The 57671-nt window shown below is 71.4% G+C and carries 47 protein-coding genes, 2 tRNA genes and 1 pseudogene; 14 read left to right on the forward strand and 36 right to left on the reverse strand.

The features are described from left to right. From ACIQCH_RS28740 to ACIQCH_RS28805, 14 genes and pseudogenes are all read right to left on the reverse strand, one after another. Positions 1–400 (reverse strand): annotated as a pseudogene (locus tag ACIQCH_RS28740) (ribonuclease E/G); the annotation flags it as partial. Between the two features lie 256 nt (positions 401–656). Then, positions 657–1412 carry a TIGR03936 family radical SAM-associated protein gene (locus ACIQCH_RS28745; protein WP_402585568.1) on the reverse strand — a complete coding sequence of 252 codons (756 nt, stop codon included), beginning with the start codon at positions 1410–1412 and terminating at the stop codon, positions 657–659. A 250-nt stretch (positions 1413–1662) separates the two neighbouring features. Then, positions 1663–2847, reverse strand: a complete 1185-nt coding sequence (locus ACIQCH_RS28750; protein ID WP_402585570.1) for an acyltransferase family protein — start codon at positions 2845–2847, stop codon at positions 1663–1665. Between the two features lie 214 nt (positions 2848–3061). Beyond that, complete coding sequence (locus ACIQCH_RS28755; RefSeq protein WP_402585572.1) at positions 3062–4987, reverse strand: TIGR03960 family B12-binding radical SAM protein; 1926 nt, start codon at positions 4985–4987, stop codon at positions 3062–3064. Positions 4988–5123: 136 nt separating this feature from the next. Beyond that, positions 5124–6665 (reverse strand): CHAD domain-containing protein, encoded by a 1542-nt coding sequence (locus ACIQCH_RS28760; protein WP_402585574.1) that lies wholly within the window; start codon positions 6663–6665, stop codon positions 5124–5126. A 408-nt stretch (positions 6666–7073) separates the two neighbouring features. Next, entirely contained in the window at positions 7074–8270 is a 1197-nt protein-coding gene (gene rodA / locus ACIQCH_RS28765) for a rod shape-determining protein RodA (protein WP_402585576.1), read from the reverse strand. After that, complete coding sequence (gene mrdA / locus ACIQCH_RS28770) at positions 8270–10471, reverse strand: penicillin-binding protein 2 (RefSeq protein ID WP_402585578.1); 2202 nt, start codon at positions 10469–10471, stop codon at positions 8270–8272. The genes rodA and mrdA overlap by 1 nt, the downstream gene beginning before the upstream one ends. Positions 10472–10511: 40 nt before the next feature. Continuing rightward, complete coding sequence (gene mreD / locus ACIQCH_RS28775) at positions 10512–11258, reverse strand: rod shape-determining protein MreD (RefSeq protein WP_402585580.1); 747 nt, start codon at positions 11256–11258, stop codon at positions 10512–10514. Between the two features lie 9 nt (positions 11259–11267). After that, positions 11268–12212: a rod shape-determining protein MreC gene (mreC, locus tag ACIQCH_RS28780; protein WP_402585582.1), complete on the reverse strand. Its 945-nt coding sequence runs from the start codon at positions 12210–12212 to the stop codon at positions 11268–11270. A 216-nt stretch (positions 12213–12428) separates the two neighbouring features. Continuing rightward, complete coding sequence (locus ACIQCH_RS28785) at positions 12429–13448, reverse strand: rod shape-determining protein (protein ID WP_030201485.1); 1020 nt, start codon at positions 13446–13448, stop codon at positions 12429–12431. Between the two features lie 294 nt (positions 13449–13742). Beyond that, a complete protein-coding gene (gene ndk, locus ACIQCH_RS28790; RefSeq protein WP_402585584.1) occupies positions 13743–14156 on the reverse strand; it encodes a nucleoside-diphosphate kinase in 414 nt (137 codons plus the stop codon). A gap of 64 nt (positions 14157–14220) precedes the next feature. After that, a complete protein-coding gene (locus tag ACIQCH_RS28795) occupies positions 14221–14577 on the reverse strand; it encodes a DUF4233 domain-containing protein (RefSeq protein WP_402585586.1) in 357 nt (118 codons plus the stop codon). Positions 14578–14587: 10 nt separating this feature from the next. After that, entirely contained in the window at positions 14588–16105 is a 1518-nt protein-coding gene (locus tag ACIQCH_RS28800) for a bifunctional folylpolyglutamate synthase/dihydrofolate synthase (RefSeq protein WP_402585588.1), read from the reverse strand. A 68-nt stretch (positions 16106–16173) separates the two neighbouring features. Next, positions 16174–16578 (reverse strand): hypothetical protein, encoded by a 405-nt coding sequence (locus ACIQCH_RS28805; RefSeq protein WP_402585590.1) that lies wholly within the window; start codon positions 16576–16578, stop codon positions 16174–16176. A gap of 390 nt (positions 16579–16968) precedes the next feature. Here ACIQCH_RS28805 and ACIQCH_RS28810 point away from each other — a divergent pair, with 390 nt between their 5' ends. Beyond that, positions 16969–19566, forward strand: coding sequence for a YfhO family protein (locus ACIQCH_RS28810; protein ID WP_402585592.1), 2598 nt, complete (start codon positions 16969–16971; stop codon positions 19564–19566). Between the two features lie 80 nt (positions 19567–19646). Here the strand turns inward: ACIQCH_RS28810 and ACIQCH_RS28815 are convergent, their stop codons facing one another. Continuing rightward, positions 19647–22271, reverse strand: a complete 2625-nt coding sequence (locus tag ACIQCH_RS28815; protein ID WP_402585594.1) for a valine--tRNA ligase — start codon at positions 22269–22271, stop codon at positions 19647–19649. Between the two features lie 130 nt (positions 22272–22401). Between ACIQCH_RS28815 and ACIQCH_RS28820 the strand changes: the two genes are divergently transcribed. Continuing rightward, entirely contained in the window at positions 22402–23382 is a 981-nt protein-coding gene (locus ACIQCH_RS28820; protein ID WP_402585596.1) for a hypothetical protein, read from the forward strand. A 54-nt stretch (positions 23383–23436) separates the two neighbouring features. Here the strand turns inward: ACIQCH_RS28820 and ACIQCH_RS28825 are convergent, their stop codons facing one another. From ACIQCH_RS28825 to ACIQCH_RS28850, 6 genes are all read right to left on the reverse strand, one after another. Then, a complete protein-coding gene (locus ACIQCH_RS28825) occupies positions 23437–23712 on the reverse strand; it encodes a hypothetical protein (RefSeq protein ID WP_402585598.1) in 276 nt (91 codons plus the stop codon). Between the two features lie 169 nt (positions 23713–23881). Next, positions 23882–25168, reverse strand: a complete 1287-nt coding sequence (gene clpX, locus ACIQCH_RS28830; protein ID WP_030201461.1) for an ATP-dependent Clp protease ATP-binding subunit ClpX — start codon at positions 25166–25168, stop codon at positions 23882–23884. A gap of 153 nt (positions 25169–25321) precedes the next feature. Beyond that, entirely contained in the window at positions 25322–25990 is a 669-nt protein-coding gene (locus ACIQCH_RS28835; RefSeq protein WP_402585600.1) for an ATP-dependent Clp protease proteolytic subunit, read from the reverse strand. Positions 25991–26076: 86 nt separating this feature from the next. Further along, positions 26077–26694 carry an ATP-dependent Clp protease proteolytic subunit gene (locus ACIQCH_RS28840; RefSeq protein ID WP_402585602.1) on the reverse strand — a complete coding sequence of 206 codons (618 nt, stop codon included), beginning with the start codon at positions 26692–26694 and terminating at the stop codon, positions 26077–26079. Between the two features lie 334 nt (positions 26695–27028). Continuing rightward, positions 27029–28411 (reverse strand): trigger factor, encoded by a 1383-nt coding sequence (tig, locus tag ACIQCH_RS28845; RefSeq protein ID WP_402585604.1) that lies wholly within the window; start codon positions 28409–28411, stop codon positions 27029–27031. A 198-nt stretch (positions 28412–28609) separates the two neighbouring features. Beyond that, positions 28610–28686: transfer RNA gene (locus ACIQCH_RS28850), tRNA-Pro, on the reverse strand. Positions 28687–28863: 177 nt separating this feature from the next. Between ACIQCH_RS28850 and ACIQCH_RS28855 the strand changes: the two genes are divergently transcribed. Then, positions 28864–28934 (forward strand) — tRNA-Gly (locus tag ACIQCH_RS28855). Positions 28935–29044: 110 nt separating this feature from the next. Here the strand turns inward: ACIQCH_RS28855 and ACIQCH_RS28860 are convergent. The 6 genes from ACIQCH_RS28860 to ACIQCH_RS28885 form a co-directional block, all read right to left on the reverse strand. Then, entirely contained in the window at positions 29045–29239 is a 195-nt protein-coding gene (locus tag ACIQCH_RS28860) for a hypothetical protein (RefSeq protein ID WP_030201447.1), read from the reverse strand. 187 nt (positions 29240–29426) lie between these two features. Next, positions 29427–29915 carry an HD domain-containing protein gene (locus ACIQCH_RS28865; protein ID WP_402585606.1) on the reverse strand — a complete coding sequence of 163 codons (489 nt, stop codon included), beginning with the start codon at positions 29913–29915 and terminating at the stop codon, positions 29427–29429. A gap of 58 nt (positions 29916–29973) precedes the next feature. After that, complete coding sequence (locus tag ACIQCH_RS28870) at positions 29974–31365, reverse strand: pyridoxal phosphate-dependent decarboxylase family protein (protein WP_402585608.1); 1392 nt, start codon at positions 31363–31365, stop codon at positions 29974–29976. Positions 31366–31457: 92 nt separating this feature from the next. Continuing rightward, entirely contained in the window at positions 31458–32600 is a 1143-nt protein-coding gene (locus ACIQCH_RS28875) for a PP2C family protein-serine/threonine phosphatase (RefSeq protein ID WP_402585610.1), read from the reverse strand. A 69-nt stretch (positions 32601–32669) separates the two neighbouring features. Next, on the reverse strand, positions 32670–33479 hold the full coding sequence (locus ACIQCH_RS28880; protein ID WP_402585612.1) for an Fpg/Nei family DNA glycosylase: 810 nt from the start codon (positions 33477–33479) through the stop codon (positions 32670–32672). A 73-nt stretch (positions 33480–33552) separates the two neighbouring features. Further along, on the reverse strand, positions 33553–34041 hold the full coding sequence (locus tag ACIQCH_RS28885) for a ribose-5-phosphate isomerase (RefSeq protein WP_402585614.1): 489 nt from the start codon (positions 34039–34041) through the stop codon (positions 33553–33555). 220 nt (positions 34042–34261) lie between these two features. Between ACIQCH_RS28885 and ACIQCH_RS28890 the strand changes: the two genes are divergently transcribed. Beyond that, entirely contained in the window at positions 34262–35701 is a 1440-nt protein-coding gene (locus ACIQCH_RS28890; RefSeq protein ID WP_402585616.1) for an amino acid permease, read from the forward strand. A 101-nt stretch (positions 35702–35802) separates the two neighbouring features. Here the strand turns inward: ACIQCH_RS28890 and ACIQCH_RS28895 are convergent, their stop codons facing one another. Continuing rightward, entirely contained in the window at positions 35803–36387 is a 585-nt protein-coding gene (locus ACIQCH_RS28895; RefSeq protein ID WP_402585618.1) for a biotin transporter BioY, read from the reverse strand. A gap of 372 nt (positions 36388–36759) precedes the next feature. On the opposite strand from ACIQCH_RS28895, the gene ACIQCH_RS28900 reads away from it, so the two are divergent. Together ACIQCH_RS28900 and ACIQCH_RS28905 are read left to right on the forward strand one after the other, a co-directional pair. Then, positions 36760–38067: an amino acid permease gene (locus tag ACIQCH_RS28900; RefSeq protein ID WP_402585656.1), complete on the forward strand. Its 1308-nt coding sequence runs from the start codon at positions 36760–36762 to the stop codon at positions 38065–38067. A gap of 111 nt (positions 38068–38178) precedes the next feature. Beyond that, positions 38179–39594 (forward strand): amino acid permease, encoded by a 1416-nt coding sequence (locus ACIQCH_RS28905; RefSeq protein WP_402585620.1) that lies wholly within the window; start codon positions 38179–38181, stop codon positions 39592–39594. Positions 39595–39658: 64 nt separating this feature from the next. Here the strand turns inward: ACIQCH_RS28905 and ACIQCH_RS28910 are convergent, their stop codons facing one another. Then, positions 39659–39850, reverse strand: a complete 192-nt coding sequence (locus ACIQCH_RS28910) for a hypothetical protein (protein WP_402585621.1) — start codon at positions 39848–39850, stop codon at positions 39659–39661. Then, positions 39850–40161, reverse strand: a complete 312-nt coding sequence (locus ACIQCH_RS28915; RefSeq protein ID WP_402585623.1) for a hypothetical protein — start codon at positions 40159–40161, stop codon at positions 39850–39852. Before ACIQCH_RS28915 ends, ACIQCH_RS28910 begins: the two co-directional genes overlap by 1 nt. Positions 40162–40319: 158 nt before the next feature. On the opposite strand from ACIQCH_RS28915, the gene ACIQCH_RS28920 reads away from it, so the two are divergent. Continuing rightward, the gene (locus tag ACIQCH_RS28920; protein WP_402585625.1) at positions 40320–40562 is read left to right on the forward strand and encodes a GntR family transcriptional regulator; all 243 of its coding nucleotides are present in this window, start codon (positions 40320–40322) and stop codon (positions 40560–40562) included. Between the two features lie 176 nt (positions 40563–40738). Continuing rightward, complete coding sequence (locus ACIQCH_RS28925) at positions 40739–41395, forward strand: superoxide dismutase (RefSeq protein WP_402585627.1); 657 nt, start codon at positions 40739–40741, stop codon at positions 41393–41395. Positions 41396–41598: 203 nt separating this feature from the next. Here ACIQCH_RS28925 and ACIQCH_RS28930 read toward each other — a convergent pair whose 3' ends face one another. Further along, the gene (locus ACIQCH_RS28930; RefSeq protein ID WP_402585628.1) at positions 41599–42243 is read right to left on the reverse strand and encodes a DsbA family protein; all 645 of its coding nucleotides are present in this window, start codon (positions 42241–42243) and stop codon (positions 41599–41601) included. Positions 42244–42388: 145 nt separating this feature from the next. Here ACIQCH_RS28930 and pepN (ACIQCH_RS28935) point away from each other — a divergent pair, with 145 nt between their 5' ends. Continuing rightward, positions 42389–44959: an aminopeptidase N gene (pepN, locus tag ACIQCH_RS28935; protein ID WP_402585658.1), complete on the forward strand. Its 2571-nt coding sequence runs from the start codon at positions 42389–42391 to the stop codon at positions 44957–44959. Between the two features lie 204 nt (positions 44960–45163). Next, the gene (locus ACIQCH_RS28940; protein WP_402585630.1) at positions 45164–46243 is read left to right on the forward strand and encodes a hypothetical protein; all 1080 of its coding nucleotides are present in this window, start codon (positions 45164–45166) and stop codon (positions 46241–46243) included. Between the two features lie 8 nt (positions 46244–46251). Here the strand turns inward: ACIQCH_RS28940 and ACIQCH_RS28945 are convergent, their stop codons facing one another. Next, positions 46252–47193, reverse strand: coding sequence for a pyridoxamine 5'-phosphate oxidase family protein (locus ACIQCH_RS28945; protein WP_402585632.1), 942 nt, complete (start codon positions 47191–47193; stop codon positions 46252–46254). Positions 47194–47234: 41 nt separating this feature from the next. Next, positions 47235–47690, reverse strand: a complete 456-nt coding sequence (locus ACIQCH_RS28950) for a VOC family protein (RefSeq protein ID WP_402585634.1) — start codon at positions 47688–47690, stop codon at positions 47235–47237. A 108-nt stretch (positions 47691–47798) separates the two neighbouring features. Here ACIQCH_RS28950 and ACIQCH_RS28955 point away from each other — a divergent pair, with 108 nt between their 5' ends. From ACIQCH_RS28955 to pepN (ACIQCH_RS28970), 4 genes are all read left to right on the forward strand, one after another. Next, entirely contained in the window at positions 47799–48362 is a 564-nt protein-coding gene (locus tag ACIQCH_RS28955; protein WP_402585636.1) for a CGNR zinc finger domain-containing protein, read from the forward strand. 220 nt (positions 48363–48582) lie between these two features. Then, positions 48583–51894 (forward strand): S8 family serine peptidase, encoded by a 3312-nt coding sequence (locus tag ACIQCH_RS28960; RefSeq protein ID WP_402585638.1) that lies wholly within the window; start codon positions 48583–48585, stop codon positions 51892–51894. Between the two features lie 250 nt (positions 51895–52144). Further along, positions 52145–53176 (forward strand): aspartate-semialdehyde dehydrogenase, encoded by a 1032-nt coding sequence (locus ACIQCH_RS28965; protein WP_402585640.1) that lies wholly within the window; start codon positions 52145–52147, stop codon positions 53174–53176. A 147-nt stretch (positions 53177–53323) separates the two neighbouring features. Beyond that, positions 53324–55918: an aminopeptidase N gene (gene pepN / locus ACIQCH_RS28970; protein ID WP_402585642.1), complete on the forward strand. Its 2595-nt coding sequence runs from the start codon at positions 53324–53326 to the stop codon at positions 55916–55918. Between the two features lie 69 nt (positions 55919–55987). Here pepN (ACIQCH_RS28970) and ACIQCH_RS28975 read toward each other — a convergent pair whose 3' ends face one another. The 3 genes from ACIQCH_RS28975 to ACIQCH_RS28985 form a co-directional block, all read right to left on the reverse strand. After that, entirely contained in the window at positions 55988–56404 is a 417-nt protein-coding gene (locus tag ACIQCH_RS28975) for a DNA-binding protein (RefSeq protein WP_402585644.1), read from the reverse strand. Further along, a complete protein-coding gene (locus ACIQCH_RS28980; protein WP_402585646.1) occupies positions 56383–56676 on the reverse strand; it encodes a hypothetical protein in 294 nt (97 codons plus the stop codon). Before ACIQCH_RS28980 ends, ACIQCH_RS28975 begins: the two co-directional genes overlap by 22 nt. 61 nt (positions 56677–56737) lie before the next feature. Beyond that, the gene (locus ACIQCH_RS28985) at positions 56738–57640 is read right to left on the reverse strand and encodes a LysR family transcriptional regulator (protein ID WP_402585648.1); all 903 of its coding nucleotides are present in this window, start codon (positions 57638–57640) and stop codon (positions 56738–56740) included. Between the last annotated feature and the right edge of the window lie 31 nt (positions 57641–57671).

The raw sequence follows: 57671 nt of genomic DNA on the forward strand, positions 1-57671 counted from the left end.
CAGCAGGCGCGGCCTCGGCAACCGGCGCAGCGGTGGCACGGGTGGCACGACGACGCGTGCGCTTCGGCGCAGCCTCCTCGGCAACCGGAGCCTCGACAGCAGCCTCCGCCACCGGAGCCTCCACGGCCTCGGCAGCAGGCGCGGCCTCGGCAACCGGCGCAGCGGTGGCACGGGTGGCACGACGACGCGTGCGCTTCGGCGCAGCCTCCTCGGCAACCGGAGCCTCGGCAACGGCCTCCGCGGCCGGCGCGTCGACGGCCTCGGCCGTCACCGGCGTACCGCCGGGCGGCCCCGCCGGGCGGGACGCCGCACGGCGCCGACGGCGCGGCGGCAGGGTGTCACTGGGGCTGTCCGCGGCGTTGCGCTGCGCGGACGCGTCAGTGGATTCGTTCTCGAGCATGCGGGCGGTTCTCCCGTCACGCTCCCGGGCGCCGCGCCTGACTTCCGGTCCCGCACGGCCCGCGCGATGTGCGCGGACCGGCGTCCGGGGCGCGTGCGCCGCACGGGAGCTCTAGTCCAAGCCCGCCGGTTCCGTACGCGCTGGGGCGTACGGCCTGGCGGAAGTCTTCAGGTCAGTGCGCCGCCCGACCCAGGTGGCTCCCGAGTGCCAGGGCTGCGCATCGACGACCTTCCCTGCGCGGGACCTCCTCCGGCGCCTACGCGCTGGCAGGTTCGGCGGCCGTAGGTGGGGCGGCCGTGACTGCCTCGCGGTCGGGCGCGAGCGGGTCGGTCACCGTGCCGGACTCCTCGTCGAAGAGCCCCTGCGCCAGCCTGGTCACCGCTGCGGGGACCGGCGGCGCCAGGTCGGCCACAGCTCGGAGACCGGACAGGACGTCGTCGGGTCGCACGGCAGGTGTCACGTGCCGAACAACCAGCCGCAGTATCGCACAGGCGTCGTCCGCCGGCCTATCAGCCGGGGCAGGAAGCGCCTCGAGGCTCACTACGGCCTCACGTGCGTCGAACTTGCGCAGTCCGTTCTTCGTACGGCGTTCCACCTCGACGGTGTCGGCACCGAGGAACGCGGCCGCGGCCCGCTCGGCCTCGGTGAGCTCCACGCCCTCCAGCCGCAGCTCCCAGATGGAAGCGGTCAGCCGGTCGGCGAGCCCCGACGTGCGGGCCTCGACGGCGTCGGTGATGTCCAGCCCGGCCGGCAGGGACTCGTCGAGCAGCGAGCGCAGCATCTCCGGGTCGCGGACCTGGGTGAGGGCGATCTCGAGGTACTCGGCCTCGGAGCCGGTACCGGTGGGGGCGGCGTTCGCGTACGACACCTTCGGGTGCGGCGTGAAACCCGCCGAGTACGCCATGGGCACCTCGGCCCGGCGCAGGGCGCGCTCGAACGCGCGCTGGAAGTCGCGGTGGCTGGTGAACCGGAGGCGGCCGCGCTTGGTGTAGCGCAGGCGGATGCGCTGCACCGCAGGTGCGGGCGGCGGGCCTTCGGGCTGTCGCTTGCCCAGTGGTTCTTCTCCTTGTGCGGGGCGCGAGCCCTCCGGCTCCGCCCTCTGACGTCTTTCGCAGCGGGGGCGGCTACGGGGCCGCGCCGACAGCTGTCGTACCCCCAGGGTACGCGCCCCTCACTTCCCCCCTTCCTTCAGCCGCTGCCCGGGGGGACGCCCGAAGGCCCCCCTTCCGGTTGCAGGCCGGGGAGCCCCGCCGGATCCCGGGTCAGAGCCGGCGGACCCGCTCCGGGTGGCGCGGCTGCGGGGAGGGGAGGTCGAACGCCGCGTTCCGCAGCGCCCGTCCCATGACCTTCGCGAGCGGCCGCTCCAGGAACCGCTGCACCAGGTACGACAGGACGATCAGACCGGCGACCGTGACCCCGACCAGCACCCAGGGGTCCACCCGCGTGCCGTACCGGTGCGCGACCGTCATGCCGATGACGTCGTGCAGCAGGTACAGCGGGAAGGTCAGCGTCCCCGCGACGGTCAGTCCGCGCCAGCGGATCCGCCGCGTCCAGCCCAGCGCGATGGCGGCGACGAGCAGGAAGATCACCGTGACCGCCAGCACCAGCCAGCCGCGCCACGGCGACCAGGTGGCCCAGTTGTTGCGGCCGTGCGGGTTCAGCAGGAAGTGCAGCGACAGCAGCCACGACATGCCGACGATGCCCCACAGGACCGGGGTCGGCCGGAACCGGTGCATCAGGTAGAAGGCCATGCCCGCGATGAAGTACGGCGCCGACGTCGGGTTGACCAGCAGGGTCAGCAGCGGCATGTGCGCTGCCGGCGCCAGCACCGTGGCGACCGTCCACACCCCGCAGAAGAAGACCACGCGCTGGTAGGTGAGGCCCTTCCACACCACGACGGCGAACGTCAGGTAGAAGCACAGCTCCGGCCAGAGGGTCCAGTAGACCGGGTCCAGGCTCTTGATGCCGAGCGGCACCTGGAGCATCGTGAAGTTGGCGAAGAGCACCCGCGGATTGGGACGGCCGAACGGCGTGTCGACCGCGTAGACGACGCACGCCGACACCACGATCGCGATCCAGTACATCGGGTACAGCCGGGTCACGCGGGAGATGAAGAAGTCACGCGGTGAGCGCCCCCACGCGCTCATGCAGATGACGAACCCGCTGATCAGGAAGAACAGGTCGACCCCGAGCCTGCCGAAGGCGAAGGACTCGTGCGCCTCGGGGAACAGGTTCTGGTACGGCCGCCCCCAGATGTCGACCATCGCCCACGGCGTCTGCCCGACGAAGTGGAACATCACCACGGCCAGCGCGGCCAGGAACCGCAGCCCGTCCAGCGCCGCGAGCCGGTCCCGGCGGGCGGACGGCAGCGCCACCACTCGCGGCGCGACCGCCTGGTCGGCCCGCCCCGTGGCGGCACCGACCGCCACCCTCTGCTTCGCCTGCATCATCCATCCCCGTTCGGCGTCCCCGTCATCCACCGCCCCTGCTCGGGGCTGCCCGCCAGCCCTGAGGACAGGGCGCGCCGTGGAAGTAACGGTCGTTCGACCGTCGAACATACGAAATGGTTGTGCGATGCATCGTGTGTGCCCGGCCACGGGGTTCGTGGCGCACGCGCATCGGCCCCGTCCGGTGTGGACGGGGCCGACGGGGCGGGCGGTGCTACTTGTTCACGACCGACAGCGGCAGCAGCTTCTTGCCGGTGGGGCCGATCTGAATGTGGGTGTCGAGCTGCGGACAGACGCCGCAGTCGAAGCAGGGGGTCCAGCGGCAGTCCTCGACCTCGGTCTCGTCGAGGGCGTCCTGCCAGTCCTCCCACAGCCAGTCCTTGTCGAGGCCCGAGTCGAGGTGGTCCCACGGGAGGACCTCCTCGTACGTGCGCTCGCGCGTGGTGTACCAGGCGACGTCCACGCCGAACTCGGGCAGCGCCTTCTCGGCGGCCCGCATCCAGCGGTCGTACGAGAAGTGCTCGCGCCAGCCGTCGAAGCGGCCGCCGTCCTCGTACACGGCGCGGATGACCGCGCCGATGCGGCGGTCGCCGCGCGAGAGCAGGCCCTCGACGATGCCCGGCTTGCCGTCGTGGTAGCGGAAGCCGATGGAACGGCCGTACTTCTTGTCGCCGCGGATCTTGTCGCGCAGCTTCTCCAGGCGGGCGTCCGTCTCCTCGGCGGAGAGCTGCGGCGCCCACTGGAAGGGGGTGTGCGGCTTGGGGACGAACCCGCCGATCGAGACGGTGCAGCGGATGTCGTTCTGGCCCGAGACCTCGCGGCCCTTGGCGATCACGTTGATCGCCATGTCGGCGATCTGGAGCACGTCCTCGTCGGTCTCCGTCGGCAGGCCGCACATGAAGTACAGCTTCACCTGGCGCCAGCCGTTGCCGTAGGCGGTGGCGACCGTGCGGATCAGGTCCTCCTCCGAGACCATCTTGTTGATGACCTTGCGCATGCGCTCGGAGCCGCCCTCGGGGGCGAAGGTCAGACCGGACCGGCGACCGTTGCGGGTCAGCTCGTTGGCCAGGTCGACGTTGAAGGCGTCCACGCGGGTGGAGGGCAGGGAGAGGCCGATCTTGTCTTCCTCGTACCGGTCCGCCAGGCCCTTGGCGATGTCCGCGATCTCCGTGTGGTCCGCGGAGGACAGCGAGAGGAGGCCGACCTCCTCGAAGCCCGTGGCCTTCAGGCCGCGGTCCACCATCTCGCCGATGCCGGTGATGCTTCGCTCCCGCACGGGGCGCGTGATCATGCCGGCCTGGCAGAAACGGCAGCCGCGGGTGCAGCCGCGGAAGATCTCCACCGACATCCGCTCGTGCACGGTCTCGGCGAGCGGGACGAGCGGCTGCTTCGGGTAGGGCCATTCGTCGAGGTCCATGACGGTGTGCTTGGACACCCGCCACGGCACGCCGGAGCGGTTCGGCACGACGCGGCCGATGCGGCCGTCGGGCAGGTACTCCACGTCGTAGAACCCCGGGATGTACACCGAACCGGTCTTGGCGAGGCGGAGCAGGACCTCCTCGCGGCCGCCGGGCCGGCCCTCGGCCTTCCAGGCGCGGATGATCTCGGTCATGTCGAGCACGGCCTGCTCGCCGTCGCCGATGACCGCCGCGTCGATGAAGTCCGCGATCGGCTCGGGGTTGAAGGCCGCGTGGCCGCCCGCGAGGACGATCGGGTCGTCGATCGTGCGGTCCTTGGACTCCAGCGGGATGCCCGCCAGGTCCAGGGCCGTGAGCATGTTGGTGTAGCCCAGCTCGGTGGAGAAGCTGAGGCCGAAGACGTCGAAGGCCTTGACCGGGCGGTGGCTGTCGACGGTGAACTGCGGCACGTGGTGCTCGCGCATCAGCGCCTCGAGGTCCGGCCACACGCTGTACGTGCGCTCGGCCAGGACGCCCTCGCGCTCGTTGAGTACCTCGTAGAGGATCATGACGCCCTGGTTGGGCAGGCCGACCTCGTACGCGTCCGGGTACATCAGCGCCCAGCGCACGTCACAGGACTCCCACGGCTTGACCGTGGAGTTCAGCTCTCCGCCGACGTACTGGATGGGCTTCTGCACATGCGGGAGCAGGGCCTCGAGCTGTGGGAAGACCGAGTCAGTCATGGGGGACGAACCTTCGTGAGCTGGCAGGGGTGACCATCAAGCGTAACCCGCTCGAAGGGTGCTCCGGTCCGCCTCGTGGTCATCGCCCGCCCGGTACCCGGGCCCGCCGCCGTCGCGGCGGGCCCGGGTACCGGTCTCACCACGCCGGCCGCTCGACCTCCGCCCACGTCTGCGGCAGCTCGCGCTCGCGGCGTTCGGCGACGGCCTCCTCGCGGCCGTACAGCAGGCCCCAGGTGAAGGCGGACTCGCCGGCCGCGTGGGCCTGCACGGCCAACAGGCGCAGGGCCTCGCGGGCCACGACGCTGTCCTGGTGGTCGCCGAGCAGGCTCTGCACGGCCTTGACCTGCTTGGCGAAGCGCTTGGCGGGCGGGCCGAGCACGGGTACGGCGCCCTCGGCGGCGTACCGGGTGCGCTTGGCCGCCTTGCGGGCCTCGTGCAGGGCGAGGTCGCGGTCGGGACCGGCGTCGAGGGAGAGGGCGTGGCCGACCCGCCGGGCGAGCCGGTCGTGGTCCCGCCGGACGGCCTTGCCGAAGGCCTTGGCGGGGTCCTTCGCCGCGCCGGGCAGCAGGGGCGGGTCGGCGAGCAGGGCGTCGAGGGCGTCGAGCAGGGCCAGGTAGCGCGGGCCGTCGAGGACGGCGAGGGCGCGGCGGCGGGAACCGGCGCGGCGGGCGGTGTTCCAGATGCGCAACCGGCCGCGGACGGGACCGAGCTGCAGGGTGCGCGGGAGTTCGCCGAGGTGGTCCTGGAGGCGGTCCATGAGGACTTCCTGGTCGCGGTCGACGCCGAGCTCGGCGGCGAGCCAGCGCAGCTCCTCGCCGATGGGGTCGGTGACGGTGCGGTCCAGGACGCGCTTGTGGGTCTTGAAGGCGCTGCGCAGCCGGCGGGTGGCCACGCGCATCTGGTGGACGGAGTCGGGCAGGTCGCGGCGGACGGCGGGGTCGTGGGCGACGAGGGCGGCGACCTGTTCGCGTACGTACGCCAGGACGTACGCGCCCGCGCTGTCGAGGGGCGGTGCGGGCTGCGGCGGGCGGGCGGACCCGGTTTCGGCGAGCGCGCGGGCGAGCTTGGAGGGGGCGTCGGAGACGCGCAGTCCTGCCTTGCGGAACTTCTGCTCGATGGTGTCGAGGAGGTCGGGATCGACCCCGTCGGCGAGTTCGGCCTCGACCTCCGTCCAGTCGGCGGCGGCGGGCGGGTCGGCGAGCCGTTCGGCGCGGACGGTGTCGGTGCTGAGTTCGGCGAGGAGGTGTCCGTCGGCGTCCTTGAGGTGGACCACGTCGCGCGAGGAGAGCAGGCGGACGAGGGGCACGAGGTCGGCGCCGCGGACGCGGGACCGGACCAGGGCGGCGAGCGGACGGGGGACCGCGTCGGAGAGCGGGGCGGTGATCTCGTCGCGGACGCCGGGGGCGACCGGGAGCTTGAGGTGCCAGCCCGCGTCGGCGCCACCGGTCCGGCGCCGGAGGGTGAGCCCGTCGGCGGCGAGCCGCTGGTCGGGGGTGTCGTAGTAGACCGCGTCGAGCTCGACCGTGCCCTGGGGTTCGGAGGCGGCGACGGGCGCCGTGCCGCTCAGGTCCGGCAGCCGCCGAGTGTTCTTCTTCGGCGCCTTGCGACCGTTCTTGCCCGCTTCCGGGCTCGTATCGAACTCGAACTTCCGCTCAATCTCGCGCTTCGCGTCCGCCATAGACCGAACTTAGTCTTCATCAGCTCATCATGTGAGTGTTACCCGACATCCGGCCCCGCATCCGTCCGAGATCCGACGGATGCGCTCCCCTCATGAGGGCAGCAACCGCCGAAGCCCCCGTCAGGCCGCCCCGTGGTGTGTGGGGCAGCCTCTTGAGGCGCCATGGCAGGCTGGTCCGGAGGCAGGCCCGGGCCGAGGGGGGCCGCAGGCCCGGGCGAAGCCCCGAAGCCCTCGGGGTGGGCCTGCCGCAGGGCCTGCAGGCCATGGCGGGTCAAGAGGCGAGGGGACCCACACACCACGGGGCGGCCCCACGAAGCGAGAGCAAGCCCCGACACCGGCCCCCACGCCCGACCCGCCGAGCACCGACGCGGCACACCACGGACCGACCCCCGAAGCGAGCTCCCCTGGCTAGGCGGACAACGGCCGCTGCACCCGAATCGACTGCAGCAACCCGATCGCCACCCACACCGCGAACATCGACGACCCGCCGTACGACACGAACGGCAGCGGGAGCCCCGCCACCGGCATGATGCCGAGCGTCATCCCGATGTTCTCGAAGGCCTGGAAGGCGAACCAGGCGATGATCCCGGCCGCGACGATCGTCCCGTAGAGCTCGGTGGTCTCGCGCGCGATGCGGCAGGCCCGCCACAGCACCACCCCGAGCAGGAACAGGATGAGACCCGCCCCGACGAAGCCCAGCTCCTCCCCCGCCACCGTGAAGACGAAGTCGGTCTGCTGCTCGGGCACGAACTGGCCGGTGGTCTGCGAGCCCTTGAACAGCCCGGTGCCCAGCAGCCCGCCCGAGCCGATCGCGATGCGCGCCTGGTTGGTGTTGTAGCCCACGCCCGCCGGGTCCAGGTCGGGGTTGGCGAAGGCGGCGAAGCGGTTGATCTGGTACTCGTCCAGCACGCCCAGCTGCCAGATCGCGATGGCGCCCACGACGCCCGTGCCCAGCAGTCCGAGCACCCACCGGTTGGAGGCGCCGGAGGCCAGCAGCACGCCGAGCACGATGATGACCATGACCATGACCGAGCCGAGGTCGGGCATCAGCATGACGATGCCCATGGGCGCGGCGGCCAGGCACAGGGCCTTGACGACCGTGCGGTGGTCGGGGTGCGCCAGGTCGCCGGCGTCCACCCGGGTGGCCAGCAGCATCGCCATCACCAGGATGATGGTGATCTTGCAGAACTCGGAGGGCTGGAGCGAGAAGCCGCCGCCGATGACGATCCACGCGTGCGCGCCGTTGATGGTCGCCCCGAGCGGGGTGAGCACGGCGAGCACGAGCAGGATCGAGAGCCCGTACAGGAACGGCACCGCGCCGCGCAGGGTGCGGTGGCCGAGCCAGATCGTGCCGACCATCAGCGTGAAGCCGATGCCCGTGTTGAGCAGGTGGCGCAGGAAGAAGTAGTACGGGTCGCCCTGGTTGAGCGTGGTGCGGTTGCGGGTGGCCGACCACACCAGCAGCGAGCCGATGAGGGACAGCGCGAGCGCCGAGAACAGCAGCGGCCAGTCGAGCCGGCGCACTATCGAGTCGCGGGCGGTCAGCCGGGCCAGCGGCCCGCGCCGGGGGGCGTAGCGGGCGACGGAGAAGTTGCTGGCGGCCATCAGTCCCGCCACCTCGCGTCGCGGTGCGTCGGCCGGGTCGCCGGCTTCCCGGGCGGTCCGGCGAGGGCCGGCTCGGGATCCTCCTTGGGCTCGTCGGGGACGTAGGGGTGGATCTCGGGGGCGTCGATCGAGCCGTCCTTCTGGATCCTGGGCAGGGTGCTCTGGGGGTGCGGCAGGAGGGCCTTCCGCAGGTCCTGCTTGCCCTCCATGTCGAGGCCGTACAGGGCGTTGTAGATGTTGCGGACGAAGGGCCCGGAGGCTCCGGAGCCGGTACCACCCTGGGAGATGGTCATGACGATCGTGTAGTCCGAGGTGTAGGTGGCGAACCAGGAGGTGGTCTGCTTGCCGTAGACCTCGGCGGTACCGGTCTTGGCGTGCATGGGGATCTGCTTCTGCGGCCAGCCGCCGAACCGCCAGGCGGCGGTACCGCGGGTGGCGACGCCCTCGAGCGCCCCGTTTATCTGCGCCCTGGTCCGGGCGTCCATGGGCAGCCTGCCGTGGGCCTTCGGCTTGATCTCCTCGACGCGCTTCCCGTCGGCGCTGATGATCGCCTTGCCGATGGTGGGGTTCCACATGGTGCCGCCGTTGGAGATGGCCGCGTAGATGGTGGCCATCTGGATCGGCGTGACGAGGGTGTCGCCCTGGCCGATGGAGTAGTTGACGGAGTCACCGGCGCGCATGAGGTTGCCCTCGAGGCAGTTCTCGTAGGACAGCTGCTGGACGTACGTGCCGCCGCGCTTGCCGGTGCGGCACCACCAGTCCTTGTTGGCCTCCCAGAAGCGCTGCTTCCACTGGCGGTCGGGGACGCGGCCGCTGACCTCGTTGGGGAGGTCGATGCCGGTCTCCTTGCCGAGGCCGAACTGGTGAGCGGTCTTGTAGAAGATGTCGGCGGGGTTCTTCTTGGGCTTGAGGGCGCCGTCCCTCTGCCACTGCTGGTGGGCCAGGGCGTAGAAGACGGTGTCGCAGGAGACCTCGAGGGCCTGGCCGAGGGTGATGCTGCCGTGGCCCTGGGACTCGAAGTTCTTGAAGACCTGGCCGCCGATGGAGTACGAGCTGGGGCAGGGGTACTTGCCGTCGAAGGCGTACCCGGCGTTGACCGCGGCCGTGGTCGGGATGACCTTGAAGATGGAGCCGGGGGCGGCCTGGCCCTGGATGGCCCGGTTGAGGAGCGGGTAGTTGGAGTTCTTGCCGGTGAGCCGGGCGTAGTCCTTGGCGGAGATGCCGCCGACCCAGACGTTCGGGTCGTAGGTCGGGTTCGAGGCCATGGCGACGATGCGGCCGGTCTTGGACTCCATGACGACGACGGCACCGGCGTCGGCCTTGTAGTTCTCGCCGGTGTTGCGGTCGACGATCTTGCGCGCTTCCTTCATGGCCGTGTCGAGCTGGTACTCGGCCACGGCCTGGACGCGGGCGTCGATGCTGGTGACGACGTTGGCGCCGGCCTCGGCGGGGTCGGCGGCGGCCTGCCCGATGACCCGGCCCAGGTTGTCGACCTCGTACCGGGTGACGCCGGCCTTGCCGCGCAGTTGGCGGTCGTACGTGCGCTCCAGGCCGGAGCGGCCGACCTGGTCGGAGCGCAGGAGCGGCGAGCGGGTGTCCTTGGCCTGCTGGATCTCGTCGTCGGTGACGGGCGAGAGGTAGCCGAGGACCTGGCCGGTGTTGGAGCCGCCGGGGTCGGGGTAGCGGCGTACGGCGGTGGGCTCGGCGGTGATGCCGGGGAAGTCCTCGGCGCGCTCGCGGATCTGCAGGGCCTGCTGGGTGGTGGCCTTGTTGGTGACCGGGATCGGCTGGTACGGGGAGCCGTTCCAGCAGGGCTGCGGGGTCTGGGAGTCGCAGAGCCGGACCTTGTCCATGACCTCCTTGGGGGTCATGTCGAGGACGTCGGCGAGCCGGGTCAGGACGCCCTTGCCGCGGTCCTTCATCTTCATCAGCTCGGTGCGGCTGGCGGAGACGACCAGGCGGGTCTCGTTGTCGGCGAGCGGGATGCCGCGGGCGTCGAGGATCGAGCCGCGCACGGCGGGCTGGACGACCTGCTGGACGTGGTTGTTCTTGGCTTCGCTGCTGTACTCGTCGCCGTTGCGGATCTGGAGGTACCAGAGGCGGCCGCCGAGGGTGAACAGGAGGGAGAAGACCAGCACCTGGATGATGACGAGCCGGATCTGCACCCGGGGGGTGCGGCCGGTCTCGGGAATGTTGGTCACGCCTCCCCCTCGTTGGTGTGCGCCTGCTCCGCCGGGGCCGTCACAGCTTCCTGCCTCCCTTGAGGCGCGGCGTCTTCACGGACTTGACCGCCTTGACGCCCTTGACGCCGCCGGAGACGCCGATGCCCTTTATGCGGCCGGCCTTCTGGGCGCGGTTGCGGGCGGCCTTGACGCGCATGCTGTTGCGGGTGCCGCCGACGGTCAGGCCGGTGCCGCCGGAGAGCCAGCCGGCGGCTACGTCGGCGCCCTGGGCGGGGCCGCCGGCCGCCTCGACGGCCATGACGTCGTTCTCGGCGCGCCGGGCCAGCATCATGACGAGCGGCACGGCGAACGGGGCGAGCAGCAGGTCGTAGACGGCGGCGCTGAACAGCAGCCAGCCCAGCCCGACATGGCGGGCGGCGGTGTCGCCGACGAGGCCGCCGACCAGCCCGTACAGGAGGGTGGAGCCGAGGGCGGCGGCGACCACGGTGACCAGCGGGCCCCAGGCGGAGCGGAACCGGCCGTCGGCGGGGCGGGCGAGCCCGCACAGGTAGCCCACGACGCACAGGACGAGCGCGTAGCGGCCGGCGGCGTGGTCGGCGGGCGGGGCGAGGTCGGTCAGCAGGCCGGCGCCGAAGCCGATGAGGGCTCCGCTGGTGTGCCCGTAGACGAGGGCCAGGGCGACGACGGTGAGCAGCACGAGGTCCGGTACGGCGCCGGGCAGTTGCAGTCGGCCCAGGATGGTGACCTGGATGACGAGGGCGACCACGACGAGGGTGGTCGAGAGCAGGATCCGGTTGAAGCGCATGGCGGTCTCCTACTCGTCGGCCGGCTTGGCGGCGTCCCCGGAGGGGCTGGGGGCGACCGTCACGGTGACCGTGGGGATGGGCTTCGGCTTGGCGGGCCTGGGCGGCAGGACGGTGTCGCGCGGGTCGGTGCGCGGGGGCATGACGACGACGCCGACGATGTCGAGCCGGGAGAAGCCGACGTACGGGTCGACGTAGACGGTGCGGGTGAGGCCGCCGCCGGCCGGGTCGACGCGGACGACCTCGCCGAGCGGGACGCCGGGCACGAAGGGCTTGCTGCCGCGGGAGCCGAAGGTGACGAGCCGGTCGCCGGCCTTGATCTTGGCCTTGCCGTTGAGCATCTGGACGGCCAGCGGGCGGTCGCCCTGGCCGGTGGCGAAGCCGAGTTCGCCGGTCTTCTCCAGGCGGGTGCCGACGGTGAAGTCGGGGTCGTTGGCGAGGAGCACGGTGGCGGTGTCGGGGCCGACGGTGGTGACGCGGCCGACGAGTCCGTCGCCGTTGAGGACGGTCATGTCGCGCGCGATGCCGTCCTTGCTGCCGGCGTCGATGGTGACGGTCCAGGAGAAGCCCTGGGCCGCTCCTATCGCGATGACCTCGGCGCCCTTGATGCCGTACTGGCCGGCGCCGGCACTCTTGAGCATGCCGTCGAGTTCGCGGATGCGGCTGCGGTTGCGGTCGTCGCTGCCGAGCTTGGCCTTGAGGGCCGCGTTCTCGCGTTCCAGTGCGGTGATCCGGTTGTGGCGGTCGCCGGAGTCCCGTACCGCGCCTATGGCGTTGGCGACCGGGTCGACCGCGGTGGCCACACCCTTCTCGACCGGGCCGAAGACCGTGGCGGCGGCCCGGCGGGCACCGTCGACCGGTGACTCCTCGCCCGCCCGGATGTCCACCGTGATCAGCGCGAACGCGATGGCGACCAGCAGTACCAGGAGCAGCCGGCTCTCTCGTGTGTCCCTCACGTGCGGCGGCCGTGCCTTCCTTCTGGGAATTCTCTTTGCCTGTATATCAACGATCCGCCGCACGGGCGCGGCAGCACCCGTACGGCGGATCTCTGTGTTTCCGCTATCCCCTGAAAGGGGGCATTGTCAACGGCGTCCCGGCCGTGGGGCCGTGCCGACGGCGGCCCGCCGGCGCGCGGGTCGGCGTCAGCGGCGCGTGCCGGCGGCGGGGCGTCGTCAGCGGCGGGGCTGGGCGTCCAGGACCTGCTGGAGCGCCTCGAACTCCTCGACGCACTTGCCGGAGCCGAGGGCGACGGAGTCCAGCGGGTCCTCGGCGATGTGGATGGGCATGCCGGTCTCGCGGCGCAGCCGCTCGTCGAGGCCGCGGAGCAGGGCGCCGCCGCCGGTGAGGACGATGCCGCGGTCCATGATGTCGCCGGAGAGCTCGGGCGGGCACTTGTCGAGGGTCGTCTTGACCGCGTCGACGATGGCGTTGACGGGCTCCTCGATCGCCTTGCGGACCTCGGCGGCGGAGATGACCACGGTCTTGGGCAGGCCCGAGACGAGGTCGCGGCCGCGGATCTCGGTGTGCTCGTCCTTGTCGAGGTCGAAGGCGGAGCCGATGGTGATCTTGATCTGCTCGGCGGTCCGCTCACCGAGGAGGAGGCTGTACTCCTTCTTGATGTGCTGGATGATCGCGTTGTCGAGCTCGTCGCCGGCCACCCGGATCGACTGTGCCGTGACGATTCCGCCGAGGGAGATGACGGCCACCTCGGTGGTGCCGCCGCCGATGTCGACGACCATGTTGCCGGTGGCCTCGTGCACGGGCAGGCCGGAGCCGATGGCCGCGGCCATGGGCTCCTCGATGATGTGCACCTGACGGGCGCCAGCCTGGGTGGAGGCCTCGATGACGGCGCGGCGCTCGACCCCGGTGATGCCGGAGGGGACGCAGACCACGACGCGGGGACGGGCCAGGTAGCGGCGCTTGTGGATCTTGAGGATGAAGTACCGGAGCATGCGCTCGGTGATCTCGAAGTCGGCGATCACGCCGTCCTTGAGGGGGCGAACCGCGACGATGTTGCCGGGCGTCCGGCCGATCATCTTCTTCGCCTCGGAACCGACCGCGAGGATGCCACCGGTGTTCGTGTTGATGGCGACCACGGACGGCTCGTTCAGGACGATCCCCCGGCCCCTCACGTACACCAGCGTGTTGGCGGTCCCGAGGTCGACAGCCATGTCACGGCCGATGAACGACATTGAGTTCCCCTTGTTCCCCATGAGGAGCGTCTGGCCTTCCCAGTTGATAGCGGCTGCTGTCAGGACGGCGAGTCGGGTATGTGGGTGGAGGCCCCATCGTAGTGCCGGAGGTACGAACACCGCGCGACGGGACTCCGACCGGCCGGCCGGAACGGGTACCCGCCTCTCTTGATGGTGACGACAGGTCCGTCCCATGCGTTCCCGGCCATGGTGATCTATACCAAGGGGCGACCGAAATTACTTCGGTCGCCCCAGGCGGTGAGCGCTATATGGCTGACGCGACGTCAGACGGCGTCAGACGAGAGCGGGGAAGAACAGCTTCAGCTCGCGCTCGGCGGACTCCTCGGAGTCGGACGCGTGGATGAGGTTCTCGCGCACGATGGTGCCGAAGTCGCCGCGGATCGAACCGGGGGTGGCGACGATCGGGTCGGTCGGGCCGGCCAGGGTCCGCAGGCCCTCGATGGCGCGCTCGCCCTCGACGACGAGGACGACGACGGGGCCGGAGGCCATGAAGCCCATCAGGGGCTCGTAGAAGGGCTTGCCCTTGTGCTCGCCGTAGTGCTGCTCCAGGGTCTCCTGGTCCAGCGTGCGCAGCTCCATCGCCGGGATGGTCCAGCCGGCCTTGCGCTCGATACGGCCGATGATCTCGCCGATCAGGCCACGACGGACGGCGTCGGGCTTGAGGATGACGAGAGTGCGCTGGGTCATGGTGCGGCTCCTTGCGGCATACGGGTGCGGTGCGGAAAGGCTACAGGTGCGGTACGGACCGCCGTCACGCAGCGTCAGCGGCGGACGCGGCGGCACCCTGCGCCGCCCAGCGGGCCTTGGCCTCGTCGATCTTGCGGCCGTAGTGGACGGAGGCCCACCACAGGCCGGCGAAGACCGCACCGAGGAAGAACATGGTGGGGACGACCAGGCCGCTGGCGATCAGGCCGATCTGGAGCGCCCACCCGACCGTGACCGCGCCGGGGCGGGAGAGCATCCCGCACAGCAGCACGGTGAGCAGCATGGCGATCCCGCACACCGTCCACACGGTGGCGGTGGACAGGTCGCCCTTCATGGCGACCAGCCCGGCGAAGCCGATGACGAAGAACTCGCCGATCAGCGTGGAGGCGCACAGCGTCCGCATGGTGGGTCCCTCAGTTCTTCTTCAGCAGCAGCCGGGCCTCGCCGACCGTGAACACCGAGCCGGTCACCAGGACGCCGGCCCCTCCGTACTCGGCCTCTTCCTCGGCCAGGGTGATCGCCGCCTCGATGGCGTCGTCCAGGCGCGGCTCGACCTGCACGCGGTCGCCGCCGAAGACGTCGACCGCTATGGCGGCCAGTTCGTCGGCGCCGATCGCGCGGTGGGTGGAGTTCTGGGTGACGACGATCTCGGCGAAGATCGGCTCGAAGGCCTCCAGGACGCCGCGGACGTCCTTGCCGTCGCTGGCGGCGAACACGCCGACCAGGCGGCTGAAGCCGAAGGACTCGGTGACCGCCTCGGCGGTCACGCGCGCGCCGGCCGGGTTGTGCGCGGCGTCCAGCACCACGGTGGGGCTGCGCCGGACGACCTCCATGCGGCCCGGGGAGGTGACGGTCGCGAACGCGCGGCGGACCGTGTCGATGTCGAGCGGGCGGGCGTGCTCGGCGCCGATGCCGAAGAACGCCTCGACCGCGGCGAGGGCCACGGCGGCGTTGGCCGCCATGTGGGCGCCGTACAGGGGCAGGAAGACGCCCTCGTACTCGCCGCCCAGCCCGCGCAGGGTCAGCTGCTGGCCGCCGACGGCGACCTCGCGGGAGACCACGCCGAACTCCATGCCCTCGCGGGCCACGGTGGCGTCCACCTCGACGGCCCGCTTGAGCAGGACCTGGGCGGCGTCGACGGGCTGCTGGGCGAGGATGACGGTGGCGTCCTGCTTGATGACCCCGCCCTTCTCGGCCGCGATCTCCGCGTGGGTGGTGCCGAGCCGGTCGGTGTGGTCGAGGCTGATCGGGGTGATCACGGCGACCGAGCCGTCGATGACGTTGGTGGCGTCCCAGGTGCCGCCCATGCCGACCTCGACCACGGCCACGTCGACCGGCGCGTCGGCGAAGGCCGCGTACGCCATGCCCGTCATGACCTCGAAGAACGACAGTCGGATGTCCTCGCGCTCGTCGACCAGCTCGATGTACGGCTTGATGTCCCGGTAGGTGTCGACGAACCGCTCGGCCTCGATGGGGGCGCCGTCCAGGCTGATGCGCTCGGTGATCAGCTGCACGTGGGGGCTGGTGTAGCGGCCGGTGCGCAGGTCGAAGGCGGAGAGCAGGGCCTCGATCATGCGGGCGGTGCTGGTCTTGCCGTTGGTGCCGGTGACGTGGATGGAGGGGTACGCGCGCTGCGGCTCGCCGAGCACGTCCATCAGGGCGGTGATCCGCTTGACCGAGGGCTCGAGCTTGGTCTCGCCCCAGCGGGTGGCGAGCTCCGCCTCGACCTCGTGCAGGGCCTTGTCGACCTCGGGGTCCTGGGGGCGGGTGGGGATCGGGTCCCCCTGGGGCGGACCGGCCATGGCGCGCAGGGTGCGGCTGCCGGCCTCGATCACCGCCAGGTCGGGGTCGCGGTCCTGCTCCGCGTCGACGATGTCGTCGAACGCTCCGGTGTCGTCGAAACGGTCGTTGGGCTCGGGCTGCTCACTCACAGACCCAGTCTACGAGCGGGGCCGACGGGGGCGGGACGGGAGCAGGACGGGAGCGGGACGGAGGGCGGTCACTTCCACTCGTAGACCTTGGCGGAGATCTTGCCGTCGGGGTCCGTCTCGAATTCGAAGACGGCCGCGATGCCGTTCAGCTGGGCGAACCGATCCCCGGTGGTCTCGTAGAAGAGGGCGCCGCGCCAGCTGACACCGCCGGATCCGGTGAGGTGGCCGACTCCGGAACCGTGCCAGGTGAGGGTGTCGCCGTCCGCGGTCATGGCGACGCCCTCACCCTCGCCGAACAGGGTGCCGTCGGCCCGGTTGGCGGAATGGTAGGTGCCCAGGTCGCTGACGGACGCGCCCAGGAGCGTGCCGGACGCCCGGTACGAGGACTCCAGGACGGCGTGGCCGCCCTCTGCGGAGAGCACGCGGACGCCGGTGACCTCGCCGATTTCCTCACCGATGAGTTCGCCGAGCATGACAGGGACTCCTCTCGTCCCCGAGGTTCGTCGGACGGGTCCCCTCTTCCGGGGTACGCCCCCCGGTGGGCGTACGCAAGTCGCGGCGGCTCCCGGGGCGGTCGGCCCGGGGGCGGTGGCTCCCGGGCCGGGTCCGTCGGGGAGGGCGCGGCCCGATCGGGTTGTGGCGGAGCTCGCACTTGCGCGAATGGCGGAACCCGAATCCCGAATTCGGACTCTCCTTCGTCGGACCGTTCCGTTCGCCCGCGACGGAGTCGTTCTCGCCCTGATCGTTACCGAATTCGGTCATCGGCTCATCTGAGCACTTCATAGGATGAGCGTTTGGGATTCGGCGCTCACGGGCGGCCGAATACCGGACATTTCAACAGGGATTCACGGGGATTCGTCAACATGACCACGCCAGCCACCGCCGCACCGCCGACCCGTGCGCCCGACCGGGCCGGCGGGACCACCGCCCGGCCCGGGCCGCTGACCCGGCTGCGTGCGTCCGGTACCGCCGCCGCGGTCACCTCGGCGGTCATGGCGATGACCGCCTACTGCCTCGGCATGGCGGCCCACGGCACGTACCCGTTCGGCCAGGGCGCGCGCGCCGTGAACGACCTCCGCCACCAATACGTCCCCTTCCACGCCCACTTGTGGGACCTCCAGCACGGTGCCGCCCAGGGCGACCTGTTCTTCAACTGGCAGAGCGGCTACGGAAACGGTTTCCTCGCCGAGTTCTTCACCTACCTCGGCAACCCGTTCTCCTGGCTGACCGGCCTCTTCCCCCGCGAGTACGCCGACTTCTCCGTCTTCCTCGTCACCCTCCTCAGCATCGGCCTCGCCGCCGCCGTCATGACCGCCTTCCTCGGCCGGCTGCGCCCCGGCTCGCCCTGGCTGCGCGCCGTGCTCGCCACCGGGTACGCCGTCTGCGGCTGGAGCCTGCTCGAAGGCGGCATCGTCCCCATGTGGATGTGGGGCCTGGTGGCGTTCCCGCTGCTGTGCCTGGCCGCCGACCACTGCCTCACCGGCCGCCGCTGGGTGCTCGGCACCCTCTACTTCGCCCTGTGCTGGTACGCGAACTTCTACACCGCGGCCATGGCCACCCTCGGCGCCGCCCTCGTCCTGCTCCTGCGCCTGGCCGTCACCGACCTCCCCTGGCGCGCCCGCGTCCGGGCCCTGTGGCGGGCCGCCACCATGACCGTCACCGGCCTGCTGCTGGCCGCCCCCGCCGTGACCGTCTCCGGCCTCGCCAACGCCCAGTCCCAGCCCAGCGACAGCTACGTCGTCAGCGTGGCCACCGAGCCCCTGACCTACCTCGGCCTCTTCCTGCCCGGCAGCGTGCCCGAACCCGCCGCCCCCAACGTCTTCACCGGCGTCCTGGTCCTGCTCCTCGTCCTCGCCCTGCCCTTCCAGGGCAAGGTCCGCGTCCGTGAGCGGATCGGCTGGCTGCTGCTCATCGGCCTGGTCGCCGTCTCCTTCGTGTACACCCCGACCGCCCAGCTGTGGCAGGGCTTCACCCTCCCGCACGGCTCGCCCTTCCGCGAGAGCTTCGTCCTCAGCGGCCTGCTCGTGATGGCCGCCTGGATCTGCCTGTCCCACATGCCCAGGGCCCTGACCCTGGTCGGCGGCGCCGCGCTGACCGCACTGCTGGTCTGGGCCGCCCGCGACACCCAGCCGGCCAACGACTACGCCCTGCGCTGCACCGCCCTCGGCGGCGCCGGCACCGTCGCCCTGCTCCTGCTGTACGCGCGCGGGCTGCGCCGCACCGCCCGGACCGCCGTCGTCGCCGCGCTGGCCGCCTGCACCCTGGCCACCAGCACCTACGCCGTCTTCGCCACCCACACCCTCTTCGACCCGGCACTGCGCGGGTACACCGAGAACATCACCATGGACGCGCTGGCCGAGAACGCCCACCGGGCGGCCGTCGACCACGCCGACTGGCCGCGCTCGCGCACCGGCATCGACCCGAGCCTGTTCGTCGCCAACAACGACCCGCTGCTCTTCGGCGTCCAGGGCGGCAGCTACTACAGCAGCTACGTCACCAAGGAAGCCGCCACCGGGCTGCGCGCCCTCGGCGTCGGCTACGCGATGGGCGGCCGCAGCCTGTTCCGGACCGGCGACCCGTTCTTCAACGCCCTCATGGGCATCGGCACGCTGCTGGAACGCCCCGGCGACGGGCCCGAGGTCACCGCCCGCACCCTCACCGGCCTCCCCCTGGTCAGCCTGCGCGGCCCCGGCGCCGACCGGGCGTACGGGGCGCCGGCCGGCTCGGTCTGGGCCCGCCGCAACGCCGCGCTGGGCGCGCACGTGTACGACGTACCGAAGTTCAGGTACTCGCACGGGCCGGTCGACGGCCGCGGCCCGGCGGGCTTCGCCCTGGGCCTGGCCGAGTCGGGCAAGGCCTGGAGCAGCTTCACCGCCCGGTGCCGGCCCGGCGACCAGGCCTACCTGTACGCGCCGGAGCTGTTCGGCGTGGCCGTCGGCTCCGGAGCCACCGAGCCGACCAGCAGCTCCGCCCGGCCGCCGGCCGTCCTCATGCCGGTCCAGCCGCTGGGCACCGTCCCGGCCGACGGCAGGCTGAAGTTCGCCGTCGGCGCGACCCGGCCCGGCCAGGTGCTGCCCTACGACGCGGTCGGCTGCCTGGGGCCGAAGGCCTTCCACGGCGCCGTCCAGGCCGTCCGCTCGGCCGGACCCGCGCACCTCGACGTCGGCGGCCACACGGTCCGCGCCACCTTCCCCAAGGGCTCCCGGGGCACCGCGGTGGTCGCCGCCCCGGCGATCCAGGGCTGGGCGTGCTCGGTGGACGGCGGCCCGTCCGCGCCGCCGGTGTCGTACCAGGGGCTGCTCGGCATCCCGCTGGGCGCGGGCGCGTCCACGGTCTCCTGCTCCTACACCCCGCCCGGGCTGAACCCGGGCCTGGCCGCGACCGGCGTCGGGACGCTGCTGGTCGGCGGCGTGCTCCTGTACCCGATGGTCCGGCGGCGGTGGGGCGTCCGCCGCGGCTGACCCGCCACCCCCGGGGCACGCATGCGGAAGGCCCCCGCACCCGATTCGGGTGCGGGGGCCTTCTGTCGGCCGGGGCCGGATCAGGCGGCGGGCAGACCCGCCAGCTGGGCCTCGATGCGGGCGATGTCCGCCTCGGCCTTGGCCAGCCGGCCCTTGATCTTGTCCACGACGTTGTCGGGGGCCTTGGCCAGGAAGGCCTCGTTCCCGAGCTTCGCCTCGGCCTGCTGCTTCTCCTTCTGCGCGGCCGCCAGGTCCTTGGCCAGGCGCTTGCGCTCCGCGGCCACGTCGATGGTGCCGGACAGGTCGAGGGCGACCGTGGCGCCGGCCACCGGAAGGGTGGCGGTGGCGCTGAAGCCCTCGCCCTCCGGCTGAAGGCGCAGCAGCTGGCGGATGGCGCCCTCGTGGGCGGCCAGCGGCGTGCCGGCCAGGTCCAGGCGGGCCGGGACCTTCTGGCCCGGCTGCAGGCCCTGGTCGGCGCGGAACCGGCGGACCTCGGTCACGACCTGCTGCAGGTTCTCGATCTCGGCCTCGGCGGCCTCGTCGCGGAAGCCCGAGTCGGTCGGCCACTCGGCGACGACGATGGACTCGCGGCCCGTGAGGGTGGTCCACAGGGTCTCGGTGACGAACGGGACGACCGGGTGCAGCAGGCGCATCAGGACGTCCAGGACCTCGCCGAGGACGCGACCGGAGGCCTTGGCCCCCTCGCCGCCCGCGAAGAACGTCGTCTTCGACAGCTCGACGTACCAGTCGAAGACCTCGTCCCACGCGAAGTGGTAGAGGGCGTCCGACAGCTTCGAGAACTGGTAGTCCTCGTAGAACGCGTCCACCTCGGCGACGGTCTTGTTCAGGCGGGACAGGATCCAGCGGTCGGTGGCCGACAGCTGCTCGGCCGGCGGCAGCTCGCCCTCGATCGTGGCGCCGTTCATGAGCGCGAAGCGCGTGGCGTTCCAGATCTTGTTGGCGAAGTTGCGGGAGGCCTGGACCCAGTCCTCGCCGATCGGGACGTCCACGCCCGGGTTGGCGCCCTTGGCCAGGGTGAAGCGGACGGCGTCGGAGCCGTACTTGTCCATCCAGTCCAGCGGGTTGACCGCGTTGCCGAACGACTTCGACATCTTCTTGCCGCGCTCGTCGCGGACCATGCCGTGCAGGGCGATGGTGTGGAACGGCGGGACGCCGTCCATCGCGTACAGGCCGAACATCATCATCCGGGCGACCCAGAAGAAGAGGATGTCGTAGCCGGTGACCAGGACGGAGTTCGGGTAGAACTTCGCGAGGCTCTCGGTCTGCTCCGGCCAGCCGAGGGTGGAGAAGGGCCACAGGCCGGAGGAGAACCAGGTGTCGAGGACGTCGGTGTCCTGGCGCCAGCCCTCGCCGCTCGGCGGCTGCTCGTCGGGTCCGACGCAGACGACCTCGCCGTTCGGGCCGTACCAGACCGGGATGCGGTGGCCCCACCAGAGCTGGCGCGAGATGCACCAGTCGTGGAGGTTGTCGACCCAGTCGAAGTACCGCTTCTCCATCTCCTGCGGGTGGATCTTGACCTTGCCGTCGCGGACCGCGTCGCCCGCGGCCTTGGCGAGCGGGCCGACCTTGACCCACCACTGCATCGACAGGCGCGGCTCGATGGTGGTCTTGCAGCGCGAGCAGTGGCCCACGGAGTGCGTGTACGGGCGCTTCTCGGCGACGATCCGGCCCTCGGCGCGCAGCGCGGCGACGATGGCGGAGCGGGCCTCCAGGCGGTCCAGGCCCAGGAAGGGGCCGTGCGCCGTGATGACGGCGTGCTCGTCCATCACCGCGATGGCCGGCAGGTTGTGGCGCTGGCCGATCTCGAAGTCGTTCGGGTCGTGCGCCGGCGTCACCTTGACGGCACCGGTGCCGAACTCGGGGTCGACGTGCGCGTCCGCGACGACCGGGATGCGGCGGCCGGTCAGCGGCAGCTCGATCTCGGTGCCGACGAGGTGCTTGTAGCGCTCGTCCTCGGGGTGGACGGCGACGGCCGTGTCGCCCAGCATCGTCTCGGCGCGGGTCGTCGCGACGACGATGGACGCGTCGCCCTCGCCGTACCGGATGGAGACGAGCTCGCCGTCGTCGTCCTGGTACTCGACCTCGATGTCGGAGATCGCGGTCAGGCAGCGCGGGCACCAGTTGATGATGCGCTCGGCGCGGTAGATCAGCTCGTCGTCGTAGAGCTTCTTGAAGATGGTCTGGACGGCCTGCGAGAGGCCCTCGTCCATGGTGAAGCGCTCACGGGACCAGTCGACGCCGTCGCCGAGGCGGCGCATCTGGCCGGAGATCTGGCCGCCCGACTCGCCCTTCCACTTCCAGACGCGCTCGACGAACGCCTCGCGGCCGAGGTCGTGGCGGGACTTGCCCTCCTTGGCCAGCTCGCGCTCGACGACGTTCTGGGTCGCGATGCCGGCGTGGTCCATGCCGGGCTGCCACAGCGTCTCGAAGCCCTGCATGCGCTTGCGGCGGGTGAGGGCGTCGATCAGCGTGTGCTCGAAGGCGTGGCCCAGGTGCAGCGAGCCCGTGACGTTCGGCGGCGGGATGACGATGGTGTACGCCGGCTTGTCGCTCTTGGCGTCCGCCTCGAAGTAACCGCGCTCTACCCAGCGCTCGTAGAGCTTCCCCTCTACCTCGGCCGGCGCGTACTGGGTCGGCAGTTCGGAGTTCGGGGCGCTTGGCTGCTGCTGAGTGTTCTCGGTCACGGGGCACAGTTTAGAGGTGTCACGGCTTGGTACTGAAACCGAATAGGCGTGCCCCCGGCGCCCCGGCGCCCGCCTTGATCCGCCAGGATGTCAGAAACACATAAAGGCATCCTGGAGGGGAACGCAGGAGATGAGCTACAACCAGCCGGGACCGTACGGCGGCCAGCCGCAGCAGCCCGGGCCGTACGGCCAGCCCAACCCGTACGGACAGCCCCAGGGCGCTCCGCAGCCGGGTTACGCCTACCCGCCGCAGCAGGCCGGCCAGGGCGGGCCGGGGTACGGCTACCCGCAGCAGGCCCCGCAGGGCGTGCCCCCGCAGCAGCCGCAGCCGCAGCCGGGTTACGCCTACCCGCCGCAGCAGCCCCCGTTCCCTGGTCAGCCGCAGCCGCCGTACGGCATGCAGCCGCAGGCCCCGGCGAAGAAGGGCAAGGGCGGCTGCCTCGTCGCGGGCGTCCTCGTGCTGGCCCTGGCCGGCGGCGGCGCCTGGTGGTTCCTGAAGGGCAGCGGCGCCGACATCTCCGACGCGACCAAGGGCTACAAGCTGAAGTTCCCGGCCGCGGTGGACGCGTACAAGAAGCCGGCGAACGCCCAGGAGCCGCCGGAGCAGGAGATCAAGCCCGAGGCGAAGGCCAAGGCCGAGGCCAACGGCGTCAAGGACGCGCACCAGGCCGGTTCCGCCTACAAGAACGGCGAGTTCAAGGACCCCAAGGCCAAGCAGCTCACGGCCAGTGGCTTCTGGGGCCAGATCGACGACCCGGAGAAGGCGGTCGACACTTCGTTCGACAACTACTCCAAGAGCAACGAAGCCATGGCGAAGGAAGGCTTCGAGATGGAAGTGGTCGGCAGCCCGCGGGAGTTCCACCCGGATGGGTTCTCCGGCGCCGTGATGAAGTGCGCGAACATCAAGGTGAAGAACACCAAGCCCACCACCAACCCGAAGGAGCCCAAGGAAGGGCAGATCCCTGTGTGCATCTGGGGTGACTACTCCACCCTGGCCTCCGTGAACGTGGTTGACCCCGCGGTGATGATGCTTGGCGGCACGGGTGCTTCGCTGGAGGACGTCTCCGCCCTCGCCGGGAAGCTCTACAACACCGCTCGCACCAAGGCCTGATCAGCGCCCGGTGCGGTACGGCCCGAGAGCTGCCGCACCGCACCGGGACGCAGTTCAGCTGGGTCGGCTCGCCTGGTAGCAGGCCACCTCCACATGCTGCGTCCTCACACCGAGGAGGATCAGCTCGTAGTTGCACTGCCAGCGGTCGAGCGGGAAGCCCGCTCCAGCGGTGCAAGCAGAATTCACCCCGGGCCCGACGCGGTAGCCCATGTTGCGCAAGTACTGGGTGCAGTCGCCCACAGTGGCCGAGGCCGGCGACGCAGCGACCACCGGCAGGGTGACCGCAGCAAAGGTGGCCGCGAGCACCCCGAGCGTACGCTTCTTCCTCATTCCTCATCCCCTCACAGAAGAGCTCCAGAGGAGAAGTTGATCAAGGATGGAAGTCTTCCATCAGGCGATATAGAACATTTGACCGAAGGTCTGGCGTTAATGTCCGGATTGCACGACAGAGGGGACGCTCCACTCGGGAGCGCCCCCTCTGTAAGTGCCACGGACCGGCTTACGCCGACTTCTCGTGCGGGCCCTGGTCCTTGGGGACGATGCGGGGGACGAGGGTCGGGTTGACGTTCGAGCGGACCACGTCGGCGGTGATGACGACGCGGGCGACGTCCTTGCGCGACGGGACCTCGTACATCACCGACATGAGGACCTCCTCCATGATGGCGCGCAGGCCGCGCGCGCCCGTCTGGCGGAGGATGGCCTGGTCGGCGATGGCTTCGAGCGCCTCGCGCTCGAAGTCCAGCTCCACGCCGTCGAGTTCGAAGAGCCGCTGGTACTGCTTGACCAGCGCGTTGCGCGGCTCGACGAGGATCTGGAGCAGGGCCTCGCGGTCCAGGTTGTGGACCGAGGTGATGACGGGCAGACGGCCGATGAACTCGGGGATCATCCCGAACTTCACCAGGTCCTCCGGCATGACCTCCTGGAACTGGTCGCTGGCCTCGATCTCCCGCTTCGAGCGGATCGTGGCACCGAAGCCGATGCCCTTCGCGCCCGCCCGCGCCTCGATGATCTTCTCGAGGCCGGCGAAGGCGCCGCCCACGATGAAGAGCACGTTGGTCGTGTCGATCTGGATGAACTCCTGGTGGGGGTGCTTGCGGCCGCCCTGCGGCGGAACCGAGGCGGTGGTCCCCTCGAGGATCTTCAGGAGCGCCTGCTGGACGCCCTCGCCCGACACGTCGCGCGTGATCGACGGGTTCTCGCTCTTGCGGGCGACCTTGTCGATCTCGTCGATGTAGATGATCCCGGTCTCGGCCTTCTTGACGTCGTAGTCGGCCGCCTGGATCAGCTTCAGCAGGATGTTCTCGACGTCCTCGCCCACGTACCCGGCCTCCGTCAGCGCGGTGGCGTCGGCGATCGCGAACGGGACGTTCAGCATGCGGGCCAGCGTCTGGGCCAGCAGCGTCTTGCCCGAGCCGGTGGGGCCGAGCAGGAGGATGTTGGACTTGGCGAGCTCGATGGCGTCGTCACGTCCCTGCGCGCCGCCGTTCTCGCCGGCCTGGACGCGCTTGTAGTGGTTGTACACAGCGACGGAGAGCGCCTTCTTCGCGGGCTCCTGCCCGACGACGTAGCTCTCCAGGAACTCGTAGATCTCGCGCGGCTTGGGGAGTTCCTCCCACCGCACCTCGCTGGTCTCCGCGAGCTCCTCTTCGATGATCTCGTTGCAGAGGTCGATGCACTCGTCGCAGATGTACACACCGGGACCTGCGATGAGCTTCTTCACCTGCTTCTGGCTCTTTCCGCAGAACGAGCACTTGAGCAGGTCGCCGCCGTCACCGATGCGTGCCACGAGGTGCTTCCCCTTCGCCTGGGAGACGCTTGGTTCAGCGCTCCTGGTGCCTCATATCCGACGGTACCTTGCCGGGACCCCATCTCGGGGCCCCCTTGACGCGGTTCACATCGCCGAAAGGGGCGAGCGGACCGCGTCAAGGGACCGCAAGGATCAGACGTTGTTCATCTTCCGGGTGGAGATGATCTGGTCGATCAGGCCGTAGGCCAGCGCGTCCTCGGCGGTGAGGATCTTGTCGCGCTCGATGTCCTCGCGGATCTTCTCGATCGGGGTCGAGGAGTGCTTGGCCAGCATGGACTCCAGCTGGTCACGCATCCGGAGGATCTCGTTGGCCGCGATCTCCAGGTCGGAGAGCTGCTCACGGCCGGTGCCGCCGGACGGCTGGTGGATCAGCACGCGGGCGTTCGGCAGGGCCATGCGCTTGCCGGGCGTACCGGCGGCGAGCAGGACGGCGGCGGCGGAGGCGGCCTGGCCCATGCAGACCGTCTGGATGTCCGGCTTGACGAACTGCATCGTGTCGTAGATCGCCGTGAGGGCGGTGAAGGAGCCGCCCGGGCTGTTGATGTAGATCGAGATGTCGCGGTCGGGGTCCATCGACTCCAGGCACAGCAGCTGCGCCATGACGTCGTTGGCGGAGGCGTCGTCGATCTGCACGCCGAGGAAGATCACGCGCTCCTCGAAGAGCTTCGCGTACGGGTCGTACTCGCGCACGCCCTGCGAGGTGCGCTCCACGAAGCGCGGGACGACGTACCGGTTGTCCACCTGCGCGCCGGTGTAGAGGCCGCTCGCGGAGAGGTTGTTCTGCATCTGGGTGTTCACCATCCTGGTGGCGTTGTGCCTGTGGCTGCGGGCTGTGTCGGCTGGGCTGCCGTACGGGCCGGGCCCGTACGGGCTGTGGGCCTGCCGGATCAGGCCCCGGTGCCGCCGCCGCCCGGCACGTTGGACGCGGCAGAGATGATCTCGTCGATGAGGCCGTAGTTCTTGGCCTCCTCGGCGGTGAACCAGCGGTCGCGGTCGCCGTCGCGGATGATCGCCTCGACGGTCTGGCCCGAGTGGTGGGCGGTGATCTCGGCCATGCGCTGCTTGGTGCGCAGCAGGTACTGGGCCTGGATCTTGATGTCGGAGGCGGTGCCGCCGATGCCGGCCGAACCCTGGTGCATCAGGATGTCGGTGTTGGGCAGGGCGAAGCGCTTGCCCGGGGTGCCGCCGGTCAGCAGGAACTGGCCCATGGAGGCGGCCATGCCCATGCCGATGGTGACCACGTCGTTCGGGATGTACTGCATGGTGTCGTAGATCGCCATGCCCGCGGTCACCGAGCCGCCGGGGCTGTTGATGTACAGGTAGATGTCCTTCTCGGGGTCGGCCGCGAGGAGGAGCATCTGAGCCGTGATCTTGTTGGCGATGTCGTCGTCGACCTGCTGGCCGAGGAAGATGATCCGCTCGTTGAGCAGCCGGTTGTAGACATGGTCGCCGAGGCCACCACCGATGGACGGCTCACCGGCGAGATAAGGCATCAGATTCGTCACGTATCCACCTGCTCGTCTCCGACGGCCCCGGACCGGGCCGTCTCAGCGTCTCGTTCAGAGGGCAGTGCCCTCGTATTCATGGACCCTAACGCGCAGGTCGGACAACGCCATCCCGCTTCCCCAACTGTTCGCTGGGAGCGCAAGGTGCCCGGAGCCCCCTCGCGGGCCCCGCACAGCCCGTGCCAGGGCCCGGCACGGGGCCCGCGGAGCGGTCCGCGCCGAGCCTCCGCGCCCGGGTACGCCGGAGGGCCCGGACGCGGTTGCGTCCGGGCCCTCCGTACGGGCTTGCGCGGGGCCGCGGGCGGCCCCGTGGCCTGGTAGGGCCAGAGGGGCCTTACTTGGCCTCGTCCTCGTCGGCAGCGCCCTCGGCGGCCTCGACGACGTTCTCGGCGATCTCGTCCTCGTCCTCGTCGGACAGGTCGACCTCGTTGCCGTTGGTGTCGGTGACCTTGGCGGACTCGACGACGACCGCGAGGGCCTTGCCGCGGGCGACCTCGCCGACCAGCATCGGGACCTGGCCGCCCTCGACGACGGCCTGGGCGAACTGGTCGGGGGACATGCCGGAGGAGGCGGCGCGACGCATGAGGTGCTCGGTGAGCTCCTCCTGGTTCACGTTCAGCTTCTCCTTGTTGACGAGCTCGTCGAGGACGAACTGCGTCTTGATGCCCTTGACCGCGGCGTCCTTGGTCTCGGCCTCGAACTCCTCGACCGTCTTGCCCTGGAACTCGAGGTACTTCTCGAGCGTCAGGCCCATCTGGCCGAGCTGGTGGTGCTCCAGGTTGTGCTTGCGGGTGTTGATCTCGTCCTCGAGGAGCTTCTCGGGGATCGGGACCTCGACCAGCTCGAGCAGCTTCTCGAGCACGCGCTCCTGGGCCTGGGTGGCCTGGTCGTACTGCTTCATGTTCTCGAGGCGCGTACGGCTGTCGGCCTTCAGGTCCTCGAGGGTGTCGAACTCGCTCGCCAGCTGGGCGAACTCGTCGTCGAGCTCCGGGAGCTCGCGGGCGGCGACCTGGGTGACCTTGACGGTGACCTCGGCGTCCTTGCCCTCGGCGGAGCCGCCCTTCAGCTGGGAGCTGAAGGTGGCCTCGCCACCGGCCTCCAGGCCCGTGACGGCCTCGTCGATGCCGTCGAGCAGCTCGCCCGAGCCGATGGTGTACGAGACGCCGGAGGCGACGCCGTCGGGCAGCACCTCGCCCTCGACCTTGGCCTCGAGGTCGATCGTGACGACGTCGCCCTCGGCGGCGGCGCGCTCGACCGGGTTGGTGGAGGCGAAGCGGCTGCGCAGCTGCTCGACCGACTTCTCGACGTCCTCGTCGGTGACCTCGACCGCGTCGACCTCGACCTCGATGCCGGAGTAGTCCGGGATCTCGATGGTCGGGCGGACGTCCACCTCGGCGGTGAAGTTCAGCGTCTCGCCGTCCTTCAGCTCGGTGATGTCGACGTCGGGCTGGCCGAGGGGGTTCAGGTCGGCCTCGTTGACCGCGGCGGTGTAGAACTTCGGAAGCGCGTCGTTGACGGCCTCCTCCAGGACGGCACCGCGGCCGAAGCGCTGGTCGATGACCCGGGCCGGGATCTTGCCCTTGCGGAAGCCCTTGACCGTGACCTGCTGGTTGATCTTCTTGTACGCCGCGTCGAGGCTGTCCTTGAGCTCCTCGAAGGGCACCTCGACAGTGAGCCGAACCCGGGTCGGGTTCAGGGTCTCCACGGCGCTCTTCACGGTTCGGTCTCCTTGTGGCTGACTTCTGGGGTTCTGCCGATGCTGCGTGGTCGCGGATCAGCGGATCGGGCCCGGCACATCAGACACACGGGCACGCAGCTTGCATAGTAACCGCACGGTGGAGTCAGCCGACAACGCGATCATGGCGAGCGGCGCACGGATCGTGCGGGGTCGCGCGCGCGGGACAGCGGGCCGTACTGGTCGGGGTGGCCGGATTCGAACCGACGACCTTCCGCTCCCAAAGCGGACGCGCTACCAAGCTGCGCCACACCCCGTCGGTGCGACACGTAGGGTACATGCCCGGAGACGGTCCGACACGCGCGTTTCGCGGCCCGGAACGGCCGGTACGCGCCGGAGCCGCTCGCCGGTGGGAATGTGGTGTGCGCCGCGGGGCGCCGACCCGCTAGGATGCTCTGCGTGCCGCGGTCTCCGTGACCTGCGGTGCGCCACTCGCGGGCGTAGCTCAATGGTAGAGCCCTAGTCTTCCAAACTAGCTACGCGGGTTCGATTCCCGTCGCCCGCTCTGCATGTGCCGAGGAGCCGGTCCCCCCAGGGGGACCGGCTCCTCGCGTTCGTGCGCGGGTGCGGTGGGCGGGCGGGGCCGCGCGGGGCGGCTCGGGCCGCTGCACGCCGTCAGAGCTTGATGCCGGAGATCGTCTGGGCCAGGGACGTCAGGAAGGCGTTGACGTCGCCGGCGATCGAGCTGGAGGCCAGGAAGAAGCCGAACAGGACCGCGACGACGGCGGGCCCGGCTTTCAGGTTCCCGCCCCTGATCAGCACCACCATGATGATCGCCAGCAGAACCACCACTGACAGCGAAATGGCCATTCCTCATCACACCCCTCGGTCGTCCCTGGTCGGCCCGGGGCATACGGCCGCGCACACCCCCATGCCCTCAATCGTGCCACCAAGTGAGGGGTGGTATCCGCCCCGTGACGAATCGTCGGTGATTGATTCCGGCCAACTGCCCGCGCAGGAGGCATATTTCGGTCGGACAGCAGGTCCGGCGGAGCCTTTACGGGGCCCCGGTCAGGCCGAGGAGGGCGCGGACCCCCGCGTACTTCGCCGCCAGCCGGTCGCGGGTGGCCCCGTCGAGTACGGCGAGCCTGGCGGGGTCCGCGTTGTGGGCGAGGTCCGCCTCCTTGACGAGCAGCGCGCCGGGGGTCGCCAGGATGCGGGCGGCGTACTCCTCGACGGGCTCCCCGGGCCGCTTCGTGACGGCCAGGACCATGGCCTTCACCTCGTCCGGGAGGGCGGCTGATTCCAGCCACCGGGAACTGAGCGCCGCGTCCTCGACCGCGTCGTGCAACCAGGCCGCCGCCTGCTGTTCCTCGGTGCCGCCGCGCTCGCGCACCCCGGCGGCGACGGCCGCGAGGTGCTCGGCGTACGGGCGGCCCGCCTTGTCGGTCTGGCCCTCGTGCGCCGTGCGGGCGATCCGCTCGACCTCGGCGAGGGTCAGGCGGGCGTCGTCCGCCGCGGGGTCCGCGGTCGTGTCGGTGTTCATGGTCGGTGGAATTCCCTTCCCCTTCGGGCGGGCCCGTCCCGGCCGGGCTCGGTGCCGGTCAGGCGGGCTCCAGTGCGGCGGCCGCGTCGTGCAGGGCGCGCGCGGTCAGCCGTACGTCGTCGTCGGTGGTCCGCCAGTTGGAGAACGCCGCCCGCAGCGCCGCGGTTCCGTCGTACACCGTCGGGGTGACGAACGCGTGGGGCGCGGCGGCCTCCCGCAGGGCGGTCAGGCGTTCGGGGGTGGGGTCCTCGGCGAGGGTGAAGCAGACGACGTTGAGGCGTACGGGGGCCAGGAGGCGGAAGGCGCCGCCGGCCGCCAGCTCCTCCCCCAGGGCGCGGGCGCCGGCGATGTTGCGCTCGACGATCTCGCGGTGCCCGGCGCGGCCGTAGGCGGCGAGGGTGAACCAGGCGGCCAGGGCGCGCAGCCGGTGCGAGTTCTCGGGGGTGAGGTGGACCAGGTCGGGGCGCTCGCCGAGCGGGCCGAGGTAGGCGGCGGCGTTCTGGAAGACGCGGGTCTGCAGGTCCTGGCGGCGGGTGAACTGCACGGCGCTGTCGTAGGGCACGTTGAGCCATTTGTGCAGGTCGATGCAGACGGAGTCGGCGAGGTCGAGGCCGTCGACGAGGTGGGCGTGGGCGGGCGAGAGGCCGGCGAAGGCGCCGAAGGCGGCGTCGACGTGCAGCCAGAAGTCGTACCGGTCCTTGAGGGCGGCGACGGCGCGCAGGTCGTCGAAGTCGACGGTGTTGACGGTGCCGGCGTTGGCGACGACCACGCAGGGCCCGTCCTGCTCGGCCAGGGCGGCGGCGAGGGCGGCGGGGTCGACGGCCTCGCGGCCGGGGAGGAGGGGGACGGGGACGATCGCGTTGCGGCCGAGGCCCAGCATCGACAGGCCCTTGGCGACGGAGGAGTGCGGGCTGCCGGACAGGACGCGTACGGGCCCCAGGGCGGCGGCGCCGTCGGCGGCCACGTCGACCCCGCGTCGCTCGCCGAGCCACTCGCGGGCGATCGCGAGGCCGACGGTGTTGGAGAGGGTGGCTCCGCTGACGAGCGTGCCCCGGTGGGCGTCGGTGAGGCCGAAGAGGTCGCGCAGCCAGGTGACGGTCTCGGTCTCGAGGTGGCGGCCGGCGTCGTCGTAGGCGGAGGTGGGGTTCTGGTCGTAGGCGGCGGTCAGCCAGTCGCCGGCGAGGGCGGCGGGGGTGGTGCCGCCGGTGACGAAGCCGAAGTAGCGGGGGCCGGCGCTGGCGGACAGGCGGTCCGCCCAGCGGGTCTCGAACGTCGCCAGGGCCTTGGCCAGGCCCTCCCCCTCGGTCGGGAGGGGGGTCGGCTCGGGGGCCCGGTGCGGTGGGACGACCGGGCGGTCGGCGAGGGTGTCGAGGTACGTCGCGGCGTGCGTGCGGACGGCTTCGAGGAGGGTGGGGAGGTCGGCGAGGTCCTGGGCGAGGCGGGGGTCCATGCGGGCACGGTAGGCGGGGTGCGGGCCGGGGGGACCGGGCCAATCCGGTACCGGTGGCCGGGCTCGCCCGTTCGGCCCGGAATCGGCCCGGGTCAGGGGGAGCGGCGGATCAGGAGGAGGGCGCGGTCGTCGTTGACGTCCTTGGCGACCTTTTCGATCAGGTGCCAGGCGGCGCCCTCGAAGCCGGAGTGGACGTAGCGGTCGGCCTCGCCGGTGAGGCGGTCGATGCCCTCGCTGATGTCGCGGTCGGCGGTCTCGACGAGGCCGTCGGTGAAGAGCATCAGGACGTCGCCGCGGCGCAGGCTGCCGCGGACCGGCTCGAACTCGGCGCCGTCGTAGACCCCGAGGAGGGGGCCTTCGGCGGCCTTCTCCGCCCAGCGGCCGGTGCCCGCGCAGAGCTGGAGCGCGGGCAGGTGGCCGGCGGAGAGGAGCTCGTAGTCGCCGGTCTCCAGGTCCAGGACGAGGTGGACGGAGGTGGCGAAGCCCTCGTCCCAGTCCTGGCGGAGCAGGTAGCCGTTGGCGGCCGGCAGGAAGTCCTGGGGCGGGAGGGAGCCCAGCAGGCCGCCGAAGGCTCCGGAGAGGAGGAGGGCGCGGGAGCCGGCGTCCATGCCCTTGCCGGAGACGTCGGTGAGGACGACCTCGAGGGTGCGGCCCCCGTGGGTGCGGGCGGCGACGACGAAGTCGCCGGAGAAGGACTGGCCGCCGGCCGGCCGCAGGGCCATCTCGCGGTGCCAGCCGGGGGGCAGGGCGGGCAGCTTGCTCTGGACCCGGATCCGCTCGCGCAGGTCGAAGAGCATGGTGCCGCCGCGCCGCCAGGGCACTCCGACGCGGCTGCGGAACTGGGCGATGATCAGGCCGAAGAAGCCGCAGGCGGCAACGACGAGGACGGTGCCGGGGGTGACCCGGGCCGGGCCCTGCGTGTACGGGCCGAGGACGACGGACTCGACGATCAGGGCGGTGGCCGCGGCGGCGTACAGGCCGAGCAGGGAGGCGGGGCGCAGCAGCAGGCCGCCCGCGACGATCGGCAGGACGAGGGCGGAGGGCGAGAACCAGACGGGCAGCATCAGCGTCCCGCAGGTGATCGCGGGGACGGTGATCAGCAGTCCGGTGAGGGCGAGCCAGTCGGAGGCGTCGCCGCGGAAGTAGTCGACCGCCGACCGGCGCAGGGCGGTGCGGGCCCGGTGCACGCCCTTGCGCATCCGTGCCACGAGCGGTTCGGTGCGTGCTCCGGCCATTGCTGGGGACCCTATCCATCGATCCTGTGCTCGCGCAGGGGTACCCCCGCACATCCGTGGATCAGCCGCTCAGCGGCGTTGGCAGGCGGGGCACCAGAAAAGGTTGCGGGCGGCGAGGTCGGCGGTGCGGACCTCGGTGCCGCAGATGTGGCAGGGCTGGTCGGCGCGGCGGTAGACGTACACCTCGCCGCCGTGGTCGTCGACGCGCGGCGGGCGGCCCATGGCCTCGGGCGTGTGCTGGGGGCGGACGGTGTCGATGCGGTTGTTGCGGACGCCCTCGCGCATGAGTGCGGCCAGGTCGGCCCACATGGCGTCCCATTCGGTGCGGGCGACGTCCTTGCCCGCCCGGTACGGGTCGACGCCGTGCCGGAAGAGGACCTCGGCGCGGTAGACGTTGCCGACGCCCGACACGACCTTCTGGTCCATGAGGAGGGCGGCGATGGTGGTGCGGCTGCGGGAGATGCGGGCCCAGGCGCGGTCCGGGTCGTCGGCGGTGCGCAGGGGGTCGGGGCCGAGGCGGTCGTGTATCGCCTTCTTCTCGCCGTCGGTGATCAGGGCGCAGGCGGTGGGGCCGCGCAGGTCGGCGTAGTGGTCCTCGTTGAGGAGCCGCATGCGGACGGTGTCGGTGGCCGGCGGGGCGGGCGTCGGCCCGAGGCCGTACTTGCCGAAGAGGCCGAGGTGGACGTGGACCCACTCGGTGCCGCCGAAGCCCAGGAAGAGGTGCTTGCCGTGGGCCTCGGCGGTCTCCAGCCGGCGTCCGTCGAGCAGTGCCGCGCTCTCGGCGAACCGGCCCTGGGGGCTGCTCACCCGGACCGTGCGGTCGGCGAACCGTTCGGCGTGGTCCTGGGCGAGGCGGTGGATCGTATGCCCCTCGGGCACGGCACTGCTCCTGTCGGCCTGGCGGCGTGGTGCGGTGGTCCGGCCCGGTGGCGGCCGGGCGGGGCCGGTGCGGTCAGCCCTGCTGCGGGTGGTGGGCCGGGATCGGGGGGAGCTCGCCGGTCTCCTCGTAGCGGGAGAGCATGTCGATGCGGCGGGTGTGGCGCTCCTCGTCGGAGTACGGGGTCGCCAGGAAGGCCTCGATGAAGGCGGTGGCCTCGTCCTGCGTGTGCATGCGGCCGCCGACGGAGATCACGTTGGCGTTGTTGTGCTCGCGGCCGAGCTTGGCGGTCTCCACGCTCCAGGCGAGGACGGCACGGACGCCCTTGACCTTGTTGGCGGCGATCTGCTCGCCGTTGCCGGAGCCGCCGATCACGATGCCGAGGCTGTCGGGGTCCGCGGCGGTCTTCTCCGCGGCGCGCAGGCAGAAGGGGGGGTAGTCGTCGACGGCGTCGTAGATGTGGGGCCCGCAGTCGACGGGCTCGTGGCCGTTGTTCTTGAGCCAGTCCACGAGGTGGTTCTTGAGCTCAAAGCCGGCATGGTCGGATCCGAGGTACACGCGCATGACGTCGAGTGTGTCACGAGGGGTGCTCGAGGCGTCGGCGGGGTGTCGCGTAAGTCACTCCGAAACCTCAAGTAATCCTTAAGTACCCAGATGGGACCGGTTGGGACCTTTATCCAAGGCTTAGGTCCCGGACAACGAAACGGAATCGGGGTCTTCCGCCTCGGCCCCGGCTATGGATTGAATGCCCGGACTCGCAACCCGAGAACCTAAGGATTCGTCCATGAGCACCACGACGACCCTGCAGAAGGCAGGCGGCGGCGCCGGGGAACCCGGCTCGTCCCAGCCTTCCGACGGTCTCAAGGCCGGTCTCAAGAACCGCCACCTGTCCATGATCGCCATCGGCGGCGTGATCGGAGCGGGCCTCTTCGTGGGCTCCTCCGGCGGCATCGCCAAGACCGGTCCCGCCATCCTGATCTCGTACGCCCTCGTCGGCGCGATGGTCGTCTTCGTCATGCGGATGCTCGGCGAGATGGCCGCGGCCAGCCCGAACTCGGGCTCCTTCTCCGCGTACGCCGACCGCGCGCTGGGCCGCTGGGCCGGCTTCTCGATCGGCTGGCTGTACTGGTTCTTCTGGGTGGTCGTGCTCGCGGTGGAGGCCACCGCCGGCGCCAAGATCCTCGAGGGCTGGATCCCGGCCGTCCCGCAGTGGGGCTGGGCGCTGATCGTGATGGTGGTCCTGACCGCCACCAACCTCGCCTCGGTCTCCTCCTACGGCGAGTTCGAGTTCTGGTTCGCGGGCATCAAGGTCGTCGCCATCGGCGCCTTCATCGTCGTCGGCGGCCTGGCCGTCTTCGGCCTGCTGCCGGGCTCGGACAACCCGGGTGCGGGCTTCGCGCACCTGACGGACGCGGGCGGCTTCATGCCGAACGGCGCCGGCTCGATCCTGACCGGTGTCCTGATGGTGGTCTTCTCCTTCATGGGCTCGGAGATCGTCACCCTCGCCGCCGGCGAGTCGGAGGACCCGCGCCGCGCGGTCACCAAGGCCACCAACTCGGTGATCTGGCGCATCGGCGTCTTCTACCTGGGCTCGATCCTGATCGTGCTGTCGCTGCTGCCGTGGAACGACAAGTCGATCACCGACAAGGGTTCGTACGTCGCCGCCCTGGACTCGATCGGCATCGCGCACGCCGGCCAGATCATGAACGTGATCGTGCTGACGGCGGTGCTGTCCTGCCTGAACTCCGGCATGTACACGGCCTCGCGCATGGCGTTCTCGCTGGGCGAGCGCGGTGACGCGCCGAAGGCCTTCGCCAAGGTCAACGCCAAGGGCGTGCCGACCGCCGCGATCCTCGGCTCCGTGGTCTTCGGCTTCGTCGCCGTCTACTTCAACTACGCCTTCCCGGACACGATCTTCAACTTCCTGCTCAACTCGTCCGGCGCCATCGCGCTGTTCGTCTGGCTGGTCATCTGCTTCACGCAGCTGAAGATGCGCGGGATCCTGGTGAAGGAGGCCCCGGAGAAGCTCACCGTCAAGATGTGGTTCTTCCCGTGGCTGACCTGGGCCACCGCGGCGCTGATCACGTTCGTGATCGGCTACATGTTCTACGACGAGGGCAACCGCGAGGTCGTCATCTGGTCGACGGTGGTCGCGGTCGCCGTGGTCCTCACCGGTGTCGTGCTGAACGCGGTGCGCAAGCCCGCCGCCGAGGTCGAGGCCTGAGTCCTCGGACGGGCCCGTAGCCAGTAGCAGTACGGACGCCGGAGCCCCGGACCGCAGTGAATGCGGGCCGGGGCTCCGGTGTACGTACGGGACGGGGCGGCTCAGCCGCGCCGGCCGACCAGCTTCCACGCGGCCGGCAGCAGACCCATGGCCAGCGCGGCCTTGAGCGCGTCGCCGATCAGGAACGGGGTCATGCCCGCGGCCACCGCGGCGGACGCCGACATGCCGGTGGCCAGCGCCAGGTACGGCACGCCGACGGCGTAGACGATCGCGGACCCGACCACCATGGCCCCGGCGGTGCGCAGCACCGAGCGGTCCGCACCGCGCCGGGCCAGCGCCCCGACCACGGTCGACGCCAGCAGCATGCCCAGCACGTAGCCGAAGGTGGCGCCGCCCGCGCCGGCGGTGCCGCCGGCGAACCAGGGCACGCCCGCCATGCCGACGAGGGTGTAGAGGGCGAGGGAGAGGAAGCCGCGGCGGGCCCCGAGGGCGGTGCCGACCAGCAGCGCGGCGAAGGTCTGGCCGGTGATCGGCACGACGAGGCCCGGCACCTTGACCGAGAGCTGGGCGGCCAGGCCCATCAGGGCGGCGCCGCCGGCGACGAGGGCCACGTCGCGGGTGCGGCTCGCGGGCAGCATGTCGGCGAGGACGGTGCCGGGCCGGAAGGGGACGGAAGCGGTGCTCATCGGGGTCTCCGCGGAGGGTGAGGGGTCGGTGACACGGCGACGTTAGTCGCGGGCCGGGGCCGTGATCACCGTCGTGCGGACACAAAGCGTCGTCGCCGGACTTGGTGGGGAGTGCACAAAGCCGGGGCTCTTCGGCGTGCGTGCGATACGCCCGAAGTGACGCGGATCACTCGGGGTTTCGAGTGGGTCGAAACCGTTTTGCGTGTGGCGTACGTGCTCAGGGAGACTGTGGGGATGCCACAAGCACCCCAGAGTTCCTCCTCCTCGTCCGGGGCCCCGGACGCCGCCACCAGCGGCACCACCGGCGCGGCCACCGCGACCGGCGTCCCCCCGGAGCCGCTCGCCCACGGGCTGAAGCAGCGCCACCTGACCATGCTGGGCCTCGGCGGCGTGATCGGCGCCGGCCTGTTCGTCGGCTCGGGCGGCGGCATCGCCGTCGCGGGCCCCGGCATCGTCGTGTCGTATCTGCTCGCGGGCGCCCTGGCGATGCTCGTGATGCGGATGCTCGGCGAGATGTCGGCGGCGATGCCGGCCTCGGGCTCGTTCTCCGTGCACGCGGAGCGGGCGCTGGGCCGCTGGGCCGGCTTCTCGGTCGGCTGGCTGTACTGGTTCCTGCTGGTGGTGGTGCTCGCGGTGGAGGCCACCGGTGCGGCGAAGATCGCGCACGGCTGGCTGCCGGACGTCCCGCAGTGGGGCTGGGTGCTGCTGTTCATGGTGGTCTTCACCGCCAGCAACCTGACCGCGGTCCGCAACTTCGGCGAGTTCGAGTTCTGGTTCGCGGCGCTGAAGGTCTTCGCAATCGTCGCGTTCCTGGTGCTGTCCGGGCTGGCGGTCTTCGGCGTGCTGCCCGACACCGATCCGGTGGGCATGGCCAACCTGACCGGCCAGGGCGGATTCCTCCCGCACGGCTGGGAGGGCGTCATCTCGGGCGTGCTCGCGGTGGTCTTCGCGTTCGGCGGACTGGAGGTCGTCACGATCGCGGCCGCCGAGTCGGACGACCCGGCCCGCTCGGTGGCCCGGGCGGTGCGCAGTGCGGTGTGGCGGATCCTGTTCTTCTACATCGGCTCGATGCTGGTGATCGTGACGCTGCTGCCGTGGGACTCCTTCGTGCCGGGCGAGAGCCCGTACGTCGCGGTGCTCGACTCGATCGGCGTCGCCGGGGCCGGGCAGATCATGAACGTCGTGGTGTTCGTGGCGCTGCTGTCGGCGCTGAACGCCAACCTGTACGGGTCCTCGCGGATGATCTTCTCGCTGGCCGAGCGGAGCGAGGCGCCGCAGGGCCTGCTGAAGGTCTCGGGCGGCGGGGTGCCGCGGCGCGCGGTGCTGGCCTCGGTGGCCTTCGGCTTCGTCTCGGTGCTGCTCAACCTGCTGTGGCCCGAGACGATCTTCCTGTACATGCTCAACGCGGTCGGCGCGGTACTGCTGTTCGTGTGGGCCCTGATCGCGGTGTCGCAGCTGCGGCTGCGGCGCAAGATCGAGCGGGAGGCTCCGCAGACGCTGGTCCTCAAGATGTGGGGCTTCCCGTACCTGACGTGGGCGGCGCTGGCGGGGATGGCCGCGGTGCTGGTGCTGATGGTGCGCGACGACGGCGCGCGGCCGCAGGTGCTGTGGTCGGCCGGCGCGACGGCGCTGGTGCTGGCGGTTGCCGGGGTACGGGAGTTGCGCGCGCGGCGCGCGTGAGCGCGGCGGGGCCGGGCGCACACGTGCGGGAACGATCACTGCCCGTGAGGCGGATGTCCGAATAACGGGCGTTCACGTCCGAGTTCCGGACACCCGCCGACACTTGGCGGCATGAGTCAGACCCTCGCGCCCCACGACCCGGGCACCTCCCCGGCCCCGCAGCAGGCATCCGCCGGCGGCCTCTCCCACGGCCTCAAGCAGCGCCACCTGTCGATGATCGCCCTCGGCGGCGTGATCGGCGCGGGCCTCTTCGTGGGCTCCGGCGCCGGCGTCGCCGCCGCCGGACCCTCGATCGTGCTGGCGTACGCGGCGTCCGGCCTGCTCGTGATGTGCGTGATGCGGATGCTCGGCGAGATGTCCGCGGCCAACCCCGCGTCCGGCTCCTTCTCGGTGCACGCCGAGCGCGCGGTCGGCCCGTGGGCCGGGTTCACCGTCGGCTGGATGTTCTGGACGCTGCTGTGCGTGGGCGTGGCGATCGAGGCGATCGGCGCGGCGAACATCGTGCACGGCTGGCTGCCCGGGACCCCGGCCTGGCTGTGGGTACTGGTCTTCATGGCGTTCTTCTGCGGCAGCAACCTCCTCTCGGTGGGCAACTTCGGCGAGTTCGAGTTCTGGTTCGCCGCGCTCAAGGTCGGTGCGATCGGCCTGTTCCTCACCCTGAGCGTGCTCGCCGTGCTGGGCGTGCTGCCCGGCACCGACTCCCCCGGCGCCGGCCACCTGCTGGGCAACGGCGGGTTCCTGCCGACGGGTGTGAGCGGGCTGCTGGTCGGCCTGCTGGCCTCGGTGGTCGCGTACGGCGGGCTGGAGACGGTCACCATCGCGGCGGCCGAGTCGGACGACCCGGTGCGCGGCGTGGCCAAGGCCGTGAAGACCACCATGTGGCGGATCGCGGTCATCTACGTGGGCTCGATGCTGGCCGTCGTCACCCTCGTCCCGTGGGACGCGAAGGAGGTCACGGAGGACGGCCCGTACGCCGCCGCGCTGGACCGGCTGGGCATCCCGGGCGCCGGCCAGATCATGAACGTCGTCATCCTGATCGCCCTGCTGTCCGCGATGAACGCCAACATCTACGGCGCCTCGCGCATGGCGTACTCGCTGGTCGCCCGCGGCCAGGGTCCGAAGGCGCTCGGCAAGGCCGGAGGGGGCATCCCGCGGCGGGCGGTGCTGGCCTCCTCGGGCTTCGGCTTCGTGACGGTGCTCCTCTCCTACTGGTACCCGGACACCCTGTTCGCCTGGCTGCTGAACATGGTCGGCGGCGTGATCCTCGTCGTGTGGGGCTTCATCGCCGTCTCCCAGTTCCTGCTGCGCCGGCGGACGGAGCGGGAGGCGCCGGAGAAGCTGGTGGTGCGCATGTGGGGCTTCCCGTACCTGACGTGGGTCGCCCTGGCGGGCGTCGTCGCGGTGCTGGCCCTGATGGCGTGGGACGCCGACACGCGCGTCCAGGTCCTCTTCACAGGCGGCCTGACCGCCGCCCTCGCCACCACGGGCTACGCCCTCCAGCGCCGCGGCGGCTCCGCCTCCGCCTGATTCGGCCGCGTACGGGCCCGGCCCCGGCGCATCCGTGCCGGGGCCCGCCCTCCGCGTCGCGGCTTCAGCAGGAGGCGCCGCCCCTCCGCTCGAACAGCTCCAGCACGTCCGGAGGCCTGGGCACGTCCGGGGCGCAGTCCCGGCAGGCGTAGACGTTGAAGCCGGGCCCGGACCCGGCGTGCACCTCCGACACGACGACGAAGTCCGTCGTCAGCTCCTCGCACTCCACGCACATGCGCGTGGGCCGACGCGCCATCAGGCCGCGCTCCGCGCGCCGACGAGGTGGGTGTCGAGGTCGACCCCGAAGTCCGCGGCGAGCACCAGCGCCAGCCGCCGCTGCCACTGTTCGTGCGCGCGCTGGTACGGCCGCACGAGCGGGGCCGCGTCCCCGTCGAGCGGCCCGTCGTCGGCCCCGTACGGCGACCGCGCCGCGGGCAGCACCGGCCCGGGCTCCCCCCGCGTCCACCACACCGCCCGCACGGGCACGGCCGGCTGCCGCTGCCCGCCGCCGCGAAGCCCCCACCACGCCATCCCGCCCCACACGAGGGCACGGATAAGCTCACCCACGTCGATCTCCTTACTCAGATCGGCCACGCCCCGGGACGGTTGCCGCCGTCGCCGGGGTCTTACGCGTTTCGCGCAGTAGCGTAGGGGAGGTGTACTACCCCCGTCTACCCCCGGCTATAGCTATGGCAGGTCCATGATGGATGCCTAGGGTCGAGGCCATGAGCATTGACCGGGAAGGGCCCGTTCCGCCGTACCGCCAGATCGCCGCGAGCCTGCGGGCCCGCATCGAGGACGGCAGCATCCCGCCCGGCCGCCGGATCCCCAGCCTCGTCGCACTGGAAGCCGAGTTCGGCGTCGCCCGCGACACCCTCCGCAAGGCTGTCCAGGTCCTGAAGGACGAGGGTCTCGTGCACACCGTCACCGGCATGGGCGTCTACGTAGTCGACCCATCCAGCAAGTAACCGCACTCCCCAGAAGGCCCCCGCCGCGATCCGCGTCGGGGGCCTTCGGCGCACCCGGGGCGGCTCGCCCGCGGTAAGGCATCCCTTGCATGATCAACGGAATAGATACTGCTAGCGTGCAGTTGCGCATTGATTGCAATAACAGTGATCACGCACGCGAGGGGACCGAAACACGCATGGCCGTCTACACGCTTCCGGAACTGCCGTACGACTACGCGGCGCTGGAGCCGGTGATCAACCCGCAGATCATCGAGCTGCACCACGACAAGCACCACGCCGCGTACGTCAAGGGCGCCAACGACACGCTGGAGCAGCTCGCGGAGGCGCGGGAGAGGGAGAACTGGGGGGCGCTGAACGGGCTGGAGAAGAACCTGGCCTTCCACCTCTCCGGCCACATCCTGCACAGCATCTACTGGCACAACATGGCCAGCCCGAAGACCGGCGAGGGCGGCGGCGAGCCGACGCACGCCGACGGCGTGGGCGAGCTGGCGGACGCGATCACGGAGTCCTTCGGCTCCTTCGCCGCCTTCAAGAAGCAGCTCACCTTCGCCTCCTCCATGACCCAGGGCTCCGGCTGGGGCGTGCTCGCGTACGAGCCCCTCAGCGGCCGCCTGGTCGTCGAGCAGGTCTACGACCACCAGGGCAACGTCGGCCAGGCGTCGGTGCCGGTCCTCGTCTTCGACGCCTGGGAGCACGCCTTCTACCTGCAGTACAAGAACCAGAAGGTGGACTTCATCGAGGCGATGTGGAACGTCGTCAACTGGCAGGACGTGGCCAAGCGCTACGCCGACGCCAAGGCCAACACCCCGCTGCTGATCCCCGCCCAGGGCTGACGCCAGCCCTCTGATCCCGTCCGCCTCGTGATCGTCTTCTCACCTTTCGCGTGCGGGCGTGCAGAGCGGAAGGCCCTCACGAGGACGTGACTCGCGAGGGCCTTCCGTCGTTTTCAGCAAGGTTCCCTGCTGATGCGGGGATGTCCCCGACGGACCCTTGGTCCGTGTGCGGTTGATGTATTGCTCCCCGGCCATGCAGGGATCTAGTCGAAGCGGGGGCCCTGCGTGCGGGTCCGCTTGATCTCGTAGAAACCGGGGGTCGAGGCCACCAGCAGGGTGCCGTCCCACAGCCGGGCCGCGGCCTCGCCCCGCGGGGTCGGGGTGACCACCGGGCCGAAGAAGGCCACCTCGGCGCCGTCGGCGCCGGGCACCGAGATCACGGGGGTGCCGACGTCCTCGCCGACGCGCGAGATGCCGTCCTTGTGCGAGGCGCGCAGCTCGACGTCGTAGTCCGAGGAGTCGGCGAAGTCGATCAGCTCGGCCGGCAGGCCGACCTCGGCCAGCGCCTCGGCGATCACCTCGGTGGTGACGCCCCGGCCGTCGTTGTGGATGCGGGTGCCGAGCGCGGTGTAGAGCTTGCCGGTCACCTCGTCACCGTGCTTCTGCTGGGCGGCGACGACCACCCGGACCGGGCCCCAGGCCGTGGCCATGAGCTCGCGGTAGTGCTCCGGCAGCTCGTCCAGCCGGTGCTCGTTCAGGACGGCGAGGCTCATCACGTGCCAGCGCACCTCGACGTCGCGGACCTTCTCGACCTCCAGCATCCAGCGGGACGTCATCCAGGCCCAGGGGCAGAGCGGGTCGAACCAGAAGTCGACCGCGGTCTTCTCGCCCACCTGGGTGTCGGGCATGTCTCTCCTTCATCGGTTCGCACTCGTACGCATGTCCGCGGCACGTCCGTCGGGAACGTGCCGTACCGGCCAACCGGCCCGACCCCCCGCGCATTCCCCGTGGGAGGATGCGCACGTCATGGCGATCACGCACGAAGGAGTGCACGTGCCCGGTGAGAATCTGTCCCGCGACGAGGCCCACGAGCGGGCCGAGCTGCTGTCCGTCGACGCGTACGAGGTCGAGCTCGACCTCCGCTCGGCGGTGGACGAGGCCGAACCGGAGGGCGGGCCGCGCACGTTCCGCTCCGTGACCACGGTCACGTTCCGCGCGCACCGCCCGGGCGTCACGACCTTCGCGGACCTCATCGCGCCCTCGGTGAACTCCGTCACCCTCAACGGCGAGACCCTCGACCCGGCGGCCGTCTTCGACGGGACGCGCATCACGCTCACCGGCCTGGCCGCCGAGAACACCCTCGTGGTCGACGCGAACTGCGCCTACAGCCGCACCGGCGAGGGCATGCACCGCTTCGTCGACCCGGAGGACGGCGAGGTCTACCTCTACACGCAGTACGAGCCCGCCGACGCCCGCCGGGTGTACGCCAACTTCGAGCAGCCCGACCTCAAGGCCCCCTACCGCTTCCGGGTCACGGTGCCGGAGGGCTGGCAGGTGTGGAGCAACGGCGCCGAGGAGTCCCGCGAGGCCGCGGCGGAGGGCGGCACCGCCGTCCGGTTCGCCGAGACCAAGCCGATCTCCACCTACATCACCTGCGTGGTGGCCGGCCCGTACCACTACGTGACGGACGTCTACCGGCGCGGGGACCTGGAGATCCCGCTGGGCGCGATGTGCCGCAAGGGCCTGGCCAAGCACTTCGACGCGGACGACGTCTTCCTCGTCACCAAGCAGGGCTTCGACTTCTTCCACGACAACTTCGACTTCCCCTACCCCTTCGGGAAGTACGACCAGGCCTTCGTACCCGAGTACAACCTCGGCGCGATGGAGAACCCGGGCATGGTCACCTTCCGCGAGGAGTACATCTTCCGCGGCAAGGTCACCCGGGCCTCCTACGAGCGGCGCTGCAACACGATCCTGCACGAGATGGCCCACATGTGGTTCGGCGACCTCGTCACCATGAAGTGGTGGGACGACCTGTGGCTCAAGGAGTCCTTCGCCGACTTCATGGGCTCCTTCTCGCAGGTCGAGGCCACCCGCTTCGACCAGGCCTGGGTCACCTTCGCCAACAACCGCAAGGCCTGGGCCTACCGCGCCGACCAGCTGCCCTCCACGCACCCGATCACGGCCGACATCCGTGACCTGGAGGACGCCAAGCTCAACTTCGACGGCATCACGTACGCCAAGGGCGCCGCGGTCCTCAAGCAGCTGGTGGCGTACGTCGGCCGGGACGCGTTCCTGGAGGGGGCGCGCCGCTACTTCAAGGCCAACGCCTACGGGAACACCACGCTGGACGACCTGCTGACGGTGCTCGGCGAGGTCTCCGGCCGCGACATGGCCGGCTGGTCGCGGTCCTGGCTGCAGACCGCCGGGGTCAACGCGCTGACGCCGGAGGTCGCGTACGACGCCGAGGGCCGGATCGCCGAGCTCGCGGTCGTCCAGGACGGCGACGAGCTGCGCCCGCACCGGGTGGGCGTGGGCCTGTACCGGGCGGAGGCGGGCGCGCTGGTCCGGTACGCGCGGGCCGAGGTCGACGTGGCCGGTGCGCGCACGGCGGTCGCCGAACTGGCCGGCGCCGAGCGGCCCGACCTGGTCCTGGTCAACGACGAGGACCTGACGTACTGCAAGATCCGCTTCGACGACGGCTCGCTGGCGACCCTGCGCAAGCACCTCGGGGACATCGCCGACCCGCTGGCCCGCGCCCTGTGCTGGTCGGCGCTGTGGAACCTGACGCGGGACGGCCTGCTGCCGGCGCGCGACTTCGTCTCGCTGGTGCTCGCCTTCGCCGGCCGCGAGGGCGACGTGGGCGTCCTGCAGATGCTGCACGCCCAGGCCCGTACCGCGGTCACCCACTACGCGGCCCCGGCCTGGCGCGAGCAGGGCGGCCGGGAGCTGGCGGCGGGCGCGCTGCACGAGCTGCGGCTGGCCGAGCCGGGTTCCGAGCACCAGCTGCTGTGGGCGCGGTTCTTCGCCGCGACCGCGACGACCGAGGCGGACCACGTCCTGCTGGAGGGGCTGCTGGACGGCACGGCCCGGATCGACGGCCTCGACGTGGACCAGGAGCTGCGCTGGGACCTGCTGGAGCCGCTGGCCGCGGCCGGCCGGGCCGACGCGGCGCGGATCGACGCGGAGCTCGCCCGGGACGACACCGCCTCGGGCAAGCGGCACTCGGTGCGCTGCCTGGCGGCGCGGCCGTCGGAGGCCGTCAAGGCGCAGGCCTGGGCGGCCGTGGTGGAGTCGGACGCGCTGTCCAACGCGCTGGCGGAGGCCACCATCGCGGGCTTCCAGCAGCCCTCGCAGCGGGCGCTGACGGCCCCGTACGCGCCGAAGTACTTCGAGGCCGTCACGCGGGTCTGGGCCGAGCGGTCGATCCAGATCGGCATGGATGTCGTGCGCGGTCTCTACCCCGCGCTGCAGGACTCCCCCGCGACCCTGGAGGCCACCGACGCGTGGCTGGCCGCGCACGCCGACGCGGCTCCGGCGCTGCGCCGGCTGGTGCTGGAGGCCCGTGACGACCTGGCCCGCGCGCTGCGGGCCCAGGAGCGGGACGCGCTCGCCGGGGTCTGATCCCCCGCGGGTCCGATCCGACGTGATGACGCCGGTGGAGCTGGGAAACCAGCCCCACCGGCGTTTTCGCATAGCGGGTTCACCCGGACGGCCGCAAGGGTCTCGGCACTCGAACGCGCGTACTTTAGCGCAGGGTTGTCCGCATTTGTCGACGGGACTGTAACAACGGTTAAGAGCCGGCCCCGGTGCGGGAATCTCGCCAACATGAACCACAACTCCCCCACGTACGGCGGCCAGACCCCCTCCCCCGTCTCGCCCGCCTCCCCCACCTCCCCCGCCGCTCCCGTCTCCCCCCGCCCGCTCCAGCACCTGTCGGGCGCACAGCGCCGGGTGCTCAGCGTCGCCCAGCTGCGCGAGCACGGGGTGACCCCGGCCGCCACCACCGAGCGGTGCCGGCCGGGCGGGCCGTGGCAGCAGGTCCTGCCGGGGGTGTTCCTGCTCCACCCGGGCCCGGCCACGAGCGAGGAGCGGCTGCACGCCGCGCTGCTGTACGCCGGCCGGCCCGCGAGCGGGGTGCTCCCCCAGCAGAAGGGCTTCGGCGACGCCATGGTCACCGGCCTGGCCGCGCTGGCGCTGTACGGGTTCACCTCCGCGCCCCCGCTGCTCGCCCTGGAGCACGTCGACATCGTCGTGCCGAGCACCCGCCGGCTGCGCTCCACCGGCTTCGTGCGCCTGGTGCGCGCCCACACCCCGCCGCTGCCCCAGGAGGTGACCGGGGTGCCGGTGGCGCCGGTGGCCCGGGCGCTCGCGGACGCGGTGGCGCAGCTGTCGGACGCGGCCACCGTGCGCCGGCTGCTCACGGAGGCGGTGCGCGGCGGGCACTGCGAACCGGCGGCGGCGGTGCGGGAACTGACCCTGGCCCGGCTGCTGAACCGGCCGCACGTGGTGGACGCGGTGGACTCGCTGCTGGCGGAGGGCCGGGCGATCGCCGAGGACCGGCTCTACCGGCTGGTCCGGGAGTACGGACTGCCGGCCCCGGTGTGGAACGTGGACCTGCGGCTGCCGGGCGGCCCGCACCTGGGCGGGGTCGACGCGTACTGGCCCGACCACGCGGTGGCGCTGGAATTGGACACCCGTGCCCCGCGGCAGGGCGAGGACGAGGCGGAGTGGTCGGAGTACGCCCGCAAGCGCGAGCACCTGGAGCGGCTGGGCCTGACCGTCCTCTACATCACCCCGCGCAAGCTGCGGGACTTCCCCGACCAGCAGGCCACGGTCGTCCGGACCGCGCTGACCGCGTCCGGGGACCGCGAGCCCGCCGCCTACGTGGTGGTCCTGCCCCGGTGAGGCGGCCGTCAGGCCGCGACGGGCGGGACCGGAGGGTCGGCCGGGGAGTCGACCGGGGGCGCGACCGGTGGGTTCGCCGGGGGGTACTCCGGGGTGCTCCAGCGGAGGCGGCCCGGGTGCTCGGCCTCGAGCACTCCCTCGACGGTGAAGCGGGTGGTGCGGGTGCCGTCGGCGCGGAACTCGGTCCGGGCCCGCCCGGTGAGCTGGAGGGTACGGCCGCTCTCCCAGTGCGGGAAGAGCAGCCCGGCGCGCGGGTCCTCGGCCAGGTTGCCGAGGGTCAGGAACATGGCGTTGCCCGGGTAGTCCGGCCAGGCCAGCTCGGTGGGCGAGAGGACCTCGACGAAGCCGGGGTCGCCGCCCCGGTGACTGGCCTCGACCCCGCCGTCGGCCGTGGTGGCGACGAAGAAGGTGTCGGCGGCGCGGACGGTGCGCACCTGGTCGGGGTCGAGCGCCCCGCCGCGCCGCACCACACCGGCCCCTTCCCACTCGACGGCGAGCGGCTGCCGCTTCTGCAGGTACTTCGGGCAGTTCGAGAAGACCCGTTCGGCGTCGACCGCGAAGCCGGCGGCGGTGGGCCGGGCGGTGCCGTTCAACCGCATCCGGCGCCGGGTGCGCGGGTCGAGGGCGATGGTCCCGACGGGGGTGCCGGGGGCGTCGGCCAGGACCCCGGCGAGCGGGTCGCCCGCCGGCAGCCCGCCGGTGACCGTGATCCGGTCGGGTCCGGTGGCCCGTACGAAGCCGGGGGCGCCGGTGAGCAGCGAGGCCCACAGGTGGCCGTCGGCGTCGGCGGCTCCGACGACGAGCATCGGCTGCCGGCCGAGGAAGGCGGCGGCCACGTCGCGGATGCCGGGGCCGATGCTGCGCCCCACGTGGTCGGCCGCGTCGCGGACGCCGACCCGGTCCTGCACGGCCCGGGAGCCGGGGTGGTACGGGCCGCTGGTCGCGGTCATGGTCGCCGCCCTCCTTTCCGGAAGGTTCCGCAGGTCGGGGTCTAGAAGAATCCGCAGGTCGGGGCGCCTGCAGTGGGGGCGGGAGCGCCCTCGGCGCCGGTCGGCACGGAGATCTCCAGCCGGGTGCCGTCCGGGTCGTGGAAGAAGATCCCGCCGGAGGCCGAGCCCTCGCGGTGCGCGACCACGCCCTCGTACGCGAAGTCCACGTCCGCGGCGCGCAGCCGGGCCTCGAAGTCCCGGACCTCCTCGATGGAGGCGGCCGAGAAGGCCAGGTGGTGCAGGCCCGCGGAGCCGGCCGCGTACCCGCCCTCGGCCTGTTCCCACAGGGTCAGGACGAGCTCGCCGCCCTGCCCGAGGAAGGCGAAGCGGCGCCCCTCCTCCTTGCCCTCGCCCAGCAGCTCGAAGCCGAGCGCGTCGCGGTAGAAGCCGAGCGAGCGCCCCAGCTCGGTGACGTTCAGGCCGATGTGGCCGGTGCTCAGAGTGCCGACAGCCGTCACGGCTGCCCCCTTTCGGTTGCTCTAACCTTTCAATTGGAGATTAAAGGTTAGAGATCCCGGGTGTCAACCGTTCACGTACTCTTGAGCGGTTACGAGAGGAGGCCCGGGGTGGCCACGACGACGGACCCGCGCCCGCTGATCGGCGAGCCGGCCGCGCTCGACCTGCTGAACACGCGGTGGATGCGGGAGGGTGAGCTGCAGGACCTCTTCGCGGGGGCGGCCGGCCTGACCCGGATGGAGGGCCTCGCGCTCTGGCTGGCCTCGGCCGGCCTGGCGGACCGGTTCCGCGCCGACGCCCCGACGCTGATCCACCTGCTGACCGCCCGCGAGGCACTGGCCCGGGCCGTCGCCGACCCCGTCGACCCGGCCGCCCTGAAACTCCTCGACGCGGTGCTCGACCACGGCCGGATCCGGCTGCGGGTGGGGGCGGAGGGCACCTCCGAGGAGCCCGAGTTCGACGACCGCTCCTGGGGCCCGGCGTGGACCGCGGCCCGGAACCTTCTGGACCTTTTGGACAAGGGGCCGGACCGGATCCGCAAGTGCGCCTCGACCACGTGCGTGCTGCACTTCTTCGACACCTCGCGCAACGGCACCCGGCGCTGGTGCTCGATGGCTGCCTGCGGAAACCGCGCCAAGGCGGCTCGTCACTACGCTCGCGCGCGCGACCATTAGCCCGTAGACAAGTCGACATTCCAGGCCCCTCAAGGGCCTTCGGATCGCCCGGATTTCATCCGGTTCGGTCCCGCTGACGCATCCGGCCCGGTGGCGGGTCTCCGCCATGACGGGCACGCGTCAATAACAACCCTCCCCAAACGGCTGTCCCTTGCGCAAAGCTGACCGGTCATCCGGCACCGAAATCCGGACCGTTTCTTTCACTTACGCAGGGATGCTGATGACCCTCGAATCCCCCAGCTCCATATCCGGGGCCAGACGCGCCGCGCGCATCGCGGCCGCCGCGGGCCTGGTGGCCGCGCTCGCGGCCGCGGGCCCCGTGCCCGCGCTCGCGGCGGTGGGTGCTGCCGACCCCGGCACCGCCCCCGTCAAGTCCGCCGAGGACAAGCTCGGTTCGGCCGACGTCCAGCTCCTCGAGCAGGCCGAGGCCAAGGGCGACAAGACCGTCACCGTCATGGTGGCCACCGCTCCCGGTGCCACCGAGCAGGTGGCCGGCCAGCTCGACGCGGTTCAGGGCGCGTCGGTCGGCCGTACGGACGACAAGCTCGGCTACGTCCGCGCCACGCTCCCCACCGGCAAGGCCGGGGCGGCCCTCAAGGCCGCCGCCAAGCTCTCCTCGGTCCAGGGCATCGACCTGAAGCAGGAGATCAAGCTCGACGACCCGACCCCGGCGGGCGACCGTGCGAAGGGGGCCGCTGGTGCGACCAGCGGCAGCTACCCGGCGCCCGGCAAGGACACCCCGGCGAAGAACCCGTACAACCCCTCGTTCGAGACGGGTGCGGTCAAGTTCGTCCAGGAGCACCCCGAGGCCGACGGCCGCGGCGTGACCATCGGCGTCCTGGACTCCGGCGTGGACCTCGGCCACCCGGCCCTGCAGAAGACCACCACCGGCGAGCGCAAGATCGTCGACTGGGTCACCGCGACCGACCCGCTCACCGACGCCGACGGCACGTGGCGCGCCCAGATCACCCCCGTCTCGGGCGCGGAGTTCACCGCCGGTGGCCAGAGCTGGAAGGCCCCGGAGGGCTCGTACCAGTGGAGCCGCTTCTCGGAGTCGGTCACCGCGACCGGTGACGAGGCGGGCGACGTCAACCGCGACGGCGACACCACCGACCGGTTCGGCATGCTGTACGACCCGGCCGCCGGTACCGTCCGCGTCGACACCGACCAGGACGGCGACTTCACGAACAACGAGCCGATGAAGCCGTACAAGGACGGCTACCAGGTCGGCTACTTCGGTACGGACAACCCCGCCACCGACGTCGCCGAGCGCATCCCGTTCGTGGTCGAGATCCGCAAGGACGTCCCGATGGACCCGCTCGGCGGGACCTGGGTCGGCAAGAAGGCGGACTTCGTCAACATCGGCATCATCGAGTCCGAGCACGGCACCCACGTCGCGGGCATCACCGCGGCCAACGGCCTGTTCGGCGGCAAGATGAACGGCGCCGCCCCCGGCGCCAAGATCGTCTCCTCGCGCGCCTGCTCCTGGAGCGGCGGCTGCACCAACGTCGCGCTGACCGAGGGCATGATCGACCTCGTCGTCAACCGTGGCGTGGACATCGTCAACATGTCCATCGGCGGCCTGCCGGCGCTCAACGACGGCAACAACGCGCGCGCCGAGCTCTACAAGCGCCTGATCGACACCTACGGCGTCCAGCTCGTCATCTCCGCGGGCAACTCCGGCCCCGGCATCAACACCATCGGCGACCCCGGCCTGGCGGACAAGGTCATCTCCGTCGGCGCCGCGGTCTCCAAGGAGACCTGGGCCGCCAACTACGGCTCCGTCGTGGACAAGAAGTACGCGATGTTCCCGTTCTCCTCGCGCGGTCCGCGTGAGGACGGCGGCTTCACGCCCACCATCTCCGCGCCCGGTGCCGCGATCAACTCCGTCCAGACCTGGCTGCCGGGCTCCCCGGTCGCCGAGGCGGGCTACCCCCTCCCGGCCGGCTACGCGATGCTCCAGGGCACCTCGATGGCCTCGCCGCAGGCCGCCGGCGCCTCGGCGCTGCTGATCTCGGCCGCGAAGAAGGAGGGCATCGCCCTCACCCCGGCCACCCTGCGCACCGCGCTGGCGAGCACCGCGAAGAAGATCGACGGTGTCCAGGCGCACGAGCAGGGCGCGGGTCTGATGGACATCGTCGGCGCGTGGGAGTCCATCCAGCGCGGCGCGAACGCCTGGGACTACACCGTCAAGGCGCCGGTCGACACCGCTCTCGACCAGTTCCTGAAGGAGCCGGGCTTCGGCACCGGCCTGTACGACCGCGAGGGCGGTCTCAAGGTCGGGAAGAAGAAGACGTACAACGTCACCATCACCCGCACCACGGGCCCGAAGTGGGGCGTGCGCCACGACCTGAAGTGGAAGTACAACGACGGCACCTTCAAGGCGCTGACGGACTACGACTACATCACCCTGCCGCTGAACAAGCCGGTCACCGTCAAGGTGCAGGCCGCCCCGAAGACCGCGGGCGTGCACAGCGCGATCCTGGAGCTGGACGACGAGTCCACCGAGGGCGTCGACAAGCAGATCCTGTCGACCGTCGTGGTCGCCACCGACCTGGTGAAGCCGAGCTTCGGCCTCTCCTCCACCTCGTCGGTCCAGCGCAACAGCCACAAGACGTACTTCGTCACGGTCCCGCAGGGCGCGAAGAGCCTCGAGGTGGCCCTGGGCGGCCTCGCCGCGGGCAGCCAGACCCGCTTCATCGCGATCCACCCGTACGGCACGCCGGTCGACCCCAGCGCGACCACCATGTGCTACCCGAACTACAACAACCCGGCCAACACCTGCCGCCCCGACCTGCGCTCGTACGCGAACCCGCAGCCGGGCGTCTGGGAGATCGAGGTCGAGGCGCGTCGCACGTCGCCGCTGCTGGACAACCCGTTCAAGCTGGACGCCACCGTGCTCGGCGCGGCGTTCGACCCGGCCGTCAAGGTCCTGCCCGAGGTCAAGGCCGGTGTCCCGGCCGACGTCTCCTGGACCCTGAAGAACGACTTCGCGGCCATCGCGGGCGGCAAGCTCAAGGGCGGCCCGCTCGGCTCGGCGAAGGTGGCCAAGCCCACCATCAACGAGGGTGACACCCAGACCACCGAGGTCGTCCTCGGTGCCGGTGTGGAGCGCCTCGACGTGGCCATCGGCAACGTCTCGGACGCCGCGGCCGACCTCGACCTCGAGGTCTACCGCGACGGCGTGAAGGTCGGCTCCTCCGCCGACGGCGACTCCGAGGAGGCCGTGTCCCTGGTCAACCCGGCCGCGGGCACCTACCAGATCAAGGTCATCGGGTACGCGGTCGGCGCCGCCGGCACCACGTACGACTACCGTGACGTGTACTACTCGAACGGCCTGGGCTCGGTCACGGTCGACGACGCCGCCACGGTCGACCTCGCCAACGGCGCCTCGGCCGCCGTCGGCGCCAAGGTCGTCGTGAACGGCCCGGCCCCCGAGGGCCGGCAGTTCTTCGGCCAGGTCCAGCTGCTGAACGGCCGCGGCACCGCCGCCGGCCTGGGCAGCGTCCAGATCGACAGCGTCACCCCGTAACACCCCGCACGACCCCGTGGGGGCGGCGCTCGTCACGAGCGCCGCCCCCACGGGCGTTTCCGGGTGCCGGGACGGCGTGTTCCGGGCTCCCGCGACGGCCCCGCCGCGCGTTCGTCCCGCCCGCCCAAGATCCGCGGTCCGTACTGCGGACAATGGATTGGACAAGCGGCCCGGGGTCGCACGCATGATGGAGCAGGCCGGCAGCACACAGAGCGGCGGTCAGCGCCACAGAGCACGTGAGGGAGTCACCGTGAGGGTCGGAATCGTCGGAGCCACCGGTCAGGTCGGCGGAGTCATGCGCAAGATCCTCGCGGAGCGGAAGTTCCCGGTGGACGAGCTCCGCCTGTTCGCCTCGGCCCGGTCCGCGGGCTCGACCCTCGAGTGGGAGGGCCGCGAGATCACCGTCGAGGACGCCACCACGGCCGACTACTCCGGCCTGGACATCGTGATCTTCTCCGCCGGCGGCACCACCTCCCGGGCGCTGGCCGAGAAGGTCGCCGGCCAGGGCGCCGTCGTGATCGACAACTCCTCCGCCTGGCGCAAGGACCCCGAGGTCCCGCTGGTGGTCTCCGAGGTCAACCCGGAGGCGATCAAGGACCGCCCCAAGGGCATCATCGCCAACCCGAACTGCACCACCATGGCCGCCATGCCGGTGCTGCGCCCCCTCCACGAGGAGGCCGGCCTCACCGCGCTGATCGCCACCACCTACCAGGCCGTCTCCGGCTCGGGCCTGGCCGGCGTCGCCGAGCTGGACGGCCAGGTCAAGCAGGTCGCGGCCCAGGCCGCCGAACTGACGCACGACGGCGGGGCCGTGGAGTTCCCCGAGCCCGGCGTCTACAAGCGTCCGATCGCCTTCAACGTGCTGCCGCTGGCCGGCGCGATCGTCGACGACGGCTCCTTCGAGACCGACGAGGAGCAGAAGCTCCGCAACGAGTCCCGCAAGATCCTCGGCATCCCGGAGCTCAAGGTCTCCGGCACCTGCGTGCGCGTCCCGGTCTTCTCCGGCCACTCCCTCCAGGTCAACGCCCGCTTCGCCCGCCCGATCAGCGTCGAGCGCGCCTACGAGCTGCTCAAGGACGCCCCGGGCGTCGAGCTCTCCGAGATCCCGACCCCGCTCCAGGCGGCCGGCAAGGACGCCTCGTACGTCGGCCGCATCCGCGTGGACGAGACCGTCGAGCACGGCCTCGCGCTCTTCCTCTCCAACGACAACCTGCGCAAGGGCGCGGCGCTGAACGCCGTGCAGATCGCGGAGCTGGTGGCGGAAGAGCTGCGCCAGGGCTGATGCGCAGCGGATCCTCCGGGGGTGCGCCCGCGCCCCCGGAAGATCTGCGGAATCCACGCGAAAGGGGCGGACACTCTATTGAGTGCCCGCCCTTCGGCATGGCGTGCAAGGATGGCCGCGACCGTCACCATCGAAGGAGATGAACGCGTGCCTGGCACGAACCTGACCCGTGAAGAGGCGCAGCAGCGGGCGAAGCTGCTCACCGTCGACTCGTACGAGATCGATCTCGACCTGAGCGGCGCGCAGGAGGGCGGCACCTACCGGTCCGCGACCACCGTGCGCTTCTCCTCCGCCGAGGCCGGCGCCACGACCTTCATCGATCTGGTCGCGCCGGCCGTGCACGAGGTCGTGCTCAACGGCCGCTCCCTCGACGTGGCCGCGGTCTTCCGCGACTCCCGCATCGAGCTGCCCGGCCTGGCCGCCGGGGCGAACGAGCTGACCGTCGTCGCGGACTGCGCGTACACCAACACGGGCGAGGGCCTGCACCGCTTCGTCGACCCGGTCGACCAGCAGGCGTACCTGTACACGCAGTTCGAGGTGCCGGACGCGCGGCGCGTGTTCGCGTCCTTCGAGCAGCCCGACCTGAAGGCCACCTTCCAGTTCACCGTCAAGGCCCCCGAGGGCTGGACGGTCATCTCGAACTCGCCGACCCCCGAGGTGCCCGCGGACCAGGTCTGGCGCTTCGAGCCGACCCCGCGCATCTCGACGTACATCACCGCGCTGATCGTCGGCCCGTACCACGCGGTGCACAGCGCGTACGAGGGCCCGGACGGGCAGCACGTGCCGCTGGGCATCTACTGCCGTCCGTCGCTGGCGGAGTTCCTCGACTCGGACGCGATCTTCGAGGTCACGCGGCAGGGCTTCGACTGGTTCCAGGAGAAGTTCGCGTACGACTACCCGTTCGCGAAGTACGACCAGCTCTTCGTGCCCGAGTTCAACGCGGGCGCGATGGAGAACGCGGGCGCGGTGACCATCCGCGACCAGTACGTCTTCCGCTCGAAGGTCACCGACGCCGCGTACGAGGTGCGGGCCGAGACGATCCTCCACGAGCTGGCCCACATGTGGTTCGGCGACCTGGTCACCATGGAGTGGTGGAACGACCTGTGGCTGAACGAGTCGTTCGCCACCTACACCTCCGTCGCGTGCCAGGCGTACGCGCCGGACTCGAAGTGGCCGCACGCCTGGACCACGTTCGCCAACTCCATGAAGACGTGGGCGTACCGGCAGGACCAGCTGCCGTCCACGCACCCGATCATGGCGGACATCCGCGACCTGGACGACGTCCTGGTCAACTTCGACGGCATCACGTACGCCAAGGGCGCCTCGGTGCTCAAGCAGCTCGTCGCGTACGTCGGCCAGGAGGAGTTCTTCAAGGGCGTCCAGGCCTACTTCAAGGCCCACGCCTTCGGCAACACCCGCCTGTCCGACCTGCTGGGCGCGCTGGAGGAGACCTCCGGCCGCGACCTGTCGACCTGGTCGCGGGCGTGGCTGGAGACGGCCGGCATCAACATCCTGCGCCCGGAGGTCGAGACCGACGCGCAGGGCGTGATCACCTCGTTCAAGGTCCGCCAGGAGGCCCCGGCGCTGCCGGCCGGCGCCAAGGGCGAGCCGGTGCTGCGGCCGCACCGCATCGCGATCGGCTTCTACGGCCTCGACGACGCCAGCGGCAAGCTGCTGCGCGAGCGCCGGCTGGAGCTGGACATCGCCGCGGCCGAGCTGACGGACGTTCCGGAGCTGGTGGGCCACCACCGCCCGGACGTGGTGCTGCTCAACGACGACGACCTGTCGTACGCGAAGGTCCGCCTCGACGAGGTGTCGCTCGCCAAGGTCACCGCCCACCTGGGCGACTTCGAGGCCTCGCTGCCGCGCGCGCTGTGCTGGGCCTCGGCCTGGGACATGACCCGCGACGGCGAGCTGGCCGCCCGCGACTACCTGCAGCTGGTGCTGTCGGGCATCGCGAAGGAGACCGACATCGGCGTGGTGCAGTCGCTGCACCGCCAGGTCAAGCTGGCGATCGACCTGTACGCGGACCCGACCTGGCGCGAGACGGGTCTGGCCCTGTGGACGGAGGCGACGCTGGAGCACCTGCGCGCCGCGGCCCCGGGCAGCGACCACCAGCTGGCCTGGGCGCGGGCCTTCGCGGCCACCGCCCGTACGGACGCCCAGCTGGAGCTGCTGGACGGGCTGCTGTCCGGCGCCGAGGCGGTCGAGGGCCTGGTCGTCGACACCGAGCTGCGCTGGGCCTTCCTGGAGCGGCTGGCGGCCACCGGCCGGGCCGACGAGAAGGAGATCTCGGCGGAGCTGGAGCGGGACAACACGGCGGCGGGCCAGCGGCACGCGGCCACCGCCCGCGCGGCGCGTCCGACGGCGGCGGCCAAGGCCGAGGCGTGGGCGTCGGTGGTGGAGTCCGCCGACCTGCCGAACGCCGTGCAGGAGGCCGTGATCGGCGGCTTCGTGCAGACCGACCAGCGGGAGCTGCTCGCGCCGTACGGCGAGAAGTACTTCGCCGTGGTCAAGGGCATCTGGGACAGCCGGAGCCACGAGATCGCGCAGCAGATCGCGGTGGGGCTGTACCCGTCCCTGTCGGTCTCGCAGGCCACCCTGGACGCCACCGACGGCTGGCTGGACTCGGCCGAGCCGAACGCGGCCCTGCGCCGACTGGTCTCGGAGTCCCGCTCGGGCGTCGAGCGCGCCCTGAAGGCCCAGTCCGCGGACGCCGCCGCGGCTGCCGCCGCGTCCTGACCCCGGTCGGGTAGACACGGTGCCCCGGTCCGCTGCGCGCAGCGGGCCGGGGCACCGGCGCGTCGCGGGTCAGACCCCGACCAGGGTGACGCGATCGCCGCACAGTCGTGCCATGTCGTCCACGTCGGACGTGATCATGAGCAGCGGACCGGGCTGGTTCAGCGTGGTCACGGCGACCATCGCGTCGATCGCGCACTTGTGTCCGTGCAGCCCGGTGGCGCTCAGCAGATCGGTCGCCTCGCGGAACCACTCGACGGTCATCGGCTTGACGTCGAGCTGGGAGAGTACGAAGTCCCAGTGCGCCCGCTTCACCCCGGCGTGGTAAGCCTCGACCAGCGTGACGCCGCTCACCACTACGTTCGCCTCACGCTGCCGCGCGTAGTCGACGCGGTTGACCACGGCCCGCTGTCGGGCGAGGTACTGCGACAGTCCCTCGCTGTCCAGGACCAGCGTCCCGCCCGACGTCAGCTTGCGGCGCGTTGCCACCTGGCCTCCGCCTCCTCGGCGCGCGCCCACTCCCCGGCGGCCTCCTCGCGTTCGGCTTCGGTGAAGGCCCCGAACTCCTCCTCGTACTCGGCGATGTACGTCTCCATCGCCTTGTGCCTCAGCTGCTGCTCGACGGCCGAGGCCACGAAGGCGGAGACGCCACGGGCTCCGACGGCCTCCCGAAGGGCGTGCACGGTGCCCTCGGGGAGCGAGACGCTGATGACCTTCGCGGGCCCCTCGCCGAGACCCGGGGGGGTGGGCTCTGCATCCATGAGCCCAGATTAGCAATCCCTTTATCAAACAGGGGTGCGGAGTGGCGATTCCGCGTGTCACTCATTCGGCGGAGGAAGCCGCGGCACGGAGGGCCGCCAGGACCCGGGCCGTGGCCGGGGCGGTGGCCGCGCCGCGCCGGGTCGCGGCGATGACGTGCCGCGTCGGCCGGTCGTGCGGGAGCCCCCGGACGACGACGCCGGCGGCCCTCGCCCGCACCATCCGCGGGATCAGCGCCACCCCCATCCCCGCCTCGACCAGCGCGAGGATCGCGGTCCACCCGGCGGCGGAGTGGGCCTGCTCGGGCACGAACCCGGCGGCCTCGCACGCGGTCCGCGTGATCTCGGACCAGGGCCCGGAGCCCCCGAAGATCCACGGCTCGGCCGACAGGTCCGCCAGCCGCAGTTCGGGCACCTCGGCGAGCGCGTGGCCGGGCGGCAGGGCCACGTCGAGGGGGTCCTCCGACAGCGGCACCCGCGTGAAGCGGGCGTCCCCCGCCGACGGGGCGTGCGCCGCGAGCGAGAGCGCCAGGTCCACCTCGCCGGCGGCGAGCAGCTCGTACGACTCGGCCGCCTCGGCCTCCCGCACCCGCAGCTCCAGCCCCGGGTGCGAACGCCGCAGGGCCCGTACGGCCGGCACGACCAGGGCCGGCACGGCGGTGGAGAAGGCGGCGAGGCGGACCCGGCCCGCCTCCCCCTGGGCGTAGCCGGCGAGTTCGGCGTCGGCGGACTCCAGCTGCGCGAAGACGGCCTCGGCGTGCCGCAGGACCAGATGGGCGGCTCCGGTCAGCCGGACCCGGCGCCCGTGCGCCTCCAGCAGCGGCACGCCGAGCTGCTTGGAGAGGTTCGACAGCTGTTGCGAGACGGCCGAGGGCGTCATCAGGAGCGTCTCGGCCGTCGCCGTGACGGTGCCGCGCTCGGCGAGCGTGCGCAGGATGCGGAGCTTTCTGAGGTCCCACTCGGTCATGGCCCGCAACCTACCTGCGCACCGGGCGACT

Source organism: Streptomyces sp. NPDC093225 (genome assembly GCF_044753805.1).
In the GTDB taxonomy this organism is placed as follows: domain Bacteria; phylum Actinomycetota; class Actinomycetes; order Streptomycetales; family Streptomycetaceae; genus Streptomyces.

Coding starts and splice junctions, on each gene's coding strand:
- ACIQCH_RS28860 (WP_030201447.1), bottom strand. CDS start 29,239: ATGGCCATTTCGCTGTCAGTGGTGGTTCTGCTGGCGATCATCATGGTG.
- ACIQCH_RS28920 (WP_402585625.1), top strand. CDS start 40,320: ATGAGCATTGACCGGGAAGGGCCCGTTCCGCCGTACCGCCAGATCGCC.
- ACIQCH_RS28900 (WP_402585656.1), top strand. CDS start 36,760: ATGCTGGGCCTCGGCGGCGTGATCGGCGCCGGCCTGTTCGTCGGCTCG.
- ACIQCH_RS28825 (WP_402585598.1), bottom strand. CDS start 23,712: ATGAGGAAGAAGCGTACGCTCGGGGTGCTCGCGGCCACCTTTGCTGCG.
- ACIQCH_RS28940 (WP_402585630.1), top strand. CDS start 45,164: ATGAACCACAACTCCCCCACGTACGGCGGCCAGACCCCCTCCCCCGTC.
- rodA (WP_402585576.1), bottom strand. CDS start 8,270: ATGGCCGCCAGCAACTTCTCCGTCGCCCGCTACGCCCCCCGGCGCGGG.
- ACIQCH_RS28760 (WP_402585574.1), bottom strand. CDS start 6,665: ATGGCGGACGCGAAGCGCGAGATTGAGCGGAAGTTCGAGTTCGATACG.
- ACIQCH_RS28910 (WP_402585621.1), bottom strand. CDS start 39,850: ATGGCGCGTCGGCCCACGCGCATGTGCGTGGAGTGCGAGGAGCTGACG.
- ACIQCH_RS28785 (WP_030201485.1), bottom strand. CDS start 13,448: ATGTCGTTCATCGGCCGTGACATGGCTGTCGACCTCGGGACCGCCAAC.
- ACIQCH_RS28865 (WP_402585606.1), bottom strand. CDS start 29,915: ATGAACACCGACACGACCGCGGACCCCGCGGCGGACGACGCCCGCCTG.
- ACIQCH_RS28980 (WP_402585646.1), bottom strand. CDS start 56,676: ATGGATGCAGAGCCCACCCCCCCGGGTCTCGGCGAGGGGCCCGCGAAG.
- ACIQCH_RS28835 (WP_402585600.1), bottom strand. CDS start 25,990: ATGGTGAACACCCAGATGCAGAACAACCTCTCCGCGAGCGGCCTCTAC.
- ACIQCH_RS28755 (WP_402585572.1), bottom strand. CDS start 4,987: ATGACTGACTCGGTCTTCCCACAGCTCGAGGCCCTGCTCCCGCATGTG.
- ACIQCH_RS28890 (WP_402585616.1), top strand. CDS start 34,262: ATGAGCACCACGACGACCCTGCAGAAGGCAGGCGGCGGCGCCGGGGAA.
- ACIQCH_RS28925 (WP_402585627.1), top strand. CDS start 40,739: ATGGCCGTCTACACGCTTCCGGAACTGCCGTACGACTACGCGGCGCTG.
- ACIQCH_RS28930 (WP_402585628.1), bottom strand. CDS start 42,243: ATGCCCGACACCCAGGTGGGCGAGAAGACCGCGGTCGACTTCTGGTTC.
- ACIQCH_RS28895 (WP_402585618.1), bottom strand. CDS start 36,387: ATGAGCACCGCTTCCGTCCCCTTCCGGCCCGGCACCGTCCTCGCCGAC.
- ACIQCH_RS28870 (WP_402585608.1), bottom strand. CDS start 31,365: ATGGACCCCCGCCTCGCCCAGGACCTCGCCGACCTCCCCACCCTCCTC.
- ACIQCH_RS28750 (WP_402585570.1), bottom strand. CDS start 2,847: ATGCAGGCGAAGCAGAGGGTGGCGGTCGGTGCCGCCACGGGGCGGGCC.
- ACIQCH_RS28945 (WP_402585632.1), bottom strand. CDS start 47,193: ATGACCGCGACCAGCGGCCCGTACCACCCCGGCTCCCGGGCCGTGCAG.
- ACIQCH_RS28885 (WP_402585614.1), bottom strand. CDS start 34,041: ATGCGCGTGTACCTCGGATCCGACCATGCCGGCTTTGAGCTCAAGAAC.
- ACIQCH_RS28985 (WP_402585648.1), bottom strand. CDS start 57,640: ATGACCGAGTGGGACCTCAGAAAGCTCCGCATCCTGCGCACGCTCGCC.
- ACIQCH_RS28905 (WP_402585620.1), top strand. CDS start 38,179: ATGAGTCAGACCCTCGCGCCCCACGACCCGGGCACCTCCCCGGCCCCG.
- ACIQCH_RS28960 (WP_402585638.1), top strand. CDS start 48,583: ATGACCCTCGAATCCCCCAGCTCCATATCCGGGGCCAGACGCGCCGCG.
- ACIQCH_RS28805 (WP_402585590.1), bottom strand. CDS start 16,578: ATGCTCGGCGAACTCATCGGTGAGGAAATCGGCGAGGTCACCGGCGTC.
- ndk (WP_402585584.1), bottom strand. CDS start 14,156: ATGACCCAGCGCACTCTCGTCATCCTCAAGCCCGACGCCGTCCGTCGT.
- ACIQCH_RS28875 (WP_402585610.1), bottom strand. CDS start 32,600: ATGGCCGGAGCACGCACCGAACCGCTCGTGGCACGGATGCGCAAGGGC.
- mreD (WP_402585580.1), bottom strand. CDS start 11,258: ATGCGCTTCAACCGGATCCTGCTCTCGACCACCCTCGTCGTGGTCGCC.
- ACIQCH_RS28820 (WP_402585596.1), top strand. CDS start 22,402: ATGAGCTACAACCAGCCGGGACCGTACGGCGGCCAGCCGCAGCAGCCC.
- ACIQCH_RS28810 (WP_402585592.1), top strand. CDS start 16,969: ATGACCACGCCAGCCACCGCCGCACCGCCGACCCGTGCGCCCGACCGG.
- ACIQCH_RS28795 (WP_402585586.1), bottom strand. CDS start 14,577: ATGCGGACGCTGTGCGCCTCCACGCTGATCGGCGAGTTCTTCGTCATC.